Annotated in this window: 54 protein-coding genes and 1 pseudogene (2 of these 55 running past the window's edge); 35 read left to right on the top strand and 20 right to left on the bottom strand. The window is 65.3% G+C overall.

Annotated elements, in window-relative coordinates:
* Positions 1-128, bottom strand: partial view of an ATP-binding protein gene (locus CBI38_RS29815; RefSeq protein WP_109334614.1) — the beginning only. It extends 2,167 nt beyond the left edge of the window; the window shows 128 of its 2,295 coding nt (coding positions 1-128); its start codon is at positions 126-128; the stop codon falls past the left edge of the window.
* Positions 129-351: 223 nt separating this feature from the next.
* On the opposite strand from CBI38_RS29815, the gene CBI38_RS29810 reads away from it, so the two are divergent.
* The gene (locus CBI38_RS29810; protein ID WP_109334613.1) at positions 352-1,992 is read left to right on the top strand and encodes a flavin-containing monooxygenase; all 1,641 of its coding nucleotides are present in this window, start codon (positions 352-354) and stop codon (positions 1,990-1,992) included.
* A 44-nt stretch (positions 1,993-2,036) separates the two neighbouring features.
* The gene (locus CBI38_RS29805) at positions 2,037-2,981 is read left to right on the top strand and encodes an alpha/beta hydrolase (protein WP_109334612.1); all 945 of its coding nucleotides are present in this window, start codon (positions 2,037-2,039) and stop codon (positions 2,979-2,981) included.
* Positions 2,982-2,992: 11 nt separating this feature from the next.
* Here CBI38_RS29805 and CBI38_RS29800 read toward each other — a convergent pair whose 3' ends face one another.
* From CBI38_RS29800 to CBI38_RS29785, 4 genes are read right to left on the bottom strand one after another with little or no spacing between them, the layout of a single operon-like run.
* Positions 2,993-3,577 (bottom strand): GNAT family N-acetyltransferase, encoded by a 585-nt coding sequence (locus tag CBI38_RS29800; protein ID WP_109334611.1) that lies wholly within the window; start codon positions 3,575-3,577, stop codon positions 2,993-2,995.
* Positions 3,574-4,932 carry a glycosyltransferase family 87 protein gene (locus CBI38_RS29795; RefSeq protein ID WP_109334610.1) on the bottom strand — a complete coding sequence of 453 codons (1,359 nt, stop codon included), beginning with the start codon at positions 4,930-4,932 and terminating at the stop codon, positions 3,574-3,576. The genes CBI38_RS29800 and CBI38_RS29795 overlap by 4 nt, the downstream gene beginning before the upstream one ends.
* Positions 4,933-4,980: 48 nt before the next feature.
* Positions 4,981-5,310, bottom strand: a complete 330-nt coding sequence (locus CBI38_RS29790; RefSeq protein ID WP_109334609.1) for a DUF3140 domain-containing protein — start codon at positions 5,308-5,310, stop codon at positions 4,981-4,983.
* 2 nt (positions 5,311-5,312) lie between these two features.
* Positions 5,313-5,534 (bottom strand): hypervirulence associated TUDOR domain-containing protein, encoded by a 222-nt coding sequence (locus CBI38_RS29785; protein WP_109334608.1) that lies wholly within the window; start codon positions 5,532-5,534, stop codon positions 5,313-5,315.
* A 181-nt stretch (positions 5,535-5,715) separates the two neighbouring features.
* Here CBI38_RS29785 and rpsF point away from each other — a divergent pair, with 181 nt between their 5' ends.
* The 7 genes from rpsF (at position 5,716) to CBI38_RS29750 (ending at position 12,374) form a co-directional block, all read left to right on the top strand.
* A complete protein-coding gene (gene rpsF, locus CBI38_RS29780; RefSeq protein WP_005249677.1) occupies positions 5,716-6,003 on the top strand; it encodes a 30S ribosomal protein S6 in 288 nt (95 codons plus the stop codon).
* Positions 6,004-6,068: 65 nt separating this feature from the next.
* Positions 6,069-6,590, top strand: a complete 522-nt coding sequence (locus tag CBI38_RS29775) for a single-stranded DNA-binding protein (protein WP_109334607.1) — start codon at positions 6,069-6,071, stop codon at positions 6,588-6,590.
* Positions 6,591-6,628: 38 nt separating this feature from the next.
* The gene (gene rpsR / locus CBI38_RS29770) at positions 6,629-6,871 is read left to right on the top strand and encodes a 30S ribosomal protein S18 (protein ID WP_109334606.1); all 243 of its coding nucleotides are present in this window, start codon (positions 6,629-6,631) and stop codon (positions 6,869-6,871) included.
* A 17-nt stretch (positions 6,872-6,888) separates the two neighbouring features.
* Positions 6,889-7,344 carry a 50S ribosomal protein L9 gene (rplI, locus tag CBI38_RS29765; RefSeq protein ID WP_109334605.1) on the top strand — a complete coding sequence of 152 codons (456 nt, stop codon included), beginning with the start codon at positions 6,889-6,891 and terminating at the stop codon, positions 7,342-7,344.
* Positions 7,345-7,898: 554 nt separating this feature from the next.
* Entirely contained in the window at positions 7,899-9,290 is a 1,392-nt protein-coding gene (gene dnaB, locus CBI38_RS29760) for a replicative DNA helicase (RefSeq protein ID WP_109335474.1), read from the top strand.
* Positions 9,291-9,566: 276 nt separating this feature from the next.
* The gene (locus CBI38_RS29755) at positions 9,567-11,027 is read left to right on the top strand and encodes a glyceraldehyde-3-phosphate dehydrogenase (protein ID WP_109334604.1); all 1,461 of its coding nucleotides are present in this window, start codon (positions 9,567-9,569) and stop codon (positions 11,025-11,027) included.
* A gap of 390 nt (positions 11,028-11,417) precedes the next feature.
* Positions 11,418-12,374 (top strand): ERCC4 domain-containing protein, encoded by a 957-nt coding sequence (locus CBI38_RS29750; protein WP_204164847.1) that lies wholly within the window; start codon positions 11,418-11,420, stop codon positions 12,372-12,374.
* Positions 12,375-12,476: 102 nt separating this feature from the next.
* On the opposite strand, the gene CBI38_RS29745 is transcribed toward CBI38_RS29750, so the two are convergent.
* Positions 12,477-13,505, bottom strand: coding sequence for a LacI family DNA-binding transcriptional regulator (locus tag CBI38_RS29745; protein WP_230990013.1), 1,029 nt, complete (start codon positions 13,503-13,505; stop codon positions 12,477-12,479).
* Between the two features lie 168 nt (positions 13,506-13,673).
* Here CBI38_RS29745 and CBI38_RS29740 point away from each other — a divergent pair, with 168 nt between their 5' ends.
* A complete protein-coding gene (locus tag CBI38_RS29740) occupies positions 13,674-14,612 on the top strand; it encodes a dihydrodipicolinate synthase family protein (protein ID WP_109334602.1) in 939 nt (312 codons plus the stop codon).
* A gap of 341 nt (positions 14,613-14,953) precedes the next feature.
* Complete coding sequence (locus CBI38_RS29735; protein WP_109335472.1) at positions 14,954-16,129, top strand: Nramp family divalent metal transporter; 1,176 nt, start codon at positions 14,954-14,956, stop codon at positions 16,127-16,129.
* Positions 16,130-16,190: 61 nt separating this feature from the next.
* On the opposite strand, the gene CBI38_RS29730 is transcribed toward CBI38_RS29735, so the two are convergent.
* The gene (locus tag CBI38_RS29730) at positions 16,191-17,333 is read right to left on the bottom strand and encodes an acyl-CoA dehydrogenase family protein (RefSeq protein WP_109334601.1); all 1,143 of its coding nucleotides are present in this window, start codon (positions 17,331-17,333) and stop codon (positions 16,191-16,193) included.
* Between the two features lie 101 nt (positions 17,334-17,434).
* On the opposite strand from CBI38_RS29730, the gene CBI38_RS29725 reads away from it, so the two are divergent.
* Positions 17,435-18,019 (top strand): TetR/AcrR family transcriptional regulator, encoded by a 585-nt coding sequence (locus CBI38_RS29725; protein WP_109334599.1) that lies wholly within the window; start codon positions 17,435-17,437, stop codon positions 18,017-18,019.
* 44 nt (positions 18,020-18,063) lie between these two features.
* On the opposite strand, the gene CBI38_RS29720 is transcribed toward CBI38_RS29725, so the two are convergent.
* Together CBI38_RS29720 and CBI38_RS29715 are read right to left on the bottom strand one after the other, a co-directional pair.
* Positions 18,064-19,047 (bottom strand): dioxygenase family protein, encoded by a 984-nt coding sequence (locus CBI38_RS29720; RefSeq protein ID WP_109334597.1) that lies wholly within the window; start codon positions 19,045-19,047, stop codon positions 18,064-18,066.
* 123 nt (positions 19,048-19,170) lie between these two features.
* Positions 19,171-20,526 carry an MCE family protein gene (locus CBI38_RS29715; RefSeq protein WP_109334596.1) on the bottom strand — a complete coding sequence of 452 codons (1,356 nt, stop codon included), beginning with the start codon at positions 20,524-20,526 and terminating at the stop codon, positions 19,171-19,173.
* Positions 20,527-20,820: 294 nt separating this feature from the next.
* On the opposite strand from CBI38_RS29715, the gene CBI38_RS29710 reads away from it, so the two are divergent.
* From CBI38_RS29710 to CBI38_RS29700, 4 genes are all read left to right on the top strand, one after another.
* Positions 20,821-23,025, top strand: coding sequence for a serine/threonine-protein kinase (locus tag CBI38_RS29710; protein WP_109334594.1), 2,205 nt, complete (start codon positions 20,821-20,823; stop codon positions 23,023-23,025).
* Between the two features lie 82 nt (positions 23,026-23,107).
* Positions 23,108-23,269, top strand: a complete 162-nt coding sequence (locus tag CBI38_RS38575) for a hypothetical protein (RefSeq protein ID WP_201453392.1) — start codon at positions 23,108-23,110, stop codon at positions 23,267-23,269.
* A gap of 130 nt (positions 23,270-23,399) precedes the next feature.
* Positions 23,400-24,011 (top strand): hypothetical protein, encoded by a 612-nt coding sequence (locus CBI38_RS29705; protein WP_109334592.1) that lies wholly within the window; start codon positions 23,400-23,402, stop codon positions 24,009-24,011.
* A gap of 9 nt (positions 24,012-24,020) precedes the next feature.
* Positions 24,021-24,617, top strand: a complete 597-nt coding sequence (locus tag CBI38_RS29700; protein ID WP_109334590.1) for a DinB family protein — start codon at positions 24,021-24,023, stop codon at positions 24,615-24,617.
* Here CBI38_RS29700 and CBI38_RS29695 read toward each other — a convergent pair.
* A complete protein-coding gene (locus CBI38_RS29695) occupies positions 24,607-25,431 on the bottom strand; it encodes a fumarylacetoacetate hydrolase family protein (RefSeq protein WP_230990011.1) in 825 nt (274 codons plus the stop codon). The genes CBI38_RS29700 and CBI38_RS29695 overlap by 11 nt on opposite strands.
* Before the next feature lie 172 nt (positions 25,432-25,603).
* On the opposite strand from CBI38_RS29695, the gene CBI38_RS29690 reads away from it, so the two are divergent.
* A complete protein-coding gene (locus CBI38_RS29690; RefSeq protein ID WP_109334588.1) occupies positions 25,604-26,377 on the top strand; it encodes an MBL fold metallo-hydrolase in 774 nt (257 codons plus the stop codon).
* 17 nt (positions 26,378-26,394) lie between these two features.
* Here CBI38_RS29690 and CBI38_RS29685 read toward each other — a convergent pair whose 3' ends face one another.
* Entirely contained in the window at positions 26,395-27,150 is a 756-nt protein-coding gene (locus CBI38_RS29685; RefSeq protein ID WP_109335470.1) for an IclR family transcriptional regulator, read from the bottom strand.
* Positions 27,147-28,604 carry an APC family permease gene (locus CBI38_RS29680; protein WP_109334586.1) on the bottom strand — a complete coding sequence of 486 codons (1,458 nt, stop codon included), beginning with the start codon at positions 28,602-28,604 and terminating at the stop codon, positions 27,147-27,149. The genes CBI38_RS29685 and CBI38_RS29680 overlap by 4 nt, the downstream gene beginning before the upstream one ends.
* A gap of 418 nt (positions 28,605-29,022) precedes the next feature.
* On the opposite strand from CBI38_RS29680, the gene CBI38_RS29675 reads away from it, so the two are divergent.
* The 4 genes from CBI38_RS29675 to CBI38_RS40360 all read left to right on the top strand — a co-directional run bounded on the left by CBI38_RS29675 (position 29,023) and on the right by CBI38_RS40360 (position 34,614).
* Positions 29,023-30,528, top strand: a complete 1,506-nt coding sequence (locus tag CBI38_RS29675; RefSeq protein ID WP_109335469.1) for an aldehyde dehydrogenase family protein — start codon at positions 29,023-29,025, stop codon at positions 30,526-30,528.
* A gap of 169 nt (positions 30,529-30,697) precedes the next feature.
* Entirely contained in the window at positions 30,698-32,212 is a 1,515-nt protein-coding gene (locus CBI38_RS29670; protein WP_109334584.1) for an APC family permease, read from the top strand.
* Positions 32,209-34,155 (top strand): primary-amine oxidase, encoded by a 1,947-nt coding sequence (locus CBI38_RS29665; protein WP_109334582.1) that lies wholly within the window; start codon positions 32,209-32,211, stop codon positions 34,153-34,155. The genes CBI38_RS29670 and CBI38_RS29665 overlap by 4 nt, the downstream gene beginning before the upstream one ends.
* Before the next feature lie 195 nt (positions 34,156-34,350).
* Entirely contained in the window at positions 34,351-34,614 is a 264-nt protein-coding gene (locus CBI38_RS40360; RefSeq protein ID WP_208959985.1) for a hypothetical protein, read from the top strand.
* Positions 34,615-34,620: 6 nt separating this feature from the next.
* Here CBI38_RS40360 and CBI38_RS29655 read toward each other — a convergent pair whose 3' ends face one another.
* On the bottom strand, positions 34,621-35,199 hold the full coding sequence (locus CBI38_RS29655) for a GNAT family N-acetyltransferase (RefSeq protein WP_109334580.1): 579 nt from the start codon (positions 35,197-35,199) through the stop codon (positions 34,621-34,623).
* Between the two features lie 111 nt (positions 35,200-35,310).
* On the opposite strand from CBI38_RS29655, the gene CBI38_RS29650 reads away from it, so the two are divergent.
* Both CBI38_RS29650 and CBI38_RS29645 read left to right on the top strand, forming a co-directional pair.
* Entirely contained in the window at positions 35,311-35,922 is a 612-nt protein-coding gene (locus CBI38_RS29650) for a type 1 glutamine amidotransferase family protein (RefSeq protein ID WP_109334578.1), read from the top strand.
* Positions 35,919-36,380, top strand: a complete 462-nt coding sequence (locus tag CBI38_RS29645; protein ID WP_109334576.1) for a MarR family winged helix-turn-helix transcriptional regulator — start codon at positions 35,919-35,921, stop codon at positions 36,378-36,380. The genes CBI38_RS29650 and CBI38_RS29645 overlap by 4 nt, the downstream gene beginning before the upstream one ends.
* A gap of 10 nt (positions 36,381-36,390) precedes the next feature.
* On the opposite strand, the gene CBI38_RS29640 is transcribed toward CBI38_RS29645, so the two are convergent.
* Together CBI38_RS29640 and CBI38_RS29635 are read right to left on the bottom strand one after the other, a co-directional pair.
* Positions 36,391-37,773, bottom strand: a complete 1,383-nt coding sequence (locus tag CBI38_RS29640) for an FAD-binding oxidoreductase (RefSeq protein ID WP_418328298.1) — start codon at positions 37,771-37,773, stop codon at positions 36,391-36,393.
* 62 nt (positions 37,774-37,835) lie between these two features.
* Positions 37,836-38,753, bottom strand: a complete 918-nt coding sequence (locus tag CBI38_RS29635) for an NADP-dependent oxidoreductase (RefSeq protein WP_109334574.1) — start codon at positions 38,751-38,753, stop codon at positions 37,836-37,838.
* A gap of 105 nt (positions 38,754-38,858) precedes the next feature.
* On the opposite strand from CBI38_RS29635, the gene CBI38_RS29630 reads away from it, so the two are divergent.
* A complete protein-coding gene (locus tag CBI38_RS29630; RefSeq protein WP_109334572.1) occupies positions 38,859-39,260 on the top strand; it encodes a winged helix-turn-helix transcriptional regulator in 402 nt (133 codons plus the stop codon).
* Positions 39,261-39,296: 36 nt separating this feature from the next.
* Here the strand turns inward: CBI38_RS29630 and CBI38_RS29625 are convergent, their stop codons facing one another.
* Complete coding sequence (locus CBI38_RS29625) at positions 39,297-39,536, bottom strand: DUF6400 family protein (protein ID WP_109335466.1); 240 nt, start codon at positions 39,534-39,536, stop codon at positions 39,297-39,299.
* A 231-nt stretch (positions 39,537-39,767) separates the two neighbouring features.
* On the opposite strand from CBI38_RS29625, the gene CBI38_RS29620 reads away from it, so the two are divergent.
* Positions 39,768-41,978 carry an acyltransferase family protein gene (locus tag CBI38_RS29620; RefSeq protein WP_109334570.1) on the top strand — a complete coding sequence of 737 codons (2,211 nt, stop codon included), beginning with the start codon at positions 39,768-39,770 and terminating at the stop codon, positions 41,976-41,978.
* A gap of 12 nt (positions 41,979-41,990) precedes the next feature.
* On the opposite strand, the gene CBI38_RS29615 is transcribed toward CBI38_RS29620, so the two are convergent.
* The 3 genes from CBI38_RS29615 to CBI38_RS29600 all read right to left on the bottom strand — a co-directional run bounded on the left by CBI38_RS29615 (position 41,991) and on the right by CBI38_RS29600 (position 45,041).
* Positions 41,991-43,706, bottom strand: coding sequence for a cutinase family protein (locus CBI38_RS29615; RefSeq protein WP_109334568.1), 1,716 nt, complete (start codon positions 43,704-43,706; stop codon positions 41,991-41,993).
* Between the two features lie 698 nt (positions 43,707-44,404).
* Positions 44,405-44,698, bottom strand: a complete 294-nt coding sequence (locus CBI38_RS29605; RefSeq protein WP_109334564.1) for a HigA family addiction module antitoxin — start codon at positions 44,696-44,698, stop codon at positions 44,405-44,407.
* Positions 44,699-44,759: 61 nt separating this feature from the next.
* On the bottom strand, positions 44,760-45,041 hold the full coding sequence (locus tag CBI38_RS29600; protein ID WP_109334562.1) for a type II toxin-antitoxin system RelE/ParE family toxin: 282 nt from the start codon (positions 45,039-45,041) through the stop codon (positions 44,760-44,762).
* Positions 45,042-45,444: 403 nt separating this feature from the next.
* On the opposite strand from CBI38_RS29600, the gene CBI38_RS29595 reads away from it, so the two are divergent.
* Together CBI38_RS29595 and CBI38_RS29585 are read left to right on the top strand one after the other, a co-directional pair.
* The gene (locus tag CBI38_RS29595) at positions 45,445-46,413 is read left to right on the top strand and encodes a hypothetical protein (RefSeq protein WP_109334560.1); all 969 of its coding nucleotides are present in this window, start codon (positions 45,445-45,447) and stop codon (positions 46,411-46,413) included.
* Between the two features lie 453 nt (positions 46,414-46,866).
* Positions 46,867-47,607: a hypothetical protein gene (locus tag CBI38_RS29585; RefSeq protein ID WP_230990010.1), complete on the top strand. Its 741-nt coding sequence runs from the start codon at positions 46,867-46,869 to the stop codon at positions 47,605-47,607.
* A gap of 8 nt (positions 47,608-47,615) precedes the next feature.
* Here the strand turns inward: CBI38_RS29585 and CBI38_RS29580 are convergent, their stop codons facing one another.
* The gene (locus CBI38_RS29580) at positions 47,616-48,119 is read right to left on the bottom strand and encodes a hypothetical protein (protein ID WP_109334558.1); all 504 of its coding nucleotides are present in this window, start codon (positions 48,117-48,119) and stop codon (positions 47,616-47,618) included.
* A 449-nt stretch (positions 48,120-48,568) separates the two neighbouring features.
* On the opposite strand from CBI38_RS29580, the gene CBI38_RS29575 reads away from it, so the two are divergent.
* From CBI38_RS29575 to CBI38_RS29540, 8 genes and pseudogenes are all read left to right on the top strand, one after another.
* Positions 48,569-48,772: a hypothetical protein gene (locus tag CBI38_RS29575; RefSeq protein ID WP_109334556.1), complete on the top strand. Its 204-nt coding sequence runs from the start codon at positions 48,569-48,571 to the stop codon at positions 48,770-48,772.
* A gap of 325 nt (positions 48,773-49,097) precedes the next feature.
* Entirely contained in the window at positions 49,098-49,841 is a 744-nt protein-coding gene (locus CBI38_RS29570) for a hypothetical protein (RefSeq protein ID WP_109334554.1), read from the top strand.
* A gap of 180 nt (positions 49,842-50,021) precedes the next feature.
* Positions 50,022-50,408: a hypothetical protein gene (locus tag CBI38_RS29565; RefSeq protein ID WP_162603303.1), complete on the top strand. Its 387-nt coding sequence runs from the start codon at positions 50,022-50,024 to the stop codon at positions 50,406-50,408.
* A 183-nt stretch (positions 50,409-50,591) separates the two neighbouring features.
* Positions 50,592-51,890: a hypothetical protein gene (locus tag CBI38_RS29560; RefSeq protein WP_109334550.1), complete on the top strand. Its 1,299-nt coding sequence runs from the start codon at positions 50,592-50,594 to the stop codon at positions 51,888-51,890.
* A gap of 85 nt (positions 51,891-51,975) precedes the next feature.
* The gene (locus CBI38_RS29555; RefSeq protein WP_109334548.1) at positions 51,976-52,746 is read left to right on the top strand and encodes a hypothetical protein; all 771 of its coding nucleotides are present in this window, start codon (positions 51,976-51,978) and stop codon (positions 52,744-52,746) included.
* A gap of 236 nt (positions 52,747-52,982) precedes the next feature.
* Positions 52,983-53,333 (top strand): annotated as a pseudogene (locus tag CBI38_RS29550) (recombinase family protein); the annotation flags it as partial.
* 87 nt (positions 53,334-53,420) lie between these two features.
* Positions 53,421-54,548 carry a tyrosine-type recombinase/integrase gene (locus tag CBI38_RS29545; RefSeq protein WP_109334546.1) on the top strand — a complete coding sequence of 376 codons (1,128 nt, stop codon included), beginning with the start codon at positions 53,421-53,423 and terminating at the stop codon, positions 54,546-54,548.
* On the top strand, positions 54,542-56,437 hold the 5' portion of the coding sequence (locus tag CBI38_RS29540; RefSeq protein ID WP_230990009.1) for a tyrosine-type recombinase/integrase. The gene runs 213 nt beyond the window's last position; the window shows 1,896 of its 2,109 coding nt (coding positions 1-1,896); it begins with the start codon at positions 54,542-54,544; the stop codon falls past the right edge of the window. The genes CBI38_RS29545 and CBI38_RS29540 overlap by 7 nt, the downstream gene beginning before the upstream one ends.

Raw genomic sequence — 56,437 nt, 5'->3', positions numbered from 1 at the left:
ACGGCAAGCTCCTCGGCCAACCGTGTCTTACCGACGCCGCCGACACCCAGGAGCGATACGAGCCGAGATTGCTGTAGGCGTGCGCGGGCTTCCTCGATCTCGCGTCGTCGACCGATGAAGCTGGTCATCGATCTCTTCAGTTCTCTGCTGCGAGTCAGTGGATGCCTCCCATCCCGGAGTGACCAGCTGTGGGACGAACTTACCCCCGCGGTGATGTGACGGCCAACACAGGTAACGAAGGGGGTGTTTTACCCCGTGTGGGGGTGATGTGACGTGGGCCATTGTCGTTGCATACCCCGGTTACCCGCTCGAGTCCCGCCGGATCGCACGTTCTACGAGGAGCCCATCACCATGTCACAGCCCATTTCTTCTCCCGATGTCGACGTCGTTGTCGTGGGTGCCGGGTTCGCCGGCCTCTACGCGCTCCACAAGCTACGCGACATGATGCAGCTGTCGACCCGCGTCTTCGAGGCCGGCTCCGACGTCGGCGGTACCTGGTTCTGGAATCGGTACCCGGGTGCGCGCTGCGACATCGAGAGCATCCACTACTCCTACTCATTCGACGAGGACCTCCAGCAGGAGTGGCAGTGGAGTGAGAAATTCGCGGGCCAGCCGGAGATTCTCCGCTACCTCGAGCATGTCGCGGACCGCTTCGATCTACGCAAGGACATCACCTTCGGCACGCGGGTGGTCGGCGTCCACTGGGACGACGAGAACTCGCTGTGGACCGTGCACACCGACACCGGCGAGATAGTGCGGAGCCGCTACTTCATTTCCGGGGCCGGCAACCTGTCCGTGCCGAAGACACCGGAGTTCGGCGGCATCGACAGCTTCCGCGGGGAGGTGCTGATGACCGGTAACTGGCCGCACGAGGGCGCCGACTTCACCGGCAAGCGGGTCGCGGTGATCGGTACCGGAGCCAGTGGCATCCAGGCGATCCCGTTCATTGCCCAGGAGGCAGCCGAACTGACGGTCTTCCAGCGCACACCCAACTTCGCGACACCTCTCGGCAACGGCCCGAGCGACTCGGACGAAGTCGCCGAGATCAAACGCAATTACGGCAAGGTGCGGAACGCGGCCCGCAACCACTTCCTCGGCGTGCCCTTCGATCAGGTCCAGCCGTCGGCGCTCGCCGTCGACGCGGAAGAACGGCGCCGCACATTCGACGCGCGCTGGAACGCCGGCGGTTTCCGGCTGTTCATCGACTCCTATCAAGACATCCTGTTCGACAAGAAGGCCAACGACACGATCGCCGATTACATTCGCGACCGGATCCGCGAGCGCGTCCAGGACCCCGAGAAGGCCGCCAAGCTGGCACCGACCGGATACTCGTACGGCACCAAACGCCCTCCCCTGGAGACCAACTACTACGAGGCGTTCAACCGCGACACCGTGAACATCGTCGACGTGAAGACCACGCCGATCGACGAGATCACCGCTACCGGTGTGCGGGTCGGTGACCGCGTCTACGAGGTGGACACGATCGTTCTGGCGACCGGATTCGACGCGATGACCGGCCCCCTCATGGCCATGGACATCCGCGGTCGGGGTGGCCTGCCGTTGGCCCAGAAGTGGGACCACGGCCCCACGACCTATCTCGGCATCATGGTTCACGAGTTCCCGAACCTGTTCCTCATCACCGGCCCGCAGTCGCCGTCGGTGCTCTACAACATGCCGCTCGCCATCGAGGACCACGTCGACTTCGCTACCGATGCGATCGACTACCTGAACCAGCGTGGGCTCGATGTCATCGAGCCCAGCAAAGATGCCGAAAATTCCTGGGGCGCATTGACCAATGACATCGCCAATCAGACCCTGCTTCCGGAGACGAACTCGTGGTACATGGGTGCGAATATTCCCGGTAAGCCGAGGGCGTGCATGGTCTACCTCGGCGGGGCTCCTGCTTATCGCGCCACCTGCGCGGAGGTCGTCGCCGACGGCTATGCGGGTTTCATTCTCACCCGCACCGATTCACCGCTCACCGTGTCCTGAACCGAACCCCCGATCCCGAACACCATCACACCGAGGAGAGTCGCATGGCACTCGACGCCAACGCAGCAGAATTGATCGCCGGACTACGAGCACAAGGCATGAAGCCATTTGCGGAGATGTCCGTGGAGGAGGCCCGCGCAGTCGTGTCGACATTCACGGGACTGCAGGCGCCACCCGAACCGGTCGACCGCGTCGAAGACGCGCACTACGACAGCGCCGGAACATCACTGCCGCTGCGGGTTTACGTCCCCACCGGGCCGTCGCCACAGCCCGTCGTTCTCTACTTCCACGGCGGTGGGTTCGTCGCCGGTGACCTCGACGTCATCGACGAACCGGCGCGCGCCGTCGCGAACGGCACCGGCGCGATCGTGGTGGCCGCCACCTACCGCCGCGCACCGGAGCATCGCTTCCCCGCCGCTGCCGACGACGCATCTGCGGCACTGCGCTGGGTGTCCGACAATGTGGAAGGCTACGGCGGTGACCCCGGCAACATCATCGTGATGGGTGACAGCGCGGGCGGGAACCTGGCCGCAGTCACCGCGCTGCGTGCCCGTGACGAAGACGGCCCCCGTGTGCGAGGCCAGGTTCTGGTCTACCCCGTGATCGATCCGCACGCGACACTGCCCTCACGTGAGGAGTTTGCCGAGGGCTACGTCATTTCCGCCGGTGACCTCGACTGGTTCTGGAGTCACTACCTGTCGTCGCCCGACGACGCCGGCAATCCGTACGCCGTGCCCAGTCGTGCCGCCAGTCTGTCTGGGCTGCCGCCGGCGCTCGTGCTCACCACTGAGAACGAGGTGGCCCGTGACGAGGCCGAAGAATACGGCGGTCTCCTGCGGAACGCGGGCGTCGACACCGAGGTCATCCGGTTCGACGGACTTGTCCACGGGGCCTTCTGGATGTCCGGTGCTGTTCCGCGTAGTAGCGAAATGCGGTCGGCAGTAATCGACTTCGTCAAGAAGATCTCGTCCGCCGCACCCGTGGTGTGATCACCGCAGCGTCAGCCCTCGACTCTCGCCTGGAGTCGGGGGCACACGCGTGGCCAGTCGTCGTCGGTCATGGAGAACAGTGCCGTGTTGCGCCAGGAACCGTCACGCCGTCGTCGGTGTTTACGCAGTATGCCTTCGAACTCGGCGCCCAACTTCGCGATGGCACCGCGGGAGTGGGCGTTGCGCTCGTCGGTGTGCCATTCCACGCGCACCGCGCCGAGGTCCTCGAAGGCGCGGCGAAGCAAGAGCAGCTTCGAATCCGCGTTGATCAGCGTTCCCTGCGCGGATCGCGACAGCCAGGTATGCCCGATCGCGAGACAACGGTTCCGCGGATCGATCAGGTAGTAGGAGGTGGACCCGACGAGGATGTCGGTGGCCAGGTCGATCTGTGCGTAGGCGAGTCGCGTCGGGTCTTCGTTCGCGGTTCGGACGAATGTCGCTGCATCTTTGCGGTCGGTGATGTCCACCGAGGTCCAGTGGAAGATTCGCGGGTCGTCGACGGCCGCGAGCAGCGCGTCGATGTGGTCGTCGCACAGCGGCTCGAGACGGACGTGGGTTCCGGTCAGGGTTGGCCGGGCAAACCAGGACTCGCTCATCTGGCGGGCTCCGGCGACTTGGCGAGGGTGAGTTCGGCGTCGGCATCCGGGTGAGTGGTCGGCGATGGCCGTCGGAGGGGTGCCCGGAGGAACACGAAGAACAGCACCACCAGTAGCCCGGCCCGTCCCCACACTCCGAATTGCACCAGCCACTCGAAGGTGTGCGGGTCCTCGCCCGCGGCGAGCGCACCGAAGTACTTGAAGACGCCGATACCCATCGCCAGGTCGGCCACCAGATAGGCCGCCACCAGTCCCCACGGCACCCTCAGCAGCACGAAGAACGGGATGAGCCACAGTGTGTACTGCGGGGAATGCACCTTGTGCAGCAACAGGAATCCACACAGCATGGCGGCGCTGACCGCGATCCACGGGAAGGTGCCGTTCCGCAGGAACCGCAGCCAGCCCAGACGCAGGGCGAGCGCGAAGGCAGCGCAGACGAGAAGCGGCGACAGGAGGCCGACGGTCTGGTCGTAGGCAGGCACCGGGGTGTCGAGGCCGATCGTGCCGAAGTGTGGCCGCAGACCCCAATACCAGATGGAGTTGGTGGTCATGTCGGCCTGACGGTTCTCCTGGAAGGTGAACGACGCCCGCCAGCCGCTGTAGGAGATGAGCGCGAACGGCAGATTGACGGCGACCACCGTGCAGATCGCCGCGGCCGCGACCGTGACGGCACCCCGGACGTCGTACCGGCGGTCCGCCGTGCGGTTCTGGGTGAGGACATACGCAATGAGGGGAAGGACGAACGCGCCAGGGTACAGCTTCAGGCAGAACCCGACGGCAAGGAGGACCGCGGCGACGACCGCGCGGGAGCGGAAGGGGAAACGCTCGATGCTCATCACGAAGATGGCGGCCACCGACGTGGCCACAACGGGAAGTTCCCAGTTGTGGAATGCGTAGAGCGTGAGCGGCGGGGTGGCCGACCACAGCAGTGCCCACCAACCACCGAGACGACCCAGCATCCAGGCGGTGAGCAGACCGAACGGTGCCAGGATCAGGGCCGAATGCAGAAGGAAATCGGCGTCGGTGTGCGAACCGATTCCGCCCAGCCACATGAGGATCCCGCTGAGAACCGGATACTCCACGGTGCCGCCGGTCAACATGCCGTCGGCATTGATCCCCCCGCTGACATACGGGAAGACGTGCAGGTTGATGTCGCGCCCGACCCACAGGAACTGGATGTCGGAGTAGCAGACCTGGGTGTCCTTGATGCGGTCGAAGATCAGGCTACGGCCCGCGGCGTCGAACGGCGCCCCCGTGCACCGGGCTTTGTTCAGGTATCCGGCGAGCATGGACAGGCCGCACAACCCGACGACGACAGCCGTGATCGACGTTCGCTGCCGAGCTCCGATGTGCATGAATCCACACTAGGGCGCGCCGGGCCCCCTGTGCGACGACAAACCGGGTCACTCCTTCAGCGGATCGTGGCCCCAGTTCATCAGCGAGTAGCGCCAGTGGGTGTCCCGGACGTCACCGGACGGTCTCTGCGCGAGGTGCCGGTGCACGTATCCGACGACCTTGCGCATGTGCTCGTAGTCGGCCTGCTCAAGGTCGGCCTTCTTCGTCCGGGTCACCTCGACGATCCGCCGGCCGCTGGCGTGCCCGGTCGACTCCCCGCCGCCCGACTTCTGGCCGACGGATTTCGACTCCTCCGTCTCGAGCCACTTCGCGAGTTCACCCGGGGTCATATTGACGGCGTCGCGGAATTCCTTCCACGTTTCCTCGTCGTCCGCCATCGTCAGTCGTCCTTCCGGTCGAGTGCATCCGGCTTGTGGACGGCGTCCTTCCCGCTCTTGTCGCTGCGCACCCGGTACTGCGGGTCGTCCTCGGAGGCGCGCACCGTCCGTCCGGCGGCTTCGGTATCCTCCGTGATTTTCTCCTCGACCTTGCCGGACGTGGTGGTGCCGTGAGTTTTCCACTCGACCTCGTCGCCCTTGTCGAACTTCTTGTCCGATGTCATGCGTGCCTCCCGTTGTCGACGTTCCCGCCTGATACCCCGTCGCGATCGCTGCCACACCTGCGCTCTGATTTCGCTGGTCAGGGGCTCGTCATGTAGCCTGCAAAGGTTGCTGACGCAACGACCCTCCTGCCACGGACAGCCCGTGGCCGTTTCACTAGTCCATAGGAGGTGATGAGGTCTTATGCGTCATTACGAATTGATGGTCATCCTTGACCCCAGCCTGGACGAGCGCACTGTCGCTCCTTCGCTGGATACGTTCCTCAATGTTGTTCGCCAGGACGGCGGCAAAATCGACAAGGTCGATGTCTGGGGTAAGCGTCGTCTCGCCTACGAGATCCTGAAGCACAGCGAAGGCATCTACGCGGTGATCGATATCAGCGCTACTCCCGCCACCGTTGCGGAGCTCGACCGTCAGCTGGGTCTGAACGAGTCGGTGCTGCGTACGAAGGTTCTGCGCCACAACAAGTGATTTCTGTCGGCCACCAGCCCTAGGCTCGTGACCAACCGAACTCCACATTCTGCAGGAGGAACCATATGGCAGGCGACACCGTCATCACCGTCATCGGAAACTTGACGGCTGATCCGGAGCTTCGATTCACCCCCGCGGGTGCCGCGGTCGCGAACTTCACCGTTGCGTCCACGCCCCGCACCTTCGACCGTCAGACCAATGAATGGAAAGACGGCGAAGCCCTGTTTCTGCGTTGCAACATCTGGCGCGAAGCAGCCGAGAACGTGGCGGAGAGCTTGACCCGCGGCTCGCGAGTAATCGTGAGTGGCCGGCTCAAGCAGCGCTCCTACGAAACTCGTGAAGGTGAAAAGCGCACTGTCGTCGAGCTCGAGGTCGACGAGATCGGCCCCTCGCTGAAGTACGCCACGGCCAAGGTCAACAAGGCCAACCGTGGTGGCGGCGGCGGTGGTGGCTTCGGTTCCTCCGGCGGTTCAGGCGGCGGACGTCCGCAATCCAACACTGGCGGAGACGATCCGTGGGGTAGTGCGCCGCAGGCGTCCGGCTCCTTCGGAGGCTCTGGTGGTGGGAGCGACGAGCCCCCGTTCTGATCCGTACCTGATCGGAACATCCAGAAAAGAGCGAACAAATGCCGAAGCCGCCCTTGCGCGACAAGGTAATGAAGAAGAAGGTCTGCGCTTTCTGCAAAGAAAAAAACACGCAGATCAACTACAAGGACACGACGCTTCTGCGTAAGTACGTCAGCGACCGCGGCAAGATCCGCGCGCGCCGTGTCACCGGCAACTGCGTCCAGCACCAGCGCGACGTTGCCATTGCCGTCAAGAACTCACGTGAGGTGGCGTTGCTGCCTTACGCCACCGTGGCTCGCTAAGGAAAGGGAGGGAAGACATGAAGCTCATCCTCACCGCTGACGTGGACAACCTCGGTGCGCCTGGCGACACCGTCGAGGTCAAGGACGGCTACGGCCGTAACTACCTGCTGCCCCGCGGCCTGGCCATTGTTGCCAGCCGTGGCGCCGAGAAGCAGGTCGAGGGCATCCGTCGTGCTCAGGAAGCTCGCGCTGTGCGTGGTCTCGATCATGCCAAGGAGCTCAAGGCTGCCATCGAAGGTCTCGAGAACGTGTCGCTGACGGTCAAAACCGCCGGTGACTCGGGCAAGCTGTTCGGCTCGGTCACCGCGGCTGATGTCGCCGGTGCCATCAAGGCCGCAGGCGGACCCGTCGTCGACAAGCGCAGCCTCGAGCTGCCGAAGGCTCACATCAAGGCGACCGGCAAGCATGCCATCGTCGTGAACCTGCACCCCGACGTGGTCGCCAAGTTCCACCTGAACGTCGTCGCCGCCTAGTCGACTCGTTCGCTGCACGGGCCCCCACGCGCTTCGGCGTGTGGGGGCCCGCGTCTGTCCATGCGGATTTCTCGGACATTTCGGGTCGTGAACTGGCCGGGACCATGCATTCCAGGGTGTGTCTGGAAGTTAGCCGCGCATTCTGCGTCGAGTGACCTGGATCATACGCGTGCGCGGTGGAGACGAACTCAACACGCCCGACTGGTCGACGCGAGAGACACGCCGAACGGGTTTTCATCCACAGTGGGGAAAGCGTGAAAAACGGTGCTGACCTGTGGGTATGGGAATGTGATGTGTACTTATCCTCAGGTTATCCCCATGGGGTTAACAAACGTACCCAGCGGTTTCCACATTTTGTCCCCAGCTGTGTACACAGGCTGGTTTGTACACGGCTTGGCTAATCCCTAACGTCGTCCCGGCGTGTCTCACGATTCCGGAGCCGGCTCTCGCGGAGAGCCTGCGAAGGTTGTCGGTAGGGCCGAGTACAAAAGGTTCGTGCACCACGGGGACTGCAGTTTCCGAGCGGCGCAACAGTGATGGGGAAGGTCGGTCGAGTGGCTGTAGTAGACGATCGGGGCCGTTCCGAATACCCGGGGCCGCCCGACGCGGAACCCGGTGAAGAGTTCGGTCGCCAGCCACCTCAGGACATGGCGGCGGAGCAGTCGGTCCTCGGCGGCATGCTACTCAGCAAGGACGCCATCGCCGACGTGCTCGAGGTGCTTCGTCCGGGCGACTTCTACCGTCCCGCGCATCAATCGGTGTACGACGCGATCCTCGACCTCTACAGCCGCGGTGAGCCCGCCGACCCCGTGACGGTGTCGGCGGAACTGGACCGTCGTGGTGAGCTCCGCCGGGTGGGTGGTGCTTCCTACCTGGTGACATTGACCCAGACCGTGCCCACGGCCGCTAACGCCGGTTACTACGCCGAGATCGTCGCCGAGAAAGCCATCCTGCGTCGCCTCGTCGACGCCGGCACCCGCATCGTCCAGTACGGCTACACCGGCGCCGACGGGCAGGACGTCGCCGAGGTCGTCGACCGCGCACAGGCAGAGATCTTCGAGGTCACCGAACGCCGCACCACCGAGGACTTCGTCCCCCTCGAGGAACTCCTGCAGCCCACGATGGACGAGATCGACTCCATCGCCAGTCGCGGCGGCATCTCCCTGGGCGTGCCCACCGGCTTCGTCGAACTCGACGAAATCACCAACGGCCTCCACCCCGGGCAGATGATCATCGTCGCAGCGCGGCCCGGTGTGGGTAAGTCGACCCTGGGAATGGATTTTTTGCGCTCGTGCTCCGTGAAGCACGGCATGGCCAGCGTCATGTTCTCGCTCGAGATGAGCAAGACCGAGATCGTCATGCGTCTGCTGTCAGCGGAGGCGAAGATCAAGCTCGGTGACATGCGTTCCGGCAAGATGACGGACGACGACTGGACGAAGCTCGCCCGGCGCATGAGCGAGATCAGTGAGGCGCCGCTTTTCATCGACGACTCGCCCAACCTCACCATGATGGAGATCCGCGCAAAAGCCCGGCGGCTCAAGCAGAAACACGACATCAAGCTCATCGTCATCGACTACCTGCAGCTGATGAGCTCCGGCAAGAAGGTCGAATCCCGTCAGCAGGAAGTCTCCGAATTCTCCCGTAGCCTGAAGCTTCTGGCGAAGGAACTCGAGGTCCCGGTGGTCGCGATCTGCCAGCTCAACCGTGGCCCCGAACAGCGCCAGGACAAGCGTCCTCAGGTGGCCGACCTTCGTGAATCCGGCTCCCTCGAGCAGGACGCCGACATGGTGATCCTGCTCTACCGCCCCGACGCCACCGAACGCGACGACCCACGCGGCGGAGAAGCCGACCTGATCCTCGGCAAACACCGTAACGGCCCCACCGCCACCATCACCGTGGCGCACCAGCTCCACCTGTCCAAGTTCGTGGACATGGCGCGGGGGTAGTTTCGCGACAGTTCCAGCAGCTTGCCTGCTTGCTGCCGCCGCCCCTCTCTCCTCCTGTACTCGGCCTGTTGCCTGTCCGGATGCTCGTCCCACCGGACGCTTCGGCGACCGCCTTGTCGGTCCGAAGAAACGCTTCCTTATGATGAGGCGTCGGGCGCGCCGGTGTCCGCGAGTCACGAAACCGGCTCCGGTGATCCAGGTCACTGCTGGTGGAAGGGTGTGCGCTCGCCGGCATCCGATCCAAGGACACATGAGCCGGGAAGGCAGACAAGCGCAGTGAGCACAGTGGAACTGGCCCAGTGGAACTCCGAGGAAGCTCTCGCGGAGGCGATGATCCCGATCATCGGCGGCCTGCACCGCAGACGTTCGGTGACGATCCTGCTTCACAGCCGCTCCCTGGTGAACAAGTCGGTCATCAGTATCCTGCGGACCCATCGTTTCGCCCGGCAGATCAGCGGCGACGAACTGTCCGTCGAGGAGACGTTCCCCTTCCTCGAAGCGCTGACTCACCTCGACCTTCGGCCCTCGAAGGTCGACCTCGGACTGCTGGTGATGGCCTATCGCGCCAACGGTGACGGAGCATCGGTCCCAGAGTTCGTTGCACGGAGCCTCGCCGACCTGGTCGGCGGCGCCCACACGAGTCCCGCGCAGCCCCAGGACGTGGTCCTGTACGGATTCGGGCGTATCGGTCGCCTCGTCGCTCGACTGCTCATCGAGAAGGCCGGTTCGGGCAACGGGCTGAACCTACGTGCCGTGGTGGTCCGCAAGGGTGGCAGCGACGATCTGATCAAGCGCGCATCGTTGCTGCGCCGTGACTCCGTCCACGGGCAGTTCAACGGCACGATCAAGGTCGACACAGACAACAACACGCTGATCGCCAACGGCAACGTCATCAAGTTCATTTACAGCAACGACCCGGAGAGCCTCGACTACACCGAGCATGGCATCGACAACGCCATCCTGATCGACAACACCGGAATCTGGCGCGACCGCGACGGACTGTCGAAGCACCTCCGCCCCGGCGTCGCGAAGGTGGTGCTCACCGCCCCCGGCAAGGGAGACGTCCCGAACATCGTGCACGGCGTCAATCACCGCGACCTCGACCCGAACGAGCAGATCGTGTCCTGCGCGTCCTGCACCACCAATGCCATCGTCCCGCCGCTGAAGACCATGGACGACGAATTCGGTGTGTCCCGAGGGCACGTCGAGACCGTGCACTCGTTCACCAACGACCAGAACCTCCTGGACAACTACCACAAGGCCGACCGTCGTGGTCGTTCGGCGCCGTTCAACCTCGTGCTCACGGAGACCGGAGCCGCGTCGGCGGTCGCCAAGGCGCTCCCCGAGCTGAAGGCCAAGATCACTGGCAACTCGATCCGCGTTCCCACTCCGGACGTTTCCGTCGCGATCCTCCACCTTCAGCTGGGTCGCGAGACCACCCGGGAGGAGGTGCTCGCGCATCTCAGCCAGGAGTCGCTCACCGGAGCGCTGAGCCGGAACCTCGACTACACCGCTGCAACCGACGCCGTGTCCAGTGACTTCATCGGTTCGCGCGCCGCGTGCATCGTCGACGCGAACGCGACGATCGTCGACGGCGACACCGCCATCCTCTACGTCTGGTATGACAACGAGTTCGGATACTCGTGCCAGGTGGTGCGCACTGTCCAGTACCTGTCCGGTGTGGAGTACCCCATCTACCCCGCGGTCGACGCCGCTGATGCGATGTCCGTGGTCTGACCGGCGGCACGTAGGTTCGCGGCGCCCGGGCCGAGCAGTGGCTGCTCTCCCGGGCGTCGTCGCGTATTCGGTGGCCTCGCCGCTGAAAGCTTGTCGTTCGTATGGTTCCGCCGCGACCGATCTCGTGACCGTGCGCGAAGCCGGCCGCAGTCAACTCCGCTGTGACCGCGACAACCGCGGCATGCTGCCTTTCTAGCGGGTCACCTGTGGGCACCGGTGTCAGTCCCGCGTCGACGTATCCGAATCGGCGTCGTCTCCGGACGATTCATCGACCACACTCGGCGGGGCCGTCCTCGGAGCCGAGCACGAGCCTCACCCGGACATGAAACCGGCGCCGTCTTCACCGTGTAGAGCAGAGATCAGTGAGACCCTACGGGTGTGGAGTTGCTCATGCCTGCCAATCCGGACCCGGATTCCAAGCTGCCCTATCTGCTCCGGCTGCCCATCGACGGCGGCCTCGTGCTGCGCACCGCAGGAACCTGGCCCCGCACCAAAGCGCTGTACTGCCACCCGGTTCCGATCAGCGAGTGGCCAGAACACCCCGAGGTTGTCGAACGCGTACGACTGCGGTCGTGCGCCCGGCGCGGCGCCGCCATCGACCTCATCCTCGACCGCGGAAGGGAGAATCGGTCCCAGATCGTCTTCACCACCGCCCGCGGCCGCGACATGGTGTTCTGGCAGTCCCCGCGCACCCGTAAACAAGCCCGACCAAAGGTCAGCACCCCCACCGCCCGCGCCGCCGGGATCGCCGACCTGCACATCGTCGTCGACTCGCACGAGCGATACCCGTACCGGTTCACCGACCAGCAGGTCACCACGGTCAAACGCGCCCTACCGTGTGGAGATTACGGACTGCTGCGCGAGGACACCTTGATCGCTTCGGTCGAACGCAAATCACTCCCCGACCTGGTATCGAGCCTTACCAGCGGAAAGCTGCGCTATGCCCTCGCCGAACTCGCTGCGCTACCCCGCGCCGCCGTCGTGGTGGAGGACCGCTACTCGGCGATATACGCCCTCGACCGGGTCCGGCCCGCCGTCGTCGCGGACGGGCTCGCCGAACTCCAGATTCGCTGGCCGAACGTGCCGCTCGTCTTCTGCGAAACCCGCGCCCTCGCCGAACAATGGACCTACCGGTACCTTGCGGCCGCCCACATCTGGGCCGATGTCGACACCGCAGCACCCGCCTCGGGCGCACCGGCGGATAACGACACTCCCGCCGAGGCGCCCGCGCCGTCCACCTCCGAGGTTCGCGCGTGGGCCCGCGGCCAGGGCTTCCCCGTGCCTGACCGCGGCCGATTGCGTCCCGAGGTCTGGGACGCCTACACCGCCGCCCATCCCGAACTCTGACAGGAATCCTCGGCGCGGTATGCGGCAACGGGTCACTGTTCGGATCGGATTCGAAAGTGCAGTCGACTTCGCATACCTTGGGCACTTCCTCTCCAGCGCCGTTCAGTTTGGCGATTTGTGCGGTCCCGAAGAGCGTCTCGGGATCAGGGTGGGCAGAGCACGCCGGATCGGATCGCTGATCGCTGCGGAAGAGAACAGCAGATCGAGGGCAGTGGCGGCGATCTGGTCGAATGGGGTGCGCACCGAGGTCAGGGGAACCGGCAGTCGCTGCGCGAGTGGGATGTCGTTGTAACCGACCAGGGCCAGATCCTCACCGACAGAGAGCGACCGTTGGTGCGCTGCGGCCATGACTCCGAGCGCGAGGTTGTCGTTCGCGGCGAAGACGGCTGTCGGACGAGTCGAGGAGGCGACGAGCCGACGTCCGGCGTCCTCGCCACTCTCGATTCCGAATCCGGACTCGATGATCCAGTCCGGATCGAGGGTGATCCCTGCTTCGCGAACGGCTTTCATCGCGCCGGCGAGGCGCCCGGTGGCGGTCGAGGTGAACAGCGGGCCGGACAGCACCGCGATGTCTGTGTGCCCGAGGTCGATCAGGTGCCGGGTGGCGAGGTAGCCACCGGCCTCGTCGTCACCGATCGAGGACGGGCTGACGCCGTCGGTGCGCAACACCAGCGCGTGCGGCAGGCCTTGTTCTCTCAGTTGCCGCGGGAGGGGGTCTTCGCGGCGGCTGGAGGCGATGATCAGGCCGTCGACATTGCGACCGAGGAGAGTCTGCGCCGCCTGTTGCTCGTCGGCGGGGTCGTCGCCGGTGGTCGCGACGACGGTGAAGTAACCGAGCCGATGCGCAGCCCGCCCGATCGCCTCGAACATCAGCGCCATGACCGTGTCGCTGAGCCGCGGCACCAGCACCCCGATGGTGGCGGTGTGGCCGCGCCGGAGGCTGGAGGCGAAGGTGTTGCGCCGGTAGCCGAGTTGATCGGCGACCGCGCGGACGCGTTCGGCCGTCGCCGACCGCGACGGCGGCACCCGGTCGTCGAGCACGCGGCTCACCGTCGAGGTGCTTACCCCCGCGGCCTCCGCGACCTCACGCAGAGTCACTACCCGATTCTTGCCGTGTGCGTTTGCTTCCACGATCTTCCTGTCTACCTCCCCGGCGCCGCCGCGAACCCACGGTGACGTCCCGTTCACACCGCCACGGTCACGTGACGCTTGACACAATCGCCGATTCTACTGCACGATGAAATCGTTCACGGGAACGTTCCCGGGAACGTTTGCACAACGTCGATCGGAAAGAGAATCATGAGCACACTCGACCTTCGCGGACTCACTCCGGCGCCGGTAACACCCTTCACCCGTGACGGCGACGTCGACTACGACGCCATCGCGCGCCTCGGCTCGTGGCTCGGCAGTGTCGACGGCGTCAAGGGCCTGGTCGTGCTCGGCCACGCCGGTGAGGGAACCTTCCTCACCCAGGACGAGCAGGTTCGCGTCATCGCCGCTTTCAAGGACTCCGTGGACGGCCGGCTGCCCATCATCGCCGGCATCACCGGCGAAGGGACCGCCGTCTCCGTGGAAGAAGCGCGCCGGGCGGTCGACGCCGGCGCCTCCGCCGGCCTGGTCTACCCATCCCATGGGTGGTTGCGGTTCGGCTACCAGGAGGGTGCACCGCAGGATCGCTACAAGGCGATCTATGAAGGGTCGGGCTTGCCGCTGATTCTGTTCCAGTACCCGGACGTCACCAAGGCCACGTACAACCTGGACACCCAGCTCGAGATCGCCGCTCAGCCGGGCGTGTTCGCCACCAAGAACGGGGTGCGGAACATGCGCCGGTGGGACCGTGAGATCCCGGTCCTGCGCCGCGAGAACCCCGACCTGCAGATTCTGAGCTGCCACGACGAGTATCTGCTGCACACGGTGTTCGACGTCGACGGCCTGCTGGTCGGCTACGGCGGCCTCGCTCCCGAGCCGCTGGTCGAGCTGATCGCAGCCGGGAAGGCCAAGGACTACCCCGCGGCCCGGGCCATCCACGACCGCCTGCTGCCGGTGACGGCCAATGTCTATCACCGCGGCTCGCACATGGAGGGCACCGTCGCGCTCAAGGAAGGTCTGGTGGCCCGCGGCATCCTCGAGCACGCCACCGTCCGCCCGCCGCTGCTTCCGTTGGCCGAGGGTGCCGGTGCCGAGATCGCCGCGGCCCTGCAGTCGGCCGGCTTGTCCGCGGTCACCGTTCCCGCCTGACCCAGCACACCCCGTCGGACCAGTTCCCGGGCATTTCCCGGAATCTGCCGTGCGCGTTCCCGCCGGCCCGGCCCGGATATTCCGGGCCGGGCAGCGCCCCCAGTAGCCCCGGCCCACCGCGGCCGTACGTCGCCGTAGCTTCCCTTCGAGCCGGCGGCGCCGACCACACGTCAGCGCCGCACACCGCATCGGCGGTTCGAACACCAGAAAGTAGGCTCACAATGAGTCAGCAATCTCGTACGTCAGTCGAATCGGCCGGAGGCGATGCTGTGGTCGCGGACACTCCTCGACCACCCGCCGGCTCGCGCCGGGCGCAACGCACCTGGGTCCGCACCCTGACGATGGCGGGGCCCGCGTTCATCGCCGGCGCGTGGCAGTTCGGTCCCGGCAACCTCGCCAGCGCCGTCCAGGCCGGCAGTGAATACAGCTATTCCCTGATCTGGGTCATCGCCCTCTCGACCGTTTTCATGCTCGTCTACGCGGACATGAGCGTCCGACTCGGTATCCGCACGCCGGTGTCCATGATCAGCTCGGTGAAAGACGTGCTGGGTCGCCGTGTCGGCGTCGCCGCCGGAGTCGGCGTCTTCATCATCACCCTGTGTTTCTCGGTCGGTAACGCCGTCGGTTCCGGTCTGGGTCTGTCCATGGTCTTCGGTGGGTCCCCGCTCATCTGGTCCGCGGTCTGTACCACCTTCGTCGGTCTGATCTTGTTGTTCCGCAACGTATACCGCACCGTCGAACGAGTCCTGCTGGTGATAGTCGCGCTGCTGGCGGCCACCTTCGTCATCAGCGCCGTCATCGCCCAGCCCGACTGGTTTCAGGCCGTGAACGGGCTCGTCCCCTCCATCCCGCCCGGCGGACAACTCCTCGTCGTCGCCCTGGTCGGCACCAACTTCTCGCTCAACGCCGCCTTCTTCACCTCGTACGGCACCCACGAACGAAAGCGCACCGCGGCCGAATACCGGCAGACCACCATTGCCGACACCGTTCCGGGCATCGTGGCACCGGGCATCATGACTTCGCTCGTCATCATCGTCGCGGCCGCCGTCCTCGGACGGGCGGACACCGAAGCAACCACTCTCGCCGGCCTGGCAAAGATCTTCGAACCACTCGCCGGCCCCGTCGGATCGACGATCTTCGCCCTCGGCCTGTCCGGGGCCGCGTTCTCCGCGATGGTTGCCAACGCCACCGCCGGCGGCACCATGCTCTCGGACGCGCTCGACAAAGGACCTTCGCCCAGCACGCTGACGGCCAAACGCACCAGCGCCGTGATCCTCGCCTTCGGTCTCGTCATCACGATCCTGTTCACGAAGTCGCCGGTCCAGCTCATCATCGTCGCTCAGGCGCTGACTGTCCTGATCGCACCGTTCCTCGGGTTCCTGCTCTTCGTGATGAGCAACAACTCCCAGCTGATGGGCAACCTCCGCAACACCTGGTGGAAGAACGTCATCGGGGCGCTCGGTTTCGTCTCGATCCTGTCTTTGTCCGGCCTGCTGATCTACGAACTGCTCAGCTGAAACAGGCAAGACGACGGGTCGGCACACCACACGGTGCGCCGACCCGCCTCTGGTGAAGTAGTCAGTTGCCGGCGAGGGTGCGGCTGATAACCAATCGTTGGATCTGGTTGGTGCCCTCGAAGATCTGGGTGATCTTCGCTTCCCGCATGTACCGCTCGACGCGGAAGTCGCGGGTGTAGCCGTAGCCGCCGAGCACCTGGACGGCGTCGGTGGTGACCTTCATGGCCGCGTCGGTGGCGACGAGTTTGGCCACCGAAGCGTTGCGGGAGTAGGGCAGTCCGGCATCACGGCGGCGCGCTGCGTCGATGTAGGTGGCGCGCGCCGAGTCGACTGCGGCGGCCATGTCGGCGAGCAGGAATCCGAGCCCCTGGTGGTCGATGATCTTCTTGCCGAATGCCGACCGTTCCTTGGCATAGCTCACGGCTTCGTCGAGCGCGGCCTGGGCGAGACCGACGGCGACGGCGGCGATACCGAGGCGCCCGGAATCGAGTGCACTGAAGGCGATCTGCAGACCCTGCCCCTCCGCGCCGATCCGCCGTTCGACCGGGACGAAGGCGTCGTCGTAGTGGGCCGACGTCGTGGGTACCGCGTGCAGGCCCATCTTCTCCTCGGGCTTGCCGAACGAGAGGCCCTCGGTGCCCTTCGGTACCAGGAAGCAGGAAATGCCCTTCGACCCCTCGCCGGTACGGGCGAAGAGATTGTAGAAATCGGCAATTCCGCCGTGGGTGATCCACGCCTTCGCACCGTTCACCACATATCCGCCATCAGTCGCGGCAGCCTTGCATGCCAGCGCGGCGGCATCCGATCCGGCTTGCGGCTCCGACAGGCTGTACGCGCCGATGGTGTTGCCGCCCAGCATGTCCGGAAGCCACTGCTGCTTCTGCTCGTCCGTGCCGAAGGCCATCAGGGGATGGCAGGCGAGGCTGTGGACGCTGACCGCCACCGCGACCGCCGCCCACCGGGCGGCGATTTCCTCGAGAACCTGCAGGTACACCTCGTAGGGCTGTCCGCCGCCGCCCCACTCCTCCGGATACGGCAGGCTCAGCAGTCCGGCCTCACCGAGGGTGGCGAAGACCCCCTCGGGATACGTTTCGGACTTTTCGTGCTCGTCGACGATCGGCGCCAGGACCTTGTCGGCGACATCGCGCGTGAGCTGAATCAGGTCACGAGCTTCGTCGGTGGGCAGCAAACGATCGACGGCCACGAAATTTCTCCTCGAGAAGACGACAGAACAGTACTGAGCTACGGCCCACAGTACTGATGCGAAAGTAGTACTGCAAGGAATGCGCCAGTACTATCCGGTGTATGGAGCAGATCACCCGACCGGGATTCGCGACGCGACGGCGCACCCAGCTCTTCGACGCGCTGGTCGACCTCTTCCTGGCCGAAGGATTCGCCCATCTGACTCTCGACGAGATCGCCGCGCGGCTGCGGTGCTCCAAATCCACCCTCTACACCCTCGCCGACAGCAAGGAGCAGCTCGTCCGGGAGGCCACGGTGCATTTCTTCCGCCGCGCCACCGAGGACGTCGAGTCGCACATCGCAGAAATCAACGGGGCCCGAGAGCGGATCAGCGCCTACCTGTCCGCAGTCGGGACCGCACTTACGGCCGCGTCCGACCAGTTCATGGCCGACCTCGACGCCTTCCCGCCGGCCCGCGAGGTCTACGAGCAGAACACACAGATCGCGGCCGGGCGCGTCAAGGCTTTGATCGACGACGGTGTGGCCGGCGGAGACTTCCGTGACGTCCATGCCGCGTTCGCCGCCGATCTCGTGACCACCATGATGGTGCGCATTCAGCAACGCGGGGTCCGCGACAGCACCGGCCTCGACGACGCCCACGCCTACCGCGAACTCGCCGCCATCCTCACCGCAGGAATCAGTGCCTGAACAGTTCGTCGCACCCTGGATCGGGAACGACGCACAGGGTCGAACTACCTGCACCCCAGTGCTATTCGTTCGGACCCCGGACCTACCGGCCGCGAGGACCCGTAGGGGGGCTGCCCGCCACCCGGACCACCGGCCGGCGGGGCTGCGGGAGCGGACTCGGTGTTCGCCGACTTCTCCGCGACACCGATCGTGATGGAAATCGTCACTCCGCCGGCGGGTTCACCCGTCACGGTCGCCAACTCGGCGTCCCAACCGTCACCGAAGACGTTGTCCGATTGCAGAGACACGTCCGACAAGTTGCTCACGCTCTTCGCGTATCCGGTGTCGTAGGCGAAGACTTTCTCGCACGCGTCCTGCGGTATCGCGATCTGCGAGGTCAACCGCGGATCCTCTCCCGCCACCGCGGCTTCCAGGGAGTCGAACACTTCGAAATGGATATGTGGCCAGCGCCCCGAGTAGCAGGCCGGGAAGATGGACGTGAACGACACGGCTCCGGCAGAGTCCGCCACCTGGACGCCGCGCAGATAGTTCTGCTCGGCGATGTCCTGGCCATAGAGGGAGTACTCTCCGTCCCGGTTGCAATGCCATAGATAGACGGCCATGCCTGTCCCGGCCGCGCAGTCGTTCGACAAATCCTGAAGTGACAATTCGATGGTCGTCGGGACGCCCTCCGCGGTGCCCGAGTACGACCCGAAGCTGCTGCGGATGTCCTGACGCACCACGCCCGACTCGATCAGAACGTTAGGCCCGTTGGAACCGTCACCCGGGTAAGGCCCGGCTGTTTCCTGCGGCGCCGCTGCCACACAGGTGCCGTCGGTGGCGACGGCCGACGACGCTGCCTCTTCGCTCGACGCGGACGTCGCAGTGATGGTCGATCCGGAGGACGAACACGCGGCGAGTGCAGACGCGCCCGCCGCTCCGAGCACGAACAAGGCGCGGCGGCGCGAGAGCATCGTCCTCAGGTCGTGGGTGAGTCCGCGGTCGTGTTCGTGCGCGTCCGCGGAGTGATGGCGTGCGTTGTCGGTCATGAGCCCTCCATAGCTGCTTCCTTGTGAGGTCCATGCAAACAGCGGCACGTGCAGACAACCTCGAGGTGAGCTGTGAGATCGGTGTATGTCTGTTCTCGGCCCGCGCAGCGGCCCTGACCGTCGTCATTCGAAGGTCACCTCGGTTCCCCTGATGGTCGGCGCGCCGACGAGTGTTGTCCAGCTCGGCACGTCTTCCGGCGCAATTCCCCCGGCCTCGCCGTAGACGACGTCCAACGTGTCCTGCTCCATCTTCGAACCCGCGTAACTGGCGGGCACGACCTCGGCGCCCCATCCCGGAACCTGATCCGGGACGCCGGCCGGCGCGGGAAAGTATTCGATGCTCGGGGGGCCGGGATTCCGCGTGGGCACCTGGTAGGAGCCGTCGTTGAACGATCCACCCGGGTACTGCGGGAACTTGCCGCCGGGTGCGGTGACGTTGTCGTAGCAGGCGGGTCCGCGATCGTCGAGCAGGCGCGGCTCGTCCTGGTTGGGCAGGTAGCGACCCTTCGGGTTGATGAACTGAACAGTCCCTCGACCGCCTGGATTGGGATCGTCCAGCGCGAGTAGCTCACGGGCGATCGGTGCGGCCTTCACGAAGTCCGCCAAGGTGCAACCGAAGCTCGGAGAGTAACGGCCGAGGAGTTGCAGTGCTTCACGCGAATCGGCGGCGATCATGACGATGTTCTGGGCGTTGGTGTGCAGAAGGTCCGCGGTGGACGAACTCGTTCCGATGAGCCCCGAGAGAAGCCGCGAGATCTCACCTTGCTTCTCGACGACCGTGTTCCCCGTCGTGCGCAGGTTGTCGAGCGCGTTGACCAGGTCCGGTGCCGCCTCCGAATACGTCTGCGAGAAGTCCGCGATACCCCGCAGGTCCTCCTGAATGGCAGGAAGCTCCGTGTTGAGTCCGGCGAAGATCTCCTCGAGCCGATCGAGCGTCAGACCGAGTTCGGTGCCGCGTCCACTGAGTCCCTGCGACAGGGCGCCGAGCGTGTTCGCCAGGTCCTGCGGCGGGATCGCCTGCAGCAGCGGCAGCAAGCCGTCGAGGACCTCGCCGATCTCGACGGCGTTCCCGCTCTTGTCCTGCTCGAGAACGTCACCGGCCTGGATCGGCGGAGCCGTGTCCCCCTCCGGCACGATCAGCGACACGTACCGTTCGCCGAACAGGGTTTTGGGTAACAATCGCGCCGTCGCGTTGGACGGAATGAGCTCGGCCTTGTCCGGCTGAATGGCCAGATCCAAGGTGACCTCACCCTCCTTGGTGGAGGCCGAGCGCACCTCTCCGACGATCAGGCCACGCACCTTGACGTCCGCGTTGGGCGGGAGCGCATTTCCGACGGTGTCGGTGACCAGTCCGATCTTGACCACCTTGGTGAACGTCTTGTCGAACATGCCGATCGTGACGGCCAGGAACAGAGCCAGGACAAGGAAGAACACCAGCCCCAGTACGCGGCGGCCCACGACCGATGTCGTGCTTATCATTTCGTCAACCCTCACGATCGCCGTCGGTGGTCGACGGCGGAGACTGTGTCAGCAGTGCCCACGCCTTGATCTATCGTGCCTCGTAGCGGGCGGCTCTGGTGCCGCATCGGAGCAGTTGCAGACAAATACTCGAACGCGGGCGATCCCCCTCTTTGCGCCCATACGCTCGTATCGGAGCGATACCCTTGAGCGGGGGAGACTCGGCGGAAGGACACAATGTGGGGCGACAACGAAACAAGGCCACAGCGCGCGTAGCCGCTGTGTGATGGCCTCGGGCGGCACTCCGAGCTACCGATGTACGAGCCGACCGATCTGGTCGAATCAGCTGAACGAACCCGCACAGCGCTTGCCACCGTGGTGGCACAATTTTCGGAGGCTTGGGGGTCCGGGTCCCCACCTGACCTGTCCGCCTACTTACCCCGTGAACCGGCCGAGCGGCGATCGATACTGATCGAATTGATCAAGATCGACCTCGAATACCGCTGGGTTCGGCACGACTTCCCCAAACGACTGACCGACTACCGCGAAGAGTTCGCGGAGCTGCAAGATGGTCCGCTTCCTGCCGAGCTGGTCTACGAAGAATTCCACGCCCTCCGCCGAAGTTCGCGCGGAGTCGACGCGGCCACCATGGCCGCCACCATGGCGGGAAACCCTGAGCTCGACGAGTACACGAGTGACTACCGCAGCACGATGATCGCTCGTCCACGGGCGCAAGTTGTTCTCGGCAACATCGACGTCGGCGACCGCGTCGACGACTTCGACCTCCTGATGAGGATCGGGGCAGGCGCCTTCGCGCAGGTGTATCTCGCTCGGCAGCAATCGATGCAGCGACTGGTTGCGGTCAAGATTTCCCACAACCATGGCATCGAGCCGCAGACTCTCGCCCAGCTCGATCACGAATACATCGTGCGGATCTTCGACCAGCGACTCATTGCGGACGGCGAATTGAAGCTCCTCTACATGCAGTATCTCCCGGGGGGAACGCTGCTCGACGTCGTGCATCTACTACGCGCGACTCCTCCGGAGCGCCGCAGTGGTCAATTGCTGCTCGATGCCGTCGACGGGGTCCTTGCCGCCAAGGGCGAGGTTCGGCCCAGCGAATCTGCCGTTCGCGGTCGGGCTGCCTCACTGACGTGGCCGGAAACAGTCGCCTGGTTGGGCCGGCGACTCGCGGACGCGCTTCAGCATGCATCGGAACGAGGGGTATTGCACCGAGACATCAAACCCGCGAACGTGCTGTTGAGCGCCGAGGGAATTCCGAAGTTGGCCGACTTCAACGTCAGTTCCAGCAAGCGCATCAAGGGCACAAGTCCGCTGGCGTACTTCGGCGGGTCATTGGCGTACATGTCGCCCGAACAGCTCGAAGCATGCCATCCGGGCTCGCCGGCGACCGCCGCCGACCTCGACACACGAAGCGACATCTTCGCGCTCGCCGTGATGTTGTGGGAGCTGCTGACGGGACGCCGCCCATTCGCGGACGCGACGTCCGCCGGCGAGTCGGAGACGTCGCTCGCCCGCATGCTCGAACTGCGGCGCAGGCCCGTCGAGTCGAGGTTCCTGTCGGAGCTTCCGCCGGACTGCCCCATGGCGCTGCGCAGAGTGCTTTTGAAGTGTCTGTCGCCCGATCGTGAGGACCGCTACCCGTGCGGTTCGGAATTGGCACAGCAACTCGACCTGTGCCTGGAGAAGAGGTCCCGCGACCTGGTCTATCCGCCTCCGAACAGTTGGCGGGCACGCCTTTCGCGATGGCCCACTCCCGTCCTGTGGTCGTCTTCGCTGGTCGGAATCGGCCTGGCGACGATCTATCTGGCTGTGCACCTCCAGGAACTGCTCGACGATCGCCTGTCCGATGCCACCTATTCGAAGCTCTACACGAGCACTGTGGTTTTCAACCTCTGTGCCTGGCCGCTTGCGGTACTCATCTACGCGTACATGTCACGCGATTTGCTCGCGGTTCCTCGCGGCTTGCGTAAGGGCAGACGCTACGACGAGGCCGTCCTCGCGCGAGTGCGGTCGCGAACACTGGTCTGGGGTGACTTGTGTGCGCTGAACACGTTCGTGTTCGCCATCTGCGCCTCGGTGGCGGGGGTGATGATTCTTCGCTGGTTCACCGACCTTCCGGCCCGGTTGATGGTCCATGCGGCGACGACTGTTCTGGTGTCGGGCACCATCTCCGTTGCGTACACCTTCTTTCTGTCGACGTTCTACGTCGTCCGCTGTGTTTATCCCATCTATCTGCGCCACGGCGTCACGACCGCGCACGACGCCGTCGTGCTACACGGGCTGCGTCGGAGAACCACTGTCTATCTGGCAGTGACGGCATCGGTGCCCCTCGTCGGGGTGTTGGCCGGATTCAGCACCCTCGAACCCGCGGAGCTTCCGCTCGTGCGCGATTCGGTCCTCGGTTTGTGCGCGGCCTCCGGGCTGGCATTCGTCGCGGTGTACTGGTTGTACAGGAAGCTGGATGCTGACGTGCGCGCGTTGGAGCGGGTGGTCTAGCGCATCAACTGCGGCCGTGGACTATCGGTCGCGCCCGTGCCACGGTGGAAGAGCAACGATTTCTCTCAGAAAGCGCAGCGCCATGGAAAATACAGCCGAATCCGGTCCCGCCTCCTCGGAGTGCCCCGACTGCCACGCCCTCACCGCCGACCTCGAGGCACACAAACACTGGCACTCCCGGCTCGTCCACGACATCGCCACCGCCGTCGACAAAGACATCGACAGGCGAACACACACTTCGTAACCCGAGGTAACCGTTCTCGGCGACACCGAACGGATCCCGTGAGGGGATTGTGCATTCCGCCCAATCCGATTCATCGCGGGTGCTAACTTAGCCTTGCCTTGTTCCGCTACGGTGCCCTGAGGAGGACCTTATGGAACGGATGCCTCGCATGTGCATGACCCTTGCTGCCGTCGGCGCAGTGACGCTCGCTTCTGCCTGCGGTGACAGCGGCACCGACTCGGCCGATGCGACGGCTGGTCCGAGCGCCTCAGCCGCAGCGGAGGCCGTGCCGGCCGGCGTGGCAGAGCAGTACGAGACCCTCGAGGAAGAGATCGCCGCCGAGGGTGGTGAGACGGATTCCGGGGCGTGGCGGGTGGCGTACATCGTCGAGCCGGCCGAGCCGTGGTACGAGGCGGACGGTCCCGGTCAGCGCTTCCGTGAGCCGGCGCCCGGAGAAACGCACCACATCGAGATCATCCCGTTCGAGGCAGCGACCGGCCGGATCGTGCCGAATGTGCCGATCACGCTCGAGGTGGTGGCCGCCGACGGTCGAGTGGTGGAGACGAAGCCGCTGAATTTCTATTACAGCACCTTCTACCACTATGCGAACAACTTCTCGGTGCCGGATCCGGGGCGCTACACCCTGCGTGCAGCGCTCGGTGTGCCGACGTTCTTCCGGCACGCCGAAGCCGGAGAGGCCCCACCGATGGCGGAGGGTGTGACCGTAGAATTCCCCGATGTAGAACTGGCACAGGAGAACTGAGTACTTTCGATGCACTCGCTCGACTCGTCGTACGAACTGGGTGATCAGCTGAGCTGGCACTGGCAGCAGCAGTTGCGAAGCAGGCTGGCGGGGCTGAGTGACGACGAATACTTCTGGGAGCCGGTACCCGACTGCTGGAGTGTGCGCCCGCGCGGCACTTCGAACGCGCCCGTGCAGGCCGGCAGCGGAGCCTTCACGATCGAATTCGCCTTTCCTGCACCGGATCCGCCACCGGTCACCACCATCGCGTGGCGTCTCGGCCACATCATCGTCGGCGTCTTCGGGGCTCGTATCAGCAGTCACTTCGGGGGTCGTCCGGTCGACTACCAGAGCTTCGACTACGCCGGTACGGCTGCGGAGGCGCTCGACCAACTCGACGAGATGTACGACTTGTGGGTGCGAGGAGTCGCGAGCCTGACAGATGATGCCCTTGCCCGTCCCTGCGGTCCCAGTGAGGGGCCGTTCGCGGATCGCTCGATGGCGGCCCTCGTGTTGCACGTGAACCGGGAAGTCATCCATCACGGCGCCGAGATCGCCTTGCTCCGCGATCTGTACCTGCGTAAGGCGGCGCTCAATTTCGACGCGGAGGCGGAAGTCAGGCCGTGATGGGGTGTTCGATTTCGCCTACCCGGTCGAGCGTCAGGGTGAGGGTTTGTCCCGGCTCCGGCCAAGCTCCATTCTCGAGGGCGCATCCGCCCGGGAGGGTGCCCGTCGCGAACAGTTCCCCGGGGAGGAGTTGTTCGGACCGGCTGGCGTGAGCGAGAACCTCACCGATTCCCCACTGCATCCCCGCGCTCGACACGGTGGCCACCGTCTTGCCGTTGAGACGCACGCTGCCGGTGAGCCGATCGAGGTGTGGCAGTATTTCGTCCGCTGTCACGGCGGTCGGCGACATGGAGCTCGCGAAGTGCTTCGCCTTCTGCAGTCCGAAGCCACTGTCCATCTCGTCTTTCTGGACGTCCCGGGCGGAGAAGTCGTTGACGAGTACAAACGCGCCCACTGCAGCGAGAGCTTCCGCTGGGGTGGCGTCGAGTAATGGTTCGGCCAACACGAAACCGAGTTCCAGCTCGTAGTCGAGAGCGGAGGAGTACGACGGCGCACCGATCGGGGTGCCCGACGGGACGAAAGCCAGGTGGTTGCCCATGTAGTACATGGGCTGCCGATAGAACAACCGCGGCGGGGTGAACCGGGGAAAGGGCGCTCGCCGGAGAGCTTCATAGGCCTGTGTCACCCGGTATGCGGCAGGCATGAAACGTCTGGCATAGCCACGCGACGCATCTATATTGTGCTTCTCGTACAGCATGAAGTCGCGAAATGACAACGGCTGGAACGGCATCAACTGGACGGAGTTGCGTAGGTGCCGGTCCGCGGTGTCGATGTCCCACTCAGTGGTAAAGGGCGATCGTGCCCATGCCGGCACCGATTCAATCTTCGTCCACCCATCTGCGTGCCATTGTTCGTGCTCGATTCCTGCCGTCGTCCGTACTCGCCGGATGCGCACTGCGTCTGCCCTCTCCCCCTCGGTAGTGACCCTCCGGTTATACAGTGTCGGCTGCTAGCGTGGAAGGTCGCGACGTGCTGAGGGGGATGCTGTGCCGAGTCCTACTGTGGTCGAGGTCGAACAGAATGTGTTCTGTGTGACGGGGACCGATGTCAATTGGGTCCTGTTGCGGGATGGCACGGACCTGACGCTGATCGACGCGGGTTACCCCGCCGACGTTCCTGCCGTGGAAGAATCCATTCGTTCCATCGGTGGCCGGCCGGAGGATGTTCGGGCAATTCTCCTGACACACGCGCACATCGATCACATCGGAGCGATCAACCACTTCCGCGACAAGTACGGAACGCCGGTGTACATGTCCGCGGTGGAGACATCACACGCCAAGCGGGAGTACCTCGAACAGGCCGGTGAGATGGACGTCGTCAAGAACATCTGGCGGCCGGGAATGTTGCGGTGGTCCCTGCGCATCGCCCGGGCGGGCGCGACACGTCACGTCACCGTGCCCCACGCCGCCGAGTTCCCCGCCGCGGGTCCTCTCGACCTTCCCGGCACCCCGCTCCCGGTGGCGACCACCGGCCACACGTCCGGGCACACGTCGTACTACCTACCGTCTGTCGGCGCGGTGGCGACCGGAGACAGCCTCGTGACGGGGCACCCCACTTCCCGCACAGTGGGTCCGCAGCTGCTGCTCCCGATGTTCCATCACTCCCAAGAGGAGGCCCTTGCGTCGCTCGACGCCCTGGCCACCCTCGACGCCGATCTGCTCATTCCGGGTCACGGCCGAACACAGCGCACCCCGATCCGTGACGCCGTCGCTACGGTTCGCGAGCGAGCCGCCGGCAAGAACGGTTCCGCCCGCACCTGAACGAACTTCCATCCGGGTCAGGCGATGAACCGTCCGAGCCGGCCGGCCTGTTCCTGCAGCGACGGGACGTGTCTCAGCATCAGGTGGTGGTGATCGACGTGCCCGGACAGCGCGATGCTCGCTATGAGCGCGCCCGTATCGGATCGGATGGGGACGGCGATGCAGGCCGACGCGTCCCGGAGTTCGGCGAGTTGGGTGGCGAAGCCCTGGCTCCGGACCAGGTCCAGATTCGCGAGCAGCTCGCTCCTCGCGACGATCGTACGGGCTGTCAGCGCCCGTGGCTCCCAACGGGGAAACACGGATTCGAGTTCCGATTTCTCCGCGAGGAGGAGCTTGCCGACCGCGCACGCGTAAAGGTGCTGGTTGAGAAACGACTCGTCCTCCGGCGGCGGGTATTCGGGGTCGGCGTCGGCCGTGCGGACGGCGACGTTGGTGTAGAAGAACAGGTGGACCCCGAAGCGCACCGACAGTCGCAGTTCGGCGAGAACCTCACGCGCCGCCGCACATACGGTGGGCACGACGGCCGCGTCGACGAGGATTCCGATCTTCTGTCCGAGCGCGAACCCGGACAGGTCGGGGAGCCGCACCACATAACCTTCGCCCACGAGGATGTTGAGCAGTCGGTACGTCGTCGCCGACGGCATCGACAGGCGGGCCGCGATGCCTTTCGCTGTGACACCCGAGCCGGCCCGGGCCACCTCCTCGAGCACCCGCAGTGCGCTGGTGACGGCCTTCGGCTGACGCCCCGACAGGGCTCTGTCGTCGGCACTCATCGGCGGACCTCCCACGGTCGGTACCGCACCAGCAGGTCTTCGGCCACGGCCTCGTCGTACACACCCATCCGTTCTTCGATTCCAGGGGACCGACGCGCGCGGATCGCGAAGACCGCGGCGCCGACAAGCATCAGAAACAGGTAGACGGCGGTCGCCGCGCCCGCGACATATGTCCGCGAGAACGCCGCCCACCCGACCAGTGCGACCATCGCGGTCGCCGTCAGCACGCCGACGATCACGGGAAGTCGAGTCAGTTCGCCGATCCGCCGGAGGAACGCCGGCGTCGCGACACACAGCAGGACGTACGCGAGGACGTAGCCGTGGGCGGAAACGGCGAGCAGTCCGATCAGGACGTCGCGGCTCGAACCGCTGACGAACAGGTAGAAGACGGGCACCGCGACGACGACCGGCATCGCGGCCGTCAACGCCACATGCGGAGTATGGAACCGGTGGTGCGTCCGGCCGAACACGTTCGGAACCACCCCTTCGCGGCCCATCGCGAACAGGGTGCGCGACAGCGCCGTCGTCGAACCGAGGACGCACGCGAACCACGAGGCGCTAATACCGAGTTCCATGACGATCGACAGCGTCGACGAACCTGCGCCCGAGGTGTCGGGCAACGTGAGGACGATCGGCAGCGAGTCGACTCCCTGCCGCACCGGCTCCGGCAACTGCAGGGCGGCCGCGAACACGTACAAAACACCCAGGGCGATCGGGGTCCACCGGATGGCGCGGGGAACGGCGACGAACGGGTTGCGGGCTTCCCGCGCCACCGTGCCCGCGCTTTCGAACCCGACGAACGACGTGATCGCGAGCAGTAAAGCGAACCCGACCGCGGAACCTGATTTCGCGCCGCCCGCGGATGGGGTCGCGCCCTCGCGGACCGATTGCACGAACGCGACCACCAACGCGGCGGAGGCGGCCACGATCGCGAAGACCTCGATGGCGAGCATGATCCGCGCCGACAATTGCACGCCCCGGACCATGAGGAGAAGGGCGAGCAGTCCGACGATCGCCGCGAGGACCGCGATGAGGGGCGACCCCGCCGGAAGCCCGACTCGGCCGAGTAGCGCGGCGAGGTAACTCGCGGCACCGAGCGTGCTCGCCATGGCCGCGGCCGCGTAACCGACGAGAAGCGACCAGCCTCCGCCGAAACCGGGCACCGCCCCGAGTCCCTTCACGATGTAGCTGTAGAGACCGCTGACGGCCACCATCCGGGTGGCGAACTGTCCGATGCAGTAGCCGACCGCCGTCATCAGAATCGCCGCCGCGACGAACACCGCAATGGTCGCCCGGCCCGCGTCGGGTATGACGAGAGCAGGCAGCGTGACCATCACGGCCGACGGTGCGACCGCGGAAACGGACTGCCCGAGCACCTGGACGAAACTCAGACGCGCCCGCTCGAGACCGGCGACCGGTGATCTACTTCTGATTCTCGGTGTACCGGACACCATGCACCTGCTCTCTACACTTTCCGGCCGGCCTCGAGCGAGTGATCGACCCGGGGCTGCATGAGTGCACGCTAGCGCAGGAGACGAGCGCGATGCTCCGATCGGAATTAATTTTCGATCACCTCGAATGAGAATGGCCGGAGAATGTGCTCCCGATTCCGGGGGCCGCGTCGGCACATGCCGTGGATCAGCTGCACCGACCCGAAAAGCCGGAATGAGAATCGGTGCCGCCGTGGTCGGAAAAGTCGAATGAGAATGCTGCAGTCGCTGATTCCCATCCGGATTTGGTAGTGACTGGCGACACATTCGGGGCTTATCGTGGGTTCGGGCCACAGCACGACGAAGCGATAACTACCGCCAAAAGTGTTCTGCAGAAGCCAGATTCATTCACTGATTCATTCACCCCATCGAAGAGGACATGATGACTGCAGTCGTTCACACCCCCGCCGGACTCGACCCCCGAGTCGTCGACTTCGTATCGTCACCGAAGCGCATGTTCGTCGACGGCCGATGGGTGGACTCGGCGTCGGGCGGGAGGTTCGAGACGGTCGATCCCGCAACCGGACAGGTGATCACGACAGTGCCGCACGCCGGAATCGAAGACGTGGACAGGGCGGTAGCGGCGGCCCGGCGGGCCTTCGAGTCCGGGCCGTGGCGCTCGCTCACTCCCGCGGAACGTCAGCGGATCCTCTGGAAGATCGGTGACGGGATTCTGGCCCGGGCCGATCAGTTCGCGCAGCTCGAGTCGATCGACAACGGCAAGTCCGTGGCGGTCGCGAAGGCCGTCGACGTGACGTGGGCCGCGGAGATCTTCTTCTACTACGCAGGCTGGGCCACCAAGATCGAAGGCCGCACCATCCCCGTGTCGGTGCCGTGGGCGCCCGGAGCCCGCTTCCACGCCTTCACCACCCGCGAACCGGTCGGCGTGTGCGCGCAGATCATCCCCTGGAACTTCCCGTTGGTGATGGCCGCGTTCAAGGTGGCCCCAGCACTGACCTGCTCGAACACCATGATCCTCAAGCCCGCGGAGCAGACACCGCTCACCGCGCTGCTCCTCGCCGAGGTGATCGCCGAGGCCGGCGTCCCCGACGGCGTGTTCAACGTGCTTACCGGTTTCGGTGACATCGGCGCGGCGCTGTCGAGTCACGACGACGTCGACAAGGTCGCGTTCACCGGTTCGACCGAGGTCGGAAAGAAGATCGTCAATGCCGCGTCGGGGAACCTGAAGAAGGTGTCCCTCGAACTCGGTGGCAAGAGCCCGCAGGTGATCTTCTCCGACGCCGACCTCGAGGCCGCGATTCCCGGCGTGGCCAGCGGGTTCCTGTTCAACCACGGCCAGGCCTGCACGGCGGGAACACGCCTGCTCGTCGAGGACCGGATATTCGACGAATTCACGTCCGGCGTCGCCGATTTCGCGAAGTCGCAGAAGATCGGACCGGGACTCGACCCCACCAACGACATCGGCCCGCTGATCTCCCAGGAGCAGTTGGGCAAGGTCACCGGATACATCGACGCCGGACTCGCTGACGGTGCCCGCGCGCTCTCGGGTGGGCAGCGGCACGGCGACACCGGCTTCTACGTCGAGCCCACCCTGCTGGTCGACGTGAACCGGAACTTCAGCGTGTACCAGGAGGAAATCTTCGGCCCCGTCGCGGTGGCGGTGCCGTTCAGCCGGGAGGAAGGCGTCCGCGCGGCTGCCAACGACACCCCCTACGGCCTTGCCGCCAGCGTATGGACCCGGGACGTGTCCCGCGCCCACGAGGTGGCCGCCGAGATCAAGGCGGGCACGGTGTGGGTGAACTGCCACAATGCGTTCGACACGGCGCTTCCGTTCGGTGGTTACAAGCAGTCCGGGTGGGGCCGCGAACTCGGTGAAGGCGCCATCGCCGAATACACCCAGAGCAAGTCCGTCAACATCGCCCTCTAGATTCCTCGACCCGATCCGAATGAGAATCGTCCTGCGTGCGTTCTCATTTGCTGTCGACGGACTGTGCCGCTTCGGCAACTGCATCGACAACCCGCAGTCGCATGCTCGTCCCAGAGCTCACCGCGGAGCATTCACGCAGACCCTCTCCTCGTGAAAGTCGAAGGAATCCATGACAACCAACGCTCCCACGCACTCGAGTGCGGTCAGCGACGGCACCCCTCGCAGACTGGCAGGCGCCCTCGGTCCGGGTGCCATCGTGTTCATGGTCGTCGCAGCGGCGGCCCCGTTGACCGTGATCGCCGGAACCGTCCCTCTGGGCATCGCAGCGGGCAACGGCGCCGCCTATCCAGCGTCCTACATCGTCTGCACGGTGGTATTGCTGTTCTTCGCCGTCGGATTCACGGCGATGGCCAAGCACCTCCCCGGCGCCGGCGCGTTCTACACCTACATCACGCAGGGACTGGGCCGGCATGCCGGTCTCGGCTCCGCATTCCTCGCGTTGCTGTCCTACACGGCAGTCCAGGGCGCGGTGTACGGATACATCGGAGCCGCCGTCAACGATTTCGTCACCGCTCACGGCGGGCCCGAACTTCCCTGGTACGTGTGGGCCCTGGCCGTGACGGCCGTGGTCGCCATCCTCGGATACCGGCACATCGACCTGTCCGGCAAGGTGCTCGGCGTCCTGCTCGTCTGCGAGGTCGGAATCGTCCTCGTCATCGACGCCGCCGTCATCGTCCGGGGCGGCGGTGACGAGGGATTCTCGACGGCGGCGTTCCACCCCGCCGAGTTCTTCTCCGGAGCACCCGGCATCGCACGGATCTTCGCCATCGCCGGGTACATCGGCTTCGAGGCCACCGCCGTCTTCCGGGACGAGGCCCGCGACCCGGGCCGCACCATTCCCCGGGCCACCTACCTGGCGTTGCTGGTGATCGGCGGCTTCTACGCACTGTCGAGCTGGGCGATGGTCAGCGCGTGGGGCGACGAGGGTGCCGTGGCCGTCGCGACCGAGAATCCGGAAGGGATGATCACCGAGACCGCCACCCGCTACGTGGGTGCGATCGCCGGCGACCTCGTCCAGATCTTCCTGATCACGAGCCTGTTCGCCGCCCTGCTGTCCTTCCACAACGTGCTCTCCCGGTACATCTTCTCCCTCGGGAACAGCGCGGCCCTGCCGGCGGGATGCGGCCGCTCGCACGTCAAGCACGCGTCGCCGTACATCGCGTCGGTCGTGCAGACGGCGTCGGCTCTCGTCCTGATCGTCGCGTCCGCCGTTGCCGGACTCGATCCGGTGACCGAGGTGTTCGCGTGGTTCGCCGGTGTGTCCTCGGTCGGCATCGTCGCACTGATGACCCTGACCTCCGTCGCCGTCCTCGTCTACTTCGGCCGGACCCGGGTGGACCGGCGGGCGTGGAACACCGTGATCGCACCACTGCTCGGGCTCGTCGGCCTGGCCGGGCTCCTGATCATGACCGTCGCCAACCTTCCCCTTCTCGTCGGCGGGTCGAGCACTCTCGCCGCCGTCATCGGGGTCCTGCTCATAGGAACCTTCGCCGGCGGAGCGGCCGTCGCCGTGCTCCGACCTCACGCCGCACGCCATGACACCGCTGCGTCGCAGCAGATCGACACCGCTCTACCGCAACACGACACGAACGACACCATCATCGACAAGGAGATCGCACGATGAGTACCGCCACCACCGAGACCCCGGCCGCCATCGGTTCCGCCGCCCCGGACCATCCGCTCACTCCGTTGTCGGCGGACGAGATCCGTTCGGCGAAAGCACTCCTCACCGACGAGGGACTGATCGGCGAGCACGTGCGCTTCGTCTTCGTCGCACTCGCCGAGCCGCACAAGTCCACGGTCCTCGCGTTCACGCCGGGCGACCCGATAGAGCGGCGCGCCCGGATCCTGCTGCTCGATCGCTCCACCGGCATCGGCACCGACCTCGTCGTGTCGGTGACGGAGAACCGCGTGATCAGCAGGGCCACCGTCGATTCCGCCACCGACGGCCACGTGCCGATCCTCGACGAGGAGTTCGAGGACATCGAAGCGTTCCTGCTCGGCAGCTCCGACTGGCTCGCGGCGATGGCCAAGCGCGGCATCGAACCGTCGAAGGTCCGGGCCGTTCCCCTGTCGGCCGGCGTGTTCGGCCACGAGGACGAGGTCGGACACCGCATCGTCCGCGTCCTCGCCTTCCACCAGGAGGACAAGGCGGACCTGCCGTGGGCGCACCCCATCGACGGGGTCGTGGCGTACGTCGACCTCACCGAGCGTCGCGTCGTGAAGGTGGTCGACGAGATCGAGCTTCCCGTCCCAGCCGAGCGCGGCGAATGGAACGCCGAACCGCACGCCACACCCACCCGCACCGACCTCAAACCCATCGAGATCACTCAACCCGAAGGTGCCAGCTTCTCCGTCGACGGCAACGAGATCACCTGGGCCGACTGGAAGTTCCGCTTCGGTTTCGATGTGCGCGAGGGCCTGACGCTGCACCAGCTCTCGTTCGACGACGGGGGAGTGGAACGTCCCGTGATCTATCGTGCCTCGATCGCCGAGATGGTGGTTCCCTACGCCGATCCGTCCCCGGTTCGATACTGGCAGAACTACTTCGACCAGGGCGAGTACCTGTTCGGCCGGTACACCAACTCGCTCGAACTCGGCTGCGACTGTCTCGGTGAGATCCAGTACTTCGACGTCACGATCGCCGACGAGTCCGGTGACCCGCGCGTCATGAAGAACGCGATCTGCCTCCACGAGGAGGATTACGGCGTCCTGTGGAAGCACACGGACATGTTCAACGGCATGACCGAGACCCGCCGCTCGCGCCGCCTCGTCATCTCGTTCTTCCTCACCATCGGCAACTACGATTACGGGTTCTACTGGTATCTCTACCTCGACGGCACCATCGAACTCGAGGCAAAGGCCACCGGAATCGTCTTCACCTCCGCCTACCGCGGTACCGACGGATTCTCCACACAGATGGCGCCCGGCCTCGGCGCCCCGTTCCACCAGCACCTCTTCTCCGCCCGGCTCGACATGGCCGTCGACGGCAATGTGAACACCGTCGAGGAAGTGGATGCCGTGCCCGTCCCGATGGGCCCGGAGAACCCGTGGGGCAATGCCTTCCGCTGCCAGAAGACCAAGCTGACCACCGAATCCGAGGGGCAACGCACCGCCGACAACCTCAAGGCCCGGGTCTGGCACATCACCAATCCCACCAAGCAGAACCGCCTGGGGCAGGACGTCGGGTACGCGCTGCACCCCGAAGGCCAGCCGGTGCTCCTGGCAGACCCGTCCAGTTCGATCGCCTCCCGCGCCGCGTTCGCGACCAAACATCTATGGGTCACGCAATACGACGAGTCCGAGCGTTATCCCGCAGGCGACTTCGTCAACCAGCACCCCGGCCAGGCCGGTCTGCCGACGTTCGTGGCCGGCAACCGGGACATCGAGGGGCAAGACCTGGTGCTGTGGCACACGTTCGGGCTCACGCACTTTCCCCGGCCCGAGGACTGGCCGGTCATGCCGGTCGACTACGCCGGGTTCAAGCTTAAGCCGGTCGGCTTCTTCGACCACAACCCGGCGCTGAACGTGCCGGCGAGTACGTCGAAGCATTGCTGTGAAGGCTGAGCTGTGATCATCGCTGCCGCGCTGACGACCGCCCGCCCCGCCAATTTCTGGTGGCGGCGGGCGGCCGTGGTGCTTGCGCTGTTTTCTTCAGGGCTGCATATCGCTTCACTCGGCGACCATCGGGCGTCACCACTTATGGTGGTGCTTACGGTTGGCATGCTCCTCGGATGCCTCCACTGCGCCCGACACTTGTGGATGAGAGATAACTCCCGCGACTGGGGATGGGTCGCGATCATGAGCGTCGGCATGATCGCGCTGCATACAGTGGACTTCGGTCCGTCCGTGAGCGGCCACCACGGCCACATGACCCGTGCCGCGAACCCGACGGCGGTCGGGCATGCACTGTCCCTGCCCATGGCAGCAGCTCTTCTCACCGCAGCCCTCGAAGCGGTCATTGCTCTGTCCATGGTCTTCTATCGCACGCGGAACACAGACCCGTTGGCACCGAACTGGGACTGATCTTCCTCAGATCGCGGGCCGGTGCATTCTCCACACCTCGAGTGCGTCGTCGAGGACGACGTGGTCGGCGACCGCGAAGTTGTGACGTTCGTACAGTGGCAGGTTCCGGTGTGTCGAGGTATCGAGCCAACATGCCGCGTTGCGTCGGTCGAGTTCGGCCAGTCCGACTTTCAGAAGGTCACCGCCCAGTCCTCGGCCTCGCGCTGCGCGGGATACTCCGGCGGTCGCCAAGCACCAGGCGTCGTCCGGAACGTCCATCGCGGACAAACGTTGTTCCGCTTCGGCGGCGTGCTCGAAACGATCCCCATGGAGTTCGACGATCTTCGCTACAAGCGATTCTTCCGGCTCGGGCAGGTCCGGCGGGATGAAAGCTACGACACCGTTGTGTTCTTCGTCGATGTACGCGAGACCGTGTGGCAGCGCCAGGTGCTCGAGATACAGGCGCTGAAGTTCGGTCACACGCTGCTGGTGTGAGTCCGCGGCGACGCACCAGTTGGTCCATGGGTAGTCGGCGAAGGCGTCACCGAGGACGGTCGCGGCGCGGTCGAGGTCCGTCGTCGTCATCCGGCGAATGGAGGTTGGCATGACCGCACTACATCACGTCCGCTGAAACCGAAGCCAGTGATTATCGGCCCGCGGAGCCGTAGTCGATCGCTCACCATTGACAGAATGCTGCCATCATGACAGCATTCTGTCATGACTGAAACAGTGCACGTCGCCGTATACGACACCTTCGCCGACTGGGAGGTAGGCCACGCGATCGCCCACATCAACAAGCCCACCTGGCACAAGCAGCCTGGTCGCTACGCCGTCAGTACGGTCGGGTCCACCCTGGATCCGATCACCACGATGGGCGGCATGCGCGTGGTCCCGGACACCACGTTGGACAAGATTCGGCCGCAGGACAGTGCAATGCTGATTCTGGCGGGCAACGACATCTGGCCCACCGAGCAGTTCACACCCTTCGCCGAGAAAGCTCGCGAATTCCTCGCCGCCGGGGTTCCGGTGGCGGCGATCTGCGGGGCAACAGGGGGCCTCGCGCTCGCCGGGTTGCTCGACGATCGCGACCACACCAGCAACGCTGCCGAATTCCTCGAGGGAGTCGGATACGCCGGTGGAAGCCTCTACCGTGATGAGCCGGCCGTCACGGATCGCGATCTCATCACCGCTAGTGCCACTGCACCGGTAGAGTTTGCACGTGAAATCCTCGCTCGGCTGGATGTATTCGAGCCCAGCGTTCTCGCGTCCTGGTTCAAGCTCTACGGCCACCGCGATCCGGCCGGATTCTATGAACTCATGGCCGTATGAGTGAGCGGCCCGAACAGGAACTGCTCAGCGGGGCAGCCCTCACAACGTTCCGACTCAACGGTCAGTTTCTCGCTGTGGCCGAGGACTTGGCACGTCCGGCGGGGCTCACGGCCGCGTGGTGGCAGGTTCTCGGCGCCGTACTGAATCAGCCGCTGACGGTTGCCGGCGTCGCACGGGAAATGGGCATCACGCGCCAGAGCGTGCAGAGGATCGCCGACCTGCTCGTCGAGCGTGGACTCGCCGAGTATCAGCCGAATCCCGCTCATCGACGAGCCAAGCTCATCACCCCCACGCCGGCGGGGCGCGCAGCGGTGACCGGCATCGACCCCGCGCATGCTGCCTTCGCCGCTCGCCTGGCCGAGGCCATGGGACCCGACAAATTACGTGACGCGCTCGCAGCGATGCGCCGGCTTTCGGCCGTCCTCGACGATCTCGCCGACGGCCAGGAAGGTCCGTAGTTGTTCGATCTCACGGCCTGCGTGCGGGAAGGATGTGGGGGTTCAGGATCCCGGCGGGGTCCAGCGCTGCTCGTATCGACCGCATGACGTCGAGGTCGACCGCACTTCGTCCGAGTGTCATCCAGGGGGCCTTGGCCCGCCCGACACCGTGTTCGGCGCTGATGCTCCCGTTGTGGTCGGTGACGAGATGAAAAACGAAGTCGGACAGAGTGTCCCGCTGATCCGGCGCGGCGTCGAGAAGATTGACGTGAATGTTGCCGTCGGCCACGTGCCCGAAACAGATCGCCCGCACTCCGGGGAAGCGTCGATCGAGGCCAGTGGTCAGCTCGTTCAGGAAGGCCTCGATGTCGCGCAGCGGCGTCGAAATGTCCAACTTCACGGGTGGCGTGGACGAAGCGGCGCCCACCGACTCGGTGTGGCTCTCCCTGTATTGCCACAGCCTGTGCGCCGGTCCTTCCTCCACGACGGCGTCGAGCACGAATTCATGGCTGTCGTCCAGAACCTCGAGGAGCGTGGTCTCGGCGTCCTCGCGACCGGACACCTCCACCAGGACACAGAACGGTGCGTCGGCCGAAAGTGGCCGCCGGAGTTGCTGATGTTGGCAGACCAGGTCGATACCCGACCTCGTCATCAGCTCCGCGGCGTCGAGCGTCAGCCCGGCGCGCTCGAGGCGATCCACCACCATCAGTGCGTCACCCACCGAACCGACTGCGACGAAAGCGACCCGAGTTGCGCTCGGGGGTAGTACGAGTCGCATCAGGACGCGAGTGATCACGGCGAGTGTGCCCTCGGAGCCCGCGAGAAGGCCGGGCAGGCCGTACCCCACGTTGTCTTTCGTCAACTCTTTCCATCGGGTCAGAACGCGCCCGTCGGACAGCACCGCCTCGATGCCGAGCAGCTGAGACCTGGTGTCGCCGTTCTTGATTACCCGGATGCCCCCGGCGTTGGTGGCGACGATCCCGCCGAGGGTTGCCGATTCGCGGGAGGCAAGGTCCACACCGAACTCCACTCCGTGTTCGCGGGCCGCGTCGCGGGCGCGGGCAATGGTCACACCCGCTCCCGCGGCAATGGTGCGGCCGATCGGGTCGACGTGTTCGATGACGGAAAGCCGGGTGGTACTGAGCACCACCTCCCCGTCCATCGGGATCGACCCACCGACCAGACCGGTGTTGCCGCCCTGCGGAACCACGGCGACGCCGGCGCGGGAGCAGAGGGCGAGAACCGCCGAAACCTGCCCGGTGTCGGCGGGCCGGACCACGGCGGTGGTGTGCCCCTGCCAGTGCCCGGTCCAGTCGGTGACATAGCCGGCAACCACGCCGGGATCGGTGAGCACGTGGGACGCACCGACGATGTCGGCGAGCTCGTCGAGGAACGACTGCATCGAAACGGTCATGATTGCCTCCTCTCGACGAGATGTCGCAGTCCATCATCGGCGATGTGGAGGGTGTTCGGGAATCAGCGTTCGAAGGTGAGCACCCAGCGTCCACGCGAGCCGCCCGCATCGAGGGCGGCCAACGCCTCATTCGCCTTCTCGAGCGGATAAGTTCCGGCGATCCGTACCGCGAGCGGGGCGTTCTCGCTTCCCGTGCGTGCGACAGAGCTGAGCAGTTTCTCGAGCCTGGCTCCGTCGTGGTGGACCATCACGGCCTGAACGTCGACGCCGCGCACGGCCCCGGGCTTTGCCGGCGGCACGACGCCCACATAGGTTCCGCCGTCGACCACCGCGGAAACCGCCGCGTCTCCGAGTGCCGCGGTATCGAACACGGCGTCGAACCGGGTCGGCGGGATTTCGCCGAGAACCTGTACCGCACCCGCGGACCGCAGAAAATCGGTGTCGGTGGGGCGGCCGAGTGCGCTGACCGTCCATCCCCTCTCGACCGCGAGCGGGACGGCGAACCCGCCCACTCCACCGGCCGCGCCGGTCACCAGCAGCGTTCTGCCCGCGGGATCACCGAGGAGATCGAGTGCCTGATCTGCGGTCGACAGGTTGAGGGGCAGCGTTGCCGCTCCGGCGAAATTCAGGCCGTCCGGAATGCGGGCCACCGCAGTGGCCGGAACGACGACATAGTCCGCGAAGGCGCGGAGCGGTGCATCCAGCCGGTCGTGCAGGGCGACGACCCTCGTGCCGACGGCGGGTCCCACCACACCATCACCCAGCGCGTCCACGATCCCGGCCGCATCCCAGCCCAGGCCCGCGCCGTCGGGCTGATCTATCCATCCGAGCCGGTGATAGATGCCTTGCCTGGTCTGGAAGTCCACTGGATTGACTGCCGCCGCGCGGAGTTCGATTCGGACTTCCCCGGGTCCTACGTCCGGCACTGCCACCTCGATGATCTTCACGTCCTCGGCCCCGGTTGTCACTATTGCTCGCATGGTGCACCCCTTCGGTAGTCGCTGTTGCCGGTTCAGAATCGCCTGACTACTCTCCGTTGGGAAGTAGGCACCTGAAAGTGCGTAACGAAGCAAAAGGGGCGCCCGATGGCGACGACAACCGCAGGACAAGCGCGACATGCGGCAAAGCGAGAGTATGACGTGTATCTGGCGAACTGCCCGAGTCGTCAGCTCCTCGACCGGATCAGCGACAAGTGGGTGTCGCTCATTCTCGTCGCGCTGGGTCAGGGTTCGCGAAGGTACTCCGAACTGGCGCGCGAACTCGCCGGGGTCAGTCAGAAGATGCTGACCCAGACTCTTCGAGCGCTCGAACGGGACGGCCTCGTCGCACGCGAAGTGACTGCGGCGGTGCCCGTCCGCGTCGACTACGAGCTCACCGAACTCGGTAGGTCGCTACTGCCGATCCTCAGAGCGGTCAAACAGTGGGCGGAACACAACATGGACGACGTGACCACGGCTCGTGAGAGGTACGACGGCCGCGCGCAGTAGTCGCGACCTACTGCTGCGGCGGAGGAATATAACGGATCAATCGGTGACGCGGCCTACCGTCCGATCCGGGAGCACACCCGCCGCCACGAGTTCGTCGTAGATGCGCTGCTGCTCGGCGTCGAGACCCGAATACAGCAGGTCGTAGGCGCGCTCTTCTTCCGCGAGGACGGCGACAGGGTCCCAGTCGTCCCCGATGGCCTCGAGCACCGCGGTACGCCGTCGTGCCTCGTCGAGCGTGAGATCGAGCGCGAATGACAGTTCGGAATGGCCGCTCATCGGATCACCTTCGTTTTCGCAGTCGATATCGAAGGGCACAGGGTTACTCGAGCAGGTCCAAGATCACAATGACCTGGATCACGATCGGGAAGATCGCCCACTCGGTGACGTCGAGCGCGGACATGCTGCAGGCTGACGCGGCGTGGCTGTCGGGTACCCTGCCGCATCGTTGGCAATATGACGGGTGCCACAGGAATCCGGGGCTGGCTTCGGGAGAGGACCGATGGTCGAGTGAATATCGTCGAGACTCCGGAACGGCGGCGCGGAGCCGGTCGTCATCGCCCCGATCGTGGAGCGACGGAGCGTCCAGACAATCGGCGAGCACCCGGCACCGGGTTCCGCACCGACATCGAAGGCTTGCGGGCCGTCGCAGTGCTGGCAGTCGTGTTGTTCCACGCGGGCGTTCCCGGCCTCGACGGCGGATTCGTGGGCGTCGACGTGTTCTTCGTCGTGTCCGGCTTCCTCATCACCGGGCTGCTGTGGCGGGACGTGACCGCCACCGGGAATGTGCGGCTCGCCCGGTTCTACGCGGCGCGGGCCAGGCGGCTGCTGCCCGCCGGTGTCACCGTGCTGGTGGTCACCGCGGTCGGTGCGGCCATGCTCCTGCCGCCGCTTCAAGCCCGGGCCGTTCTGGGCGACGGGATAGCCAGCGCGCTCTACGTCGGCAACTACCGGCTCGCCCTGCAGGGCACCGACTACCTGTCCGCCGATACACCTCCGTCGCCGTTTCAGCATTATTGGTCACTCGGCGTGGAAGAACAGTTCTACCTGCTGTGGCCTGCGCTGATCATCGGCACGGTCTGGCTGGTCCGGCGCGCTCGAAGGCGCGCCGACGGCGAGGCCTCACCCTCCGTGTGGCCGTTTCTGTTCGGTCTCGCACTCGTGACGGCCGTGTCGTTCGCGATTTCGATGGCCTGGACGAGCACGCTGCCGCCGTGGGCGTACTTCTCCCTGCCCTCGCGAGCGTGGGAACTGGCCGCCGGCGGGCTGGTCGCGTTGTCCGTCCCGTTGTGGCGCCGGTTGCCGGCGCTTCCCGCTGCCGTCGCCGGATGGGCGGGACTGGTCCTGATTCTTCTGGGCTGTTTCGCGCTGGACGAGACGACGCCCTACCCCGGGACCGCCGCCCTGCTGCCCGTGCTCGGCACGGTGCTGGTGATCGGCGCCGGCTGCGCCGAACCCCGACTGGGCGCCGCCCGTGGACTCTCGCTTGCCCCGATGCGGGCGATAGGTCGGGTGTCGTACTCCTGGTACCTCTGGCACTGGCCCGTGCTGCTGCTCTTGCCGCCGCTGCTCGGCCATTCCCTGAGCCTCTTCGACCGGCTCGCGGCGGTCGCGCTGTCGGGCGGCCTCGCCGTCCTCACGCTGCGATTCATCGAGAACCCCGCGCGGTTCGCTGCTCCACTGCGTCGGTCGGACACGCGCAGCCTGGCTCTCGGCGGCGCCGTCACCGTGCTCGCCGTCTGCGCGGCGCTCGTACTGCTGGTATTGCGACCTATGCCGGTGGGCCAGGGTGCAGCGGCCGAGGCGCTCACGGTCACCGCGCCGGAGGTCACGGCGGTCCCCACCGTCGACCCGCACGACGCGGCGGTGCAGCAAGTGACCGCACAGGTGGCGGCCGCGGTCGCGCATTCGGCCGAGCTGCGCGCCGTCCCGTCCAATCTGACCCCGCCACTCGCCGACGCCCCGGCCGACAAGCCGGCGGTTTTCAACAACGGCTGCGTGCGCTCCTGGCTCGAGGTCGGGCTGGAGGACTGCGTGTCGGGTGATCCTGCTTCGGCCACCACGGTGGCCCTCGTCGGCGACTCACATGCCGCGATGTGGCACCCGGCGTTCGAGCCGGTCGCCGAGCAGCGACACTGGCGGCTCACGACGATGGGCAAGGTCACCTGTCCCTTGATGGAGCTGCCCATCACCAGTCCTTATCTCGGCCGGGCGTACTCCGAGTGCGAGCAGTGGCGCGGCGAGGTGACCGCCCGGCTACAGGCCGAGCGTCCACAACTGATTGTGGTGAGCATGTCCCGGCGGTACGGCGGCGACTTCGGATTTACCACCTACGACCAGGCCTGGATCGACGGCGTGACCCGCATGGTGGCGCAATTGCGGTCCACCGGCGCGGCCGTTCTCGTTCTCGGCCCCATCCCCGATCCGCGCTCCACCGTGCCGACCTGTCTGTCCGGTCACCTCGACGACGCCACGGCCTGCTCGCCGCCGCACGGTGCCGCGGTGAACTCCGCCGGTATCGCGGCCGAGGCGGCGGCGACCGCGGCCGGCGGGGGTCAGTACGCCGACCTCACCTCACTCTTCTGCACCCCCGACCGCTGTCCGGTGATCGTCGGCAACGACCTGGTGTACCGCGACGACAACCATCTGACGCTCGGGCACGCCCAGAACCTCGCTCCCGTCGTCGGTGCACTCGCCGACCGCGCTCTCGCCCGGCGCTGAGCGGTAACTTCTCTACTGCACCGGCGACGGTGGAGCGGTCGTGGTGGTCGGGATCGTCGTCGTTTCCGGTTCGGTCACCTCTACCGTCGTCGGGACCTCTTGCTGTGTGGGCGGGGTGTCGGTGGCTGCCGCCGCCGCGGACGGTGACGGCTCCTCCGAGAACGCGGCCGACGTGTCGGGCGTGACCACGGCCGCCGTGGGTGCCAGGGGAGCGGCGGTGGGGACGGCCGATGATGTCGTCGTCGGCACGGTGGACGAATCAGTCGAAGACAGAAGCTCTTTCGTCGCGGTGGACGTCGTCGAGGTAGTCAACGCGGTGTCGCTCGGGTCCGCTGTCGAGGCGGACGACGCGACGAGAGCGGTAGCGGACGCGTCGGCGGCGCGGGCCGCCGGCTGTCCCTTCTCTGCTTCCCGGGCCAGATGAGTCAGCCAGGCGGCGGCGTATTGCGAAGAGGTCAACGGCTTTCCGCCCGCGGGGTCGGCGTCGCGCCAATAGTCGAAGTGATGACCTGTTCCCGGACCGAGGGTCTGCTGATAGGGATCGCTCATCACTACGGCGACGGTATTCTCGTTGTCCGCGATGAATCCGATGATCTCGTTGCGAACCTTGGCAGGCAGGTAGACCAGGTCGATTGCCTGGTTCGGCGAGAGCGGTCCGGCGGGTGTATTCGACTGTGCCACTGGGGTACCGGGCTTGTAGGCGGGGTCCGACACCTTGATGAGAACGTCGAGGAACGTCTCGTCCGACTGCATCCAGTTCTCCTGCGACTGGATGTCGGCAAACGCGGCGAGGGCGATCTGTCCGAGAACCGTCGCCATGTCCTGTGCTGTCGCGATGGTCAGGCCTTCGCGTTCGAGCGCATCGACGTTCAGTTGTCTGCCCAGGTTGACGGCGAGCTGCAGCAGGGCGATGTTGTCCGGCGCGGAGCAGGTCAGGTCTCCTTCCGAACAGAAGGACGCCACTTTGCCGTCCAGCGCGCCGAATCCGCCGGATGTGCCCGGTAGGGCGCCCCGCCCCGGAGCGCTGTTGCCGCCGGACTGGTAGGCGAGATCGAATCCGTCGGGATTGCGGAATTCGTTCTCGGCGCCGGGGAAGGGGCCCCCGCCGACTTCACGTCCGGCATCCGCCAGGATCACCACACCGACCACGGATGCCGGGTCGACGATGTCGTAGCCGCCCTCGCCGACTTCCTGGTTACCGACTTCCATCGCGACCCGGCGCGCCACATCGGCGCCCTCGCTATAGCCGACGATGGCGAACTTCGTGTCCGGGCAGGAGGCGGCGATCGTACGCATCACGGTTTCGGTGTTGTCGACACCGACATTCACCGCGTCCTCGTACGACGACATATTCGCCGGATAGTCGATGTAGACGGCGGCGTAGGAACCCTCGCCGACGGCCTGACCGGGTGCGTTGACCACCGGATCCACCCAGTCGCTGCTGTACTCGCTGGACAGAGCCGCCGGGAGCGGCGTGCCGTCGGGCGCCACCAGCATCTGGTGCGTGCCCGCGTGCGGCGCGTCGTTGCGCCCGGCAACTGCGATGCTCACCATGTCGTAACACGCGGTCGAGGCTGCAGCAGTCAGGGCCGTGGCCGTCGTCGTAGGCGCCCCGGGGTTCGACCAGGGGGCGGCAAGCAGCGCGGCAAGTCCCAGCACGCCGGGCGCCAGAAGCCCCGACGCCATCCGGCGTCGGTGTGCCGCACGTGTCGTTACGCCATGTTTCATGGTCAACCTCATTCGGTCCGGCCCCGACCAATGACAATGCGTTACCAGGCACGTCGGAATCCGACACCGATGCGTTACATACCTGCGGCAGAGCTAGCAGGGCGCAGGCACCCGAGGCGGATTCCAGCGGTCGTCTGAATTCGATTCGAACCGAGTTCGGCATTCCGGTGTAGAGGCCGCAGTGGGTGCTGTGCGATAGGGGATCGGTGACCGGACCCCGCTCCTTGGCGGTCATCGATCGCCGACAACCGAGGAATTGGGCACTCCCAGTGAGAGAATCCAGACATGCGCCGAATAATCACGGTCAGTGCGGGTCGGCCTCCTCTGCGGGCTCCTGGCCGCTGGATTGTTCCTGTGGTGGCTCTCGCTTCCCGTGACGTTGTACACCGCTGGCTATACCCCTCTAGGCGAGGGCACGGTCGGCACCATGGAGACCTCTGAGACAGCCCCGTTCCTCATCGGCATGGGCGCGTTCGGATGGCGACTCGGACGTCAGTCACCGCCAGGTGTGAGGCAAATTCCCGGTCAACATCAGACCGAAGACTTCGGTACGGCGAACGGCGGATGATCAGGTTCACGGGCCTTCCGTACGCGGAACCAGCGGGAACGGAGCTCCACCGCGACTGTGCGCTAGCGGACGACGCTTCGCGCAAGCGGATCGGTGACGGGGTTCGTCGTGTGAGCGCTCTTCTGCCTATCTATGCCGAGAGACGCGTGATCTTGGCGAGGGTGTCGCCTAGCTTGTCGGCCGCACGGTCGAGCTCGTAGCGGTTCTGGATATTGAGCCAGAACTGCGCACTATTGCCGAACGCCTTGGCCAGCCGCAACGCGGTGTCTGCGGTGATCGACCGCTTTCCGAGCACGATCTCGTTGATCCGTCGGGGCGGAACACCGATGATCGTGGCTAAGCGGTTCTGCGTGATGCCGAACGGCTCGAGGAAGTCCTCACGGAGGATCTCACCGGGGTGAATGGGGCTCAGGTCTGTAGTCATTGTTGGGTTCCTTGGTCGGGTTCTTATGTCGGATGTTGGAGCGTCGGCTCCTGTCGGATTGTTAGTGATAGTCGGTGATCTCCACGTCGTATGCGGCGGTGGCGCGCCAGGTGAAACAGATACGGTACTGATCGTTGATCCGAACGCTGTACTGGCCCATCCGGTCCCCGGATAGCTTCTCCAGGCGGTTGCCTGGGGGCACCCGCAGGTCGTTGACATCGGTGGCCGCCTCGATTAACAGGAGGCGCCGGCGCGCGATCCGCTGAATGCCCTGCGGGAGCTTCTTCGAGAACTGCCGGCGAAAGACCCGCTCGGTCTCTTTGTCGGCGAACGATTCGATCACTCCACGAGTATAACGAACTGCGTTATTAACGTGCAACGTTATGGACTGTGGCGGGTGGCGGCGTGTCTCGAGCGGTGCCCCAATTGGCCATCCGCTTCCGGAACAAGCACCGACTGCCGTCGCCTTGCGCCCCGGCGCTATCCGTCCGGTCGCGGCTCGCTCTTGGAACTGGGCTGGGGCGGAGTCATTGCCGCAAGCGGCGGAATCCAGTCTGGCTGAAGCTTTCGCGCACGGGCGGCGGCAGTCTCCGTCCGAGCAGGGGTTCCATCGAGGTTCGGGTGTAAACTCGCTCTCTTCGTCTCCGGATGGAGTCTTTGGGAGCGATACGCGATGCCCGAGCACAAGGAAATGCAAACGATCGCGTGGCTGAAGAGCCGCACCGCGGAACTCGAGAGCAGGGACCATGCGTGAGGGCGTGGACCGAACACCCGCTCAGCTGGCTGCGGTGATACACGCCCGACGTGACGTCGACCTCGGGCCGGTGCGTAACTACCTGTCCGCCGTGACCGATCCCGACCGCACACCGGTGCATGCGGAGATCACCGCGCCGAGTGTCGAGATGGCCGACGTGCGCGTCACGGTGTCCCTGGGATGGCAGGATCCCCAGTTCCTGGGCACGTTCGACAGAACCGCCGGCACCCGCATGATCCAGGTGGCGATCAGCGCACGTTCCACCGGCGGCAGCACGGAGGAACCCGACATCAACTCTCGGGCGGTGGATCTGCCGGTCAGAGAGCAGATCGCCTGGGTGCGGGTGGTGCTGGGTGACCTGGCGGACTACGCGTATCGAATCCTCAACGACATGGCGCAGCTGCGGGTCCGTCCCGCCTTCTTCGTCGTGTTCGTCGATCCCCCCACTCCCCGGCTCGCGCCCAGCGACTTCAAGTGGCTCCTCGTCTGTGGAGGTCGCCGCGCCTACCCGGAGAAACTCGTCCCCGAGAATCGGGAGCTGCACACCTACCTCCGCCGGCACGGCGACATGATCAACGCCGACCTGGTACCCCACCCGCAAGCGCCCGCCCCTGAGGTGTGGGCATTCGAGTTCGTTTCCCAGCTCGCCGCCACCTTCGCTGACCGGCTCGGCCGAATGGGAGCTCACCGAGGGTTCACCTTCGAGGAGGTGAGCCTGCACGGCCGGGACCGGGTCGTCGTCCGCTACACCTGGCATCTGGTCGACGGAGACAAGAAGATCGCGTTCGACATCGACCTCGACGGTCTCCGCGCAAGTCGCCTGCGAGAGTTCGACGACCCTCGAGCACGTATGGCGGCATATGCGGTCGCCTACATACTGTTCGACCAACCGCAGTTCCCCTCTGCCACTGCCACCCTGGTCGACGGCGTGACCTGGGTCCGATTCGGCGACTCCGACTGAACCGCGGAGGGATCGCTGAGAGAACGCCGAGGAGATTCAATCGGTCATAGTTGAGGTTTGCGATCGGACGTGGACCGCACTTGTTCTGCGAGACTCTCGTACTCGGACTCCGTGATGGCAGATAGTCCCGGCACAAATCCCTCGCGCTCTAGGCAGAAGCCAGCCGCATAGCTGATCGGCTCATGTTCAAGACCTACCCAGTCCACTCGAATGTGCTGACGTGTGGGATCGGCAATCCTCCCAGGATGCCCGCTGCACAATTTCCGGGGCCTGGTGTGTTCCTCGTAGATTTCCCGTGCATTGTCGGGACCGGTGTAGATCACCGTTTGCCCCTTACGAAGGTCGGCTTCGGCTAGCGGGAGACGATCGCACATCGGGCTATTGTCCCTTTGGAGATCGCTGATCGGTGACGTTCTTTCGTCGGTGGGCATCTTGTGAACAAGTGGTTCGTCAGTGCGCGAGAATTCGATGATGACGAGGTCGGATTCCGAAGAGAACCGGTCAGACCCAGGTCGGGTTCAGCTCGGCTCCCTCGAAGTCGATCCGGCGACGCTCGAAGGGCCCGGTTCGTCGCTGTGGGACCTGATCAGTGGCCGCAAGCTCACCCTGCGCTCTCCCGACGACCTGCTCGATCTCCCCCGTCAGGGATGGCGACCGATCTTCCCCAGCTGGGAGTTCATCGACAACCCACGAGACGTCTTCGCCGCGCCACACCCCCATCGGCGAAATGCGTGGGTACTGGTGTTCCTGCACTGGATCGGAGAAGCCTGGACCGTCAGCACCGATCCCGGCCCGGTCCCGGTGCGGCGGCCCTGCGCAGCCCGGCGGGCGGGGCTGGAACTGCGGTGGCCAGCCGAGCAGACCGCCACGGTTGGCACACAGCCGGAATTGTCGATCGATCTGCTCAATACCGCCGACCACCTTTGGATGAACGACGTCGGCGATCACATGACTGTCCACGGGTGGGTGCTCGGACCGGACGGCGAACGGCTGGGAACCGGCGTGCTGTTCTTCACCCACGCACCTCCGCTGCCCGACCTCGCGCCGGTCGGTCGCATGTCCCTGCCGGTAAATTTCGCATCGGACATCGAGAATTTTGCCGCTGGACGCTACCGGGTCGTAGCCGAACTGCTCGACCTTCAGTTGCAGTCACCTCCGGGCACGCTCGTCCTGACGGAACCCGACATCCCCTGAGGAACCGCTTAGTTCGGCATGGGGATGATGTGGCGACGCAGATCATCCGGGTCAGGGAGTGTGAGTTCGACTGTGGTGGCGGAAAGCCCGACCTGTGGCCAGGCGACGAGATATCGCAGAAGGGTGGAGCGCGGAAGCTCACTCGTGGTGTACAAGAATTCGCGCCGGAACACGCCGGGTGTCGACCTGGCGGCGGTGCTGTGGCGGGGAAAGGGTTGCTCGGTCGAGTCGTCGGCGGCACTGAACCGGAAGGCCACCCCGAAGACTGGTTGGGGGTTCGGGCGGCCGGTGACCGGGTCGATCTCGGCCGGCGCCCTGTACTGGCGTTCGGCGACGTCGGCATGCGCGCCCGTGGCGATGACCACCACGGCGATGTCCAGCCCACCCTTGTAGGCGATGATCGTGCGTAGTCCGACCTGCAGGCCTTGGCTGCGCGCCAGAATGGCAGGCCCGTGCGCGATGGCGCCGAGGTCGGATGTTTCCGGTGGAAGCATGCCTATGTGCCACGACATGGCTCTCCCGATGTGGACGTAGCTCGACGGCGGTACATACCCGAAAACCAGCTCAGGGACGCGACACCGACCCGGATAGGCATGGTCAGGACGTTAGCCTCATCGATGCCATTACCGCCGTGAAACACGGCAGACGAGTGTCCCTCGACAAGGCGATCCGTCCCATTGATGGATCCGCCAGCGGGCAACCGCAGAGAGACCGCGAGGTGTCGGAACAAGCGGCCGAGACGGTAAACGCCGAGCCTGTTCGACGATGGCTCACGGCAGCGGAATGGGCCCGGATCTCTTATGCCCGGGCCACGCATATGCCGCGGACTGAACTGGGACGCCGACGGTTGGTCACAGTGTGTGCGGTCTTGCTCGCCGGCGGGGTCGTGGTCTGTGCCATTACGATAAGTCATTCAGCTTCTGCAGACCCGACCCCTGCTCCTGGAAAGGACAGCACTTCCATGACCGACGTAGCTGGTCCGGACGATGAATGGGATGACGTCGATCCGGAAGAGCCGATCATCGAGGGGGATGCCCCCAAAACGATCGAAGACATGGCCAGGGATTCACAAGCTGGCCAAGACCCGAACGCCCCACTCCAGAACATCGGCGGTTCAGCGATACGGGGTGAACGAGAAAACGTCTCGATCCAAGACAACGAGTAAAGCCGGAAACCGATCGGACTAGTGGCTCTCAAGCTTTCTCCGAGACACCCCATTCTTGTCGGGTCATCGCTGCCATTCGGGAAGCCAATCCACCCGATGAACCGCGGCTGGCACATCCGGCGCCGCTTCGCTCGCCGACGGACGTGCGCTTAGGCATAGGAGACGTCCGCGCCGATCTGACGCCAAACGCGAACAGTTCGTCAAGGCGATCGATGACCGGTCACCTTTGGGCTGATAGTTGTGGACGTAGAAGCGAGGCTGTTTACTTTGTGTCGGTGACCTCGCGCCCGACGGCTTCGCCCGTCGGTCTCCCTAGTGCGCGAGTATGCATGTGTTGCTCTTGGACGTGGAAGGTCGGGTGCTCGAGCAGTTCCTCAACGAGGGATTGACGTTTGCGGAAGCGGATGGTTGGCGGCGGTTCGCGCCAGTGCACCGGGACCTTTTCGATAATTTTCTGTTCATCGCGACCACACCCGCTGTCGGCGAGGGGACTTGGGCCAGGTTTCCGACCGCCTGCACGATGTACTTGTCGGCAGTCGGTGGCGACCTGCAGCGCCCACCACCGCTGATTCCGCCCGAGGTAGCCGCCACTGTTGCAGAGGTTCTTTCTCAGTTCCGGCGGACGCAGCCGGGAGACAAGTTCGTTGAAGGTCTGGGTCGTATCACCGAGCACCAGTACCAGCTCGCAGAGCAGCTCTTCTACGGTCTCGGTGGTGATCTCGGAGACGGCCTGTGGGCCGCTGGATTGCGCGTCTACAGCAAGATGATGTCGGCGCGCATCAGCGACGGCTTCGTCCACCCCGCCCTCGGCGGACACCTTTGGCACGATGTTCCAGCAGGTCCGCCCCACCTACCCGACAGCGGCCGCGACGTCACGATCCTGGACACCATCGAAGCGCTCAGCCAGACGTGGAGAACGTCGCGAACCGAACGACCGCGCATCGAGCGCACGATTCTCGATCATGCGCACACGCTTGGCTGGACCGAAGATCCAGGAAGGGCGCTGGAAAGGCATGGCGCGTCGGATGCCGAGAGACCCCCAACAGGCGACGGACTAACCGCCCTCTGACATCGAGATAGGCATCAGACGCTACGTGCACGCCTGCCGGTGACCGGTCATCGATCCGCTTGCGAACGACGGTCGACTGCCGCCGGCACGCGCGGAGACGCCACTTCGTCCCGAAGCAGGTTCGGGCAAAAGATCCTCTTTCTCTTGCCCGACGACGTCACTACCGGGAGAGTCACGACGATGAGTGTTCCCGATTGTACCGAGCTCGATCGGCTCTTCATGCTGTGGAAAAACAGATTGTGGACTGCGTTTGGTGTCTCTGAAAACGAGGCAGCGAGCAAACCAGAGCTCTATCGCTTCAGGGTCACCGGGATCGGTCGGCTCGACGAGAACTCTCTGGAGATCCACATCGAGTTCGCGCCTAATGCCGTCTACGGCATCGAGCACGTGCCCGCCTCGAAGGCTGGCATTGTGATCGCGCTGTACTCACATGGTGAGGTCAACGCTCCACCCGGGATGGAGCATCTGCTGACCGAATTCATCACGTCCGGCGGGATCCACCCCGCCAACCTCGTAGGCACGGATGCCGACGGCAATCCCCGGGTCTTCTGGGACACAGCAGGATAGGAACCCGCAGGCAAGTGTCCAGTGCCGGGCCCTCGTATATCTGGTCATCGTGGCAGACGCCACCATGACCAACGGTCACCTGTTCCGTATGCGGATCGGTGACCGGTCACCCGATCCGTGACGAACGGGTATCGCGGGTTCCGACTGCCGCGGTAATGTCAGCGCAAGGTAGCCCCGCGCCCGATGGCGTCGTCCATCGGTTCGTCGAGTGCGTGGGGTGTGACGATGACCGCCGAAACGGCTGATCGCACGCTCGCTGTGTTCTTTCCAGGATGGGTTCTCGATGATCGCTCACTCGCACCTGCCGTGGGCGATCTTGTCGAAGAAATACTGACGTTTTCCACCACCGGCAGCACGCCCTCCCCCTGTAGCGACACCGTGCGGGCGACTGCACGCCCGGCGTTCGGGCACACTCCTCTCGGCGACCCGGAGGGTGGTCCGCGGTGGCTCCTGGAGGTAGCCGGTGACGGTTGGGTAGCCGCGTGGTGGTCGGACCGCCCGGTGAGGGGACGCGTCGAGCTCACCGGGAGATTCGTCGTCGGGCTCGATTCGGGCGGGTCCGATGATCCCGCCCCCGTTCGGGGAAGGGTTCGCCGGGTGCGGGTGGTCGAGCAGCGACTCGAACGCACCGGGACCGGTGGTGTACGCATCGTTGACGGTACCGAGCGACTGACCGAGGTCGAGGCCACCCCGCACCGCCTGTGGACAAACTGGGACATGCCGTCGGACGATGAACAATTTATTGAATCCGGAGTACTGGTCGACCTGGACCTCGACGACGTGCCCACGACCGGGTCGGAGTTTGTCGCGGGTGCGGTATCCGTTGACGGGCCTGACGTGTGGGTCATGGATCGATCGAATCCTGTTTTGCTGCATGTCGATACAGCGTCGGCACCGCCGCGCATCGTCGAATATCTATTACCGTTGACGATCGAGCCGCCGGAGGACCGTTGGACTCGCGCTGTCCACGCCCACGGAGGCGGGTGTTGGATCACGTCCCCATACGATGTGTTCCGCTGCGATCGGGCCGGTGACGGGGCGTTGACCGTCGAACGCGTATGTACCGATGGCGGCCGGGGCGTCGTCGACGCAGAGCGGCTGTTCATACTCGGGTCGTTGTATCCGATGTTGCGCAGTGATCGCCGGCATGGTGTGGTGCGCGACGATCCGGACCCCCATCCTGTTCGAATGCTCGATGACGAGGGGCGGCTGATCCCGGTCGACGATCCGGCCACCTCTGCCCGGGTGAGGGCCGCCGCGCGTCGGGCGGACAAATCGTCCGCTGCCGATGGCACGGAATGGGTCGCCGACGTCGGGCTCACCGCACACTCACCGGACGGCACCCGCCGGGTCGTCGAACTCGATAACCGCTCTCGCGGCAGCGTTCGCTGGATCCAGTCCGACCCCTTCGGCGACCCCGCGAACGCGGACATTATGGCGCTTATTTCAGAGCCGCCGCCCTGTGCGCGGTCGAAAGACTAGACCGCAAGCCGATCCCGGAGAGACAAGGTGTGGCAATGTCGGATTTGTGAACGACGGCATTCCCGGCCCAGGCGATCCTCAGCACATGAATCGACATGTCGATCCGAACTCTGAATCGTTGGTGTGGCGGGTCGACGACGTTCTCGAGGACACCTCGCACGGCGACTGGATCGCGCAGACATTGCCGCGGTTCGAGTACACGGTCGGGTCCCTGGTGCCGCCAATCTTTACCCTGTATTCGCGCGTACTGCATCCCGCCGCCCGGATCGACCCCGACACCGGCGAGCGAGTCCCGGTGCGATGGGCCGAAGTTGCCGTTCATACCGGCGGCGTGATCCACCAGACTGTCGAGTGGGGCTCGTTGCTGCAGGCCGGCGTGCATCACGGTGTGGGTGACGGCAGCGGAATCGTCTGGAATCAAGAACCCGACGAAGGGGACATGCCGGAAGAGCAGTTCGCCGCCCTGGCCGATGCTCTCGTGCAACACACCACCACTCCGGATGATTGCTGGTTCGGCTTCTGGGAAGGCCGCGCCGGTCACGGCATGAACCTTCCCCATCCCGGTCCGCGCGTCCACATCCCATTCCGAGACAACTACCTGCTGCACGGCACCGTGCGCGATGCCGTACGCACCTTGGGCGGGTGGGGGCCGAATCTGTGGTGGCCCCAAGATCGGGCATGGTTCGTCGCCTCCGACATCGACCTCATGTCGACCTACATCGGCTCGTCCACTGCGTGCGCCCTGGCACTGCCAGCACACCCCGATTTGGAAGTGATCGACACCAGCAGCTCCCGCAAGGTCACCTGGGACAGCGACCATATAAATCCCTTACCGCCACGCCCGTACGGGCAATAACCGCCGATTGCCGAGCCCGACCCGTCCGCAAGCGGAACCACCAGCGGGACGAGATCGGCGCCGAGCGCATGTCCGGCTGCCGGCGACGCTCGTCCCGGAACGGGATGCGCCAACGGCCATGCACTACGGCACTAGCTCATCGGGAGCGGGTCTAGTCGCCCACGTCGTGTTATTTGACCGTTGAGTCCCAAGCACCACGCCGCCGGCGTTGCGCGTTCGAGAGATGGGAATCAGCGATGTACATCGGGTATGCACGAGTGTCCACCGATCAGCAAGACCTGACCGCACAGCAGCACGCGCTGCTTGGGCTCGGGGTGTCACCGGAACGGATCTACGTTGATCACGGCTTGACCGGTACCAATCGTCAGCGGCCCGGTCTGCAGAACGCCCTTGCAGCGTGCCGGAACACCGACACTCTCGTGGTGACCAAGTTGGATCGCCTGGCTCGTTCGTTGCCCGATGCTCGGGACATCGTCGACGAGCTCACGGCTCGGCACGCGTGCCTGCAGATCGGTGCCTCATTGCACGATCCGACCGACCCGGTCGGTCGCCTGTTGTTCAACGTCCTGGCGATGGTCGCCGAGTTCTCTGTTATCTGGACACGCCGGGACGCTCACCTCCCTGATCTGGGAGTTGCAGCCTGATGCACTGAGTACCGGCACAGGGAGGCCGGTATGCGGGTGGTCAAGGATGTGGATGGCGGCATTGTCCGACGGGTGATCCTGCTGGACGACTCCGGGCGCGAGATTGTCCCGGTGACCCGGTTTCTGGCGCATCTGCAGGATTCCGGTTACAGCCCGAACACCCTGTCTTCGTATGGCTACGACCTGCGACGGCTGTTCATGTTCCTCGACCAGCACAGCATGGGCTGGACCGAGTTCCGCCCGTCGACGGCGCTGGAGTTCCTGGGGTACCTTCGCAGGATTCCCAGCCGCGGCCCGGCTCAGCGGCTCGGGTTGGCGGTCGCGACCGCCGAGGGACGGCTGCTGTCTCCGGCAACGGTGTCCCGGATTCTGGCCGCGACGTCGAGTTTCTTCGAGTGGGCGATCGCCGCCGAGTTGTACACGACCTCAGATAATCCGATGCAGAAGCGCGAGGACGCCGCTCTCGCACGGGTCCCGGATCGGCACCAGCCGTTCGTGGGTGCGGCGAGTCGGCAACGACCGGTGCGCCGGGCGGTCCGGGTTCGGCTGCCGATCCGGCTGCCGCGACCGCTGAGCGGTGATGACATCGAGGCGTTGTTGGCGAGCATGTCCTCGTTGCGGGATCTGGCGATCTTCCTGTTGATGCTCGACGGCGGCCTACGCCCGGGTGAGGTGCTGTGCCTGCAGCTCGACGACATCGCTTACGGTCGGCGGAGGGTCGCGATCCGCAAGCGCGACGACCATCCGCGCGGTGCTCGCGCAAAGGCGCGACGGGAGCGGGTGGTCGACCTGCACGAGTCGCGCACGTTGGAGGCGGTGAGTCGGTATGTGCTGCACGAGCGGCCCCTTGACGCCACCAGCCCGTTCGTGTTCCTGATCGGCGGCACCGGCACGAACCGCGGGGAACCGCTCAGTTATCAGGCGATGGCGCGAGGATTCGCCCGTCGCCTGGACCGGTTGGGGATCCGGAGCCCGGACAAGACACCCCACGCGTTGCGGCACACACACGCGACGGCGATGTGGGAGTCGGGAATGAGAGAGCTTGCCTTGCAACGCCGTTTGGGTCATGCGTCGCCGGAATCGATCCGGATTTACACCCGGGTGTCCGACGATCAGGTGGTCCGCGAATATGACGCGGCGCTCGGACGGCGATGGTGACATTACCGCTGAGGCTCACAGGTGACGGATCGGTCGAGAGCCCGGTACCGAGCGAACACGTCGGCCGCGCCACCTACCGCGAGTGGTTGTGGCGACACGTGCCCACCAACCAGAAGTATTCGCGACTGTATGCCTATGACGATTTCGTCGAGCTGTGGCCCTCGCTGGCCGATTGGTTCGCCGCCCCTCTGTCGAAGCGCATGTTCGACACCGAGAATCCGGTGCCAGGGCGGAATCCACACGGAGGGGCGAGCGTGATCATGCCCTACCTGTCGTACCTGTCGCTCGTGCACGGCATCCGGCTCGACTACGACCTACTATTCGCCCGAACGTTCGCGAGCCCGTTCACCGCCTCCGCACGCACCGCCGGATTGGGAATCGACCCGGACACTTTCGAGCGGTACGTGAGCCGGCTCGTTCAGCTCGGGTACTCGACGCAGGGCGCGCTGACGGCCCTGAAATGGTCGTTCGGCAGGATGCTGCTGCATCGCGGTAACCCCGACATGACTGCGCTTACGATGGCCGATGTCTGTGAGTTGCGCTGCGCAGCCGACTCGTTCGCGGATCGTCTCTGGGTCGAACCGGTGCGAGAGTTCTATAGTCGTTCCCGAGGAAAGCGGCCTTCTACAGATCCAGCCGAGACATTCCGACGATCGGCAACGGCCCGGATCAACGGGGCGCATCTACTGCTGTTCACGATCGGGCAGGTCGATGCCGCGCCCCCGGGCAGGGTCGACGCCGGGTCGTGGACCTCACGCCTCGCTCCGGCCGGCACACCCCCGAAGATGACGGCGGTCATCGAGCGTTACCTACGGCTGCATTTGGACGCCAACCTCGGCCGGGAGCAGTCGGTCCGGCACTTCCGGGATGCGTTGCGGCGCCTGGTGCTGTGGCTGCGTGAAGCGCATCCAGAGATCACCAGCTTCGACCAACTGGACCGCAAGCACGCCGAGGAGTTCCTGCGCTGGCTCGGCGAGCAGACGAGTGAACACACCGGGATGCCGCTGGCGCTTACGACCCGGCGCTCGATCGTCACCCTGCTCGCCCGATTCGTCAACGAGACCGCCGCCTGGGGCTGGGACGACGTGCCAGGACGGGTCTTGTTCACCCGCGGCGACATCCCCAAGATTGCTCGGACGGTGCCGCGGTTCATCCCCGATCACGAGCTCACCGCGTTGATGTCCGCAATCGACCAGTTGCCCGACCAGTATCAACGGGCCGCGTTGATCATCGCCCGTTGGTCCGGGGCCCGCCGCGACGAGATACGCCGCCTGGCGATCGACTGCCTCGACGCCTACCCGGACGGGCATCCGCGGCTGCGGATCCCGGTTGGCAAGGGCTACACCGAACGCATGATTCCGCTGCACCCAGACGCCGCGGCCGCGTTGCGGCCGCTGATCGAACTGGCCCGAACCAGGAGAGCCCGCGGCCGGTTCGACCCTAGCGTCGGCCGGTCCGTCGAGCACGTGTTCACCGTGCGCGGCAAGCTGCTGTCCAAGGGTTTCCTGTTCGACCTCGCCCTCAAGACAGCCTGCACCACCGCAGGACTGCTCGACTCCCAGGGGCGCCCCACGATCAGCGCGCACCGATTCCGGCACACCATCGGCACCCAACTCGCCGAGGGCGGCGCACGGCTCCAAACGATCATGGCGGTCCTCGGCCACCGCACGCCGCACATGTCACTGATCTACGCGTCCCTGTCGGACCCGACCGTCAAACAGCAGTATCAGGCGGCCCTGGATCGGCACCTTGACGGTGTCACGCTCGCCGGGCCGGCCGCACAGGCGCTGCGCGAGCACCGCCTCGACCCGCAGGCGGTGTCCTGGCTGCAGACGAACTTCCTCAAGACCGAACTCGAACTCGGCCACTGCCTGCGCCTGCCGCAGGAA

Origin of the sequence: Rhodococcus oxybenzonivorans (assembly GCF_003130705.1) — a bacterium.
Classification (GTDB): Bacteria; Actinomycetota; Actinomycetes; order Mycobacteriales; family Mycobacteriaceae; genus Rhodococcus_F; species Rhodococcus_F oxybenzonivorans.
Note: the sequence above shows the minus strand (reverse complement) of the source record. Positions and strands in the feature narration are given on the sequence as shown.

Coding starts and splice junctions, on each gene's coding strand:
- CBI38_RS29675 (WP_109335469.1), top strand. CDS start 29,023: ATGACTGCAGTCGTTCACACCCCCGCCGGACTCGACCCCCGAGTCGTC.
- CBI38_RS29710 (WP_109334594.1), top strand. CDS start 20,821: ATGTACGAGCCGACCGATCTGGTCGAATCAGCTGAACGAACCCGCACA.
- CBI38_RS38575 (WP_201453392.1), top strand. CDS start 23,108: ATGGAAAATACAGCCGAATCCGGTCCCGCCTCCTCGGAGTGCCCCGAC.
- rpsF (WP_005249677.1), top strand. CDS start 5,716: ATGCGTCATTACGAATTGATGGTCATCCTTGACCCCAGCCTGGACGAG.
- CBI38_RS29560 (WP_109334550.1), top strand. CDS start 50,592: ATGGCGTCGTCCATCGGTTCGTCGAGTGCGTGGGGTGTGACGATGACC.
- CBI38_RS29700 (WP_109334590.1), top strand. CDS start 24,021: ATGCACTCGCTCGACTCGTCGTACGAACTGGGTGATCAGCTGAGCTGG.
- CBI38_RS29565 (WP_162603303.1), top strand. CDS start 50,022: ATGAGTGTTCCCGATTGTACCGAGCTCGATCGGCTCTTCATGCTGTGG.
- CBI38_RS29705 (WP_109334592.1), top strand. CDS start 23,400: ATGGAACGGATGCCTCGCATGTGCATGACCCTTGCTGCCGTCGGCGCA.
- CBI38_RS29570 (WP_109334554.1), top strand. CDS start 49,098: ATGCATGTGTTGCTCTTGGACGTGGAAGGTCGGGTGCTCGAGCAGTTC.
- CBI38_RS29655 (WP_109334580.1), bottom strand. CDS start 35,199: ATGCCAACCTCCATTCGCCGGATGACGACGACGGACCTCGACCGCGCC.
- CBI38_RS29615 (WP_109334568.1), bottom strand. CDS start 43,706: ATGAAACATGGCGTAACGACACGTGCGGCACACCGACGCCGGATGGCG.
- CBI38_RS29580 (WP_109334558.1), bottom strand. CDS start 48,119: ATGTCGTGGCACATAGGCATGCTTCCACCGGAAACATCCGACCTCGGC.
- CBI38_RS29635 (WP_109334574.1), bottom strand. CDS start 38,753: ATGCGAGCAATAGTGACAACCGGGGCCGAGGACGTGAAGATCATCGAG.
- CBI38_RS29605 (WP_109334564.1), bottom strand. CDS start 44,698: ATGACTACAGACCTGAGCCCCATTCACCCCGGTGAGATCCTCCGTGAG.
- CBI38_RS29680 (WP_109334586.1), bottom strand. CDS start 28,604: ATGGTGTCCGGTACACCGAGAATCAGAAGTAGATCACCGGTCGCCGGT.
- CBI38_RS29725 (WP_109334599.1), top strand. CDS start 17,435: ATGGAGCAGATCACCCGACCGGGATTCGCGACGCGACGGCGCACCCAG.
- CBI38_RS29625 (WP_109335466.1), bottom strand. CDS start 39,536: ATGAGCGGCCATTCCGAACTGTCATTCGCGCTCGATCTCACGCTCGAC.
- CBI38_RS29800 (WP_109334611.1), bottom strand. CDS start 3,577: ATGAGCGAGTCCTGGTTTGCCCGGCCAACCCTGACCGGAACCCACGTC.
- CBI38_RS29640 (WP_418328298.1), bottom strand. CDS start 37,773: ATGACCGTTTCGATGCAGTCGTTCCTCGACGAGCTCGCCGACATCGTC.
- CBI38_RS29720 (WP_109334597.1), bottom strand. CDS start 19,047: ATGACCGACAACGCACGCCATCACTCCGCGGACGCGCACGAACACGAC.
- CBI38_RS29805 (WP_109334612.1), top strand. CDS start 2,037: ATGGCACTCGACGCCAACGCAGCAGAATTGATCGCCGGACTACGAGCA.
- CBI38_RS40360 (WP_208959985.1), top strand. CDS start 34,351: ATGAGAGATAACTCCCGCGACTGGGGATGGGTCGCGATCATGAGCGTC.
- CBI38_RS29775 (WP_109334607.1), top strand. CDS start 6,069: ATGGCAGGCGACACCGTCATCACCGTCATCGGAAACTTGACGGCTGAT.
- CBI38_RS29810 (WP_109334613.1), top strand. CDS start 352: ATGTCACAGCCCATTTCTTCTCCCGATGTCGACGTCGTTGTCGTGGGT.
- CBI38_RS29750 (WP_204164847.1), top strand. CDS start 11,418: ATGCCTGCCAATCCGGACCCGGATTCCAAGCTGCCCTATCTGCTCCGG.
- CBI38_RS29545 (WP_109334546.1), top strand. CDS start 53,421: ATGCGGGTGGTCAAGGATGTGGATGGCGGCATTGTCCGACGGGTGATC.
- CBI38_RS29715 (WP_109334596.1), bottom strand. CDS start 20,526: ATGATAAGCACGACATCGGTCGTGGGCCGCCGCGTACTGGGGCTGGTG.
- CBI38_RS29595 (WP_109334560.1), top strand. CDS start 45,445: ATGCGTGAGGGCGTGGACCGAACACCCGCTCAGCTGGCTGCGGTGATA.
- CBI38_RS29650 (WP_109334578.1), top strand. CDS start 35,311: ATGACTGAAACAGTGCACGTCGCCGTATACGACACCTTCGCCGACTGG.
- CBI38_RS29740 (WP_109334602.1), top strand. CDS start 13,674: ATGAGCACACTCGACCTTCGCGGACTCACTCCGGCGCCGGTAACACCC.
- CBI38_RS29555 (WP_109334548.1), top strand. CDS start 51,976: ATGAATCGACATGTCGATCCGAACTCTGAATCGTTGGTGTGGCGGGTC.
- CBI38_RS29645 (WP_109334576.1), top strand. CDS start 35,919: ATGAGTGAGCGGCCCGAACAGGAACTGCTCAGCGGGGCAGCCCTCACA.
- rpsR (WP_109334606.1), top strand. CDS start 6,629: ATGCCGAAGCCGCCCTTGCGCGACAAGGTAATGAAGAAGAAGGTCTGC.
- CBI38_RS29785 (WP_109334608.1), bottom strand. CDS start 5,534: ATGACATCGGACAAGAAGTTCGACAAGGGCGACGAGGTCGAGTGGAAA.
- CBI38_RS29575 (WP_109334556.1), top strand. CDS start 48,569: ATGACCGACGTAGCTGGTCCGGACGATGAATGGGATGACGTCGATCCG.
- CBI38_RS29790 (WP_109334609.1), bottom strand. CDS start 5,310: ATGGCGGACGACGAGGAAACGTGGAAGGAATTCCGCGACGCCGTCAAT.
- CBI38_RS29685 (WP_109335470.1), bottom strand. CDS start 27,150: ATGAGTGCCGACGACAGAGCCCTGTCGGGGCGTCAGCCGAAGGCCGTC.
- rplI (WP_109334605.1), top strand. CDS start 6,889: ATGAAGCTCATCCTCACCGCTGACGTGGACAACCTCGGTGCGCCTGGC.
- CBI38_RS29670 (WP_109334584.1), top strand. CDS start 30,698: ATGACAACCAACGCTCCCACGCACTCGAGTGCGGTCAGCGACGGCACC.
- CBI38_RS29630 (WP_109334572.1), top strand. CDS start 38,859: ATGGCGACGACAACCGCAGGACAAGCGCGACATGCGGCAAAGCGAGAG.
- CBI38_RS29665 (WP_109334582.1), top strand. CDS start 32,209: ATGAGTACCGCCACCACCGAGACCCCGGCCGCCATCGGTTCCGCCGCC.
- CBI38_RS29735 (WP_109335472.1), top strand. CDS start 14,954: ATGGCGGGGCCCGCGTTCATCGCCGGCGCGTGGCAGTTCGGTCCCGGC.
- CBI38_RS29795 (WP_109334610.1), bottom strand. CDS start 4,932: ATGCACATCGGAGCTCGGCAGCGAACGTCGATCACGGCTGTCGTCGTC.